At 52.5% G+C, this 57,671-nt stretch carries 54 protein-coding genes (1 of these 54 running past the window's edge); 18 read left to right on the top strand and 36 right to left on the bottom strand.

Translation table 11 applies throughout. The features are described from left to right. Nucleotides 1–5 precede the first annotated feature (5 nt). Genes rluE through purB form a run of 5 tightly spaced genes read left to right on the top strand, consistent with a single transcriptional unit; the run spans nt 6 to nt 4,314 of the window. Nucleotides 6–629, top strand: a complete 624-nt coding sequence (gene rluE, locus OGV75_RS18210) for a 23S rRNA pseudouridine(2457) synthase RluE (RefSeq protein WP_286480988.1) — start codon at nt 6–8, stop codon at nt 627–629. Between the two features lie 13 nt (nt 630–642). Then, nucleotides 643–1,104 (top strand): NUDIX hydrolase, encoded by a 462-nt coding sequence (locus OGV75_RS18215; RefSeq protein WP_080858816.1) that lies wholly within the window; start codon nt 643–645, stop codon nt 1,102–1,104. A 53-nt stretch (nt 1,105–1,157) separates the two neighbouring features. Next, nucleotides 1,158–2,264 carry a tRNA 2-thiouridine(34) synthase MnmA gene (gene mnmA, locus OGV75_RS18220; RefSeq protein WP_286480989.1) on the top strand — a complete coding sequence of 369 codons (1,107 nt, stop codon included), beginning with the start codon at nt 1,158–1,160 and terminating at the stop codon, nt 2,262–2,264. 34 nt (nt 2,265–2,298) lie between these two features. Beyond that, nucleotides 2,299–2,940, top strand: a complete 642-nt coding sequence (hflD, locus tag OGV75_RS18225; protein ID WP_016153409.1) for a high frequency lysogenization protein HflD — start codon at nt 2,299–2,301, stop codon at nt 2,938–2,940. A 3-nt stretch (nt 2,941–2,943) separates the two neighbouring features. Continuing rightward, nucleotides 2,944–4,314, top strand: coding sequence for an adenylosuccinate lyase (purB, locus tag OGV75_RS18230; RefSeq protein WP_016153410.1), 1,371 nt, complete (start codon nt 2,944–2,946; stop codon nt 4,312–4,314). A gap of 74 nt (nt 4,315–4,388) precedes the next feature. Here purB and ruvB read toward each other — a convergent pair whose 3' ends face one another. From ruvB to aspS, 6 genes are all read right to left on the bottom strand, one after another. Further along, nucleotides 4,389–5,399 (bottom strand): Holliday junction branch migration DNA helicase RuvB, encoded by a 1,011-nt coding sequence (gene ruvB, locus OGV75_RS18235; protein WP_016153411.1) that lies wholly within the window; start codon nt 5,397–5,399, stop codon nt 4,389–4,391. 8 nt (nt 5,400–5,407) lie between these two features. Then, on the bottom strand, nt 5,408–6,019 hold the full coding sequence (gene ruvA / locus OGV75_RS18240; protein ID WP_016153412.1) for a Holliday junction branch migration protein RuvA: 612 nt from the start codon (nt 6,017–6,019) through the stop codon (nt 5,408–5,410). An 80-nt stretch (nt 6,020–6,099) separates the two neighbouring features. After that, the gene (gene ruvC, locus OGV75_RS18245) at nt 6,100–6,621 is read right to left on the bottom strand and encodes a crossover junction endodeoxyribonuclease RuvC (RefSeq protein ID WP_003034867.1); all 522 of its coding nucleotides are present in this window, start codon (nt 6,619–6,621) and stop codon (nt 6,100–6,102) included. 34 nt (nt 6,622–6,655) lie between these two features. Further along, entirely contained in the window at nt 6,656–7,399 is a 744-nt protein-coding gene (locus OGV75_RS18250) for a YebC/PmpR family DNA-binding transcriptional regulator (RefSeq protein WP_016153413.1), read from the bottom strand. Between the two features lie 28 nt (nt 7,400–7,427). Continuing rightward, entirely contained in the window at nt 7,428–7,871 is a 444-nt protein-coding gene (gene nudB, locus OGV75_RS18255; RefSeq protein WP_016153414.1) for a dihydroneopterin triphosphate diphosphatase, read from the bottom strand. A 1-nt stretch (nt 7,872) separates the two neighbouring features. Further along, entirely contained in the window at nt 7,873–9,645 is a 1,773-nt protein-coding gene (gene aspS / locus OGV75_RS18260) for an aspartate--tRNA ligase (RefSeq protein WP_286480990.1), read from the bottom strand. Nucleotides 9,646–9,909: 264 nt separating this feature from the next. On the opposite strand from aspS, the gene OGV75_RS18265 reads away from it, so the two are divergent. Genes OGV75_RS18265 through cmoB form a run of 5 tightly spaced genes read left to right on the top strand, consistent with a single transcriptional unit; the run spans nt 9,910 to nt 13,488 of the window. Continuing rightward, nucleotides 9,910–10,476 carry a hydrolase gene (locus tag OGV75_RS18265; protein WP_016156803.1) on the top strand — a complete coding sequence of 189 codons (567 nt, stop codon included), beginning with the start codon at nt 9,910–9,912 and terminating at the stop codon, nt 10,474–10,476. Beyond that, on the top strand, nt 10,473–11,291 hold the full coding sequence (locus OGV75_RS18270) for a DUF72 domain-containing protein (RefSeq protein ID WP_094169286.1): 819 nt from the start codon (nt 10,473–10,475) through the stop codon (nt 11,289–11,291). The genes OGV75_RS18265 and OGV75_RS18270 overlap by 4 nt, the downstream gene beginning before the upstream one ends. A gap of 52 nt (nt 11,292–11,343) precedes the next feature. Then, nucleotides 11,344–11,739, top strand: coding sequence for an MAPEG family protein (locus OGV75_RS18275; protein WP_016153418.1), 396 nt, complete (start codon nt 11,344–11,346; stop codon nt 11,737–11,739). A 40-nt stretch (nt 11,740–11,779) separates the two neighbouring features. Then, nucleotides 11,780–12,523 carry a carboxy-S-adenosyl-L-methionine synthase CmoA gene (gene cmoA, locus OGV75_RS18280; RefSeq protein WP_016153419.1) on the top strand — a complete coding sequence of 248 codons (744 nt, stop codon included), beginning with the start codon at nt 11,780–11,782 and terminating at the stop codon, nt 12,521–12,523. Then, nucleotides 12,520–13,488 (top strand): tRNA 5-methoxyuridine(34)/uridine 5-oxyacetic acid(34) synthase CmoB, encoded by a 969-nt coding sequence (gene cmoB, locus OGV75_RS18285; RefSeq protein WP_016153420.1) that lies wholly within the window; start codon nt 12,520–12,522, stop codon nt 13,486–13,488. The genes cmoA and cmoB overlap by 4 nt, the downstream gene beginning before the upstream one ends. A gap of 167 nt (nt 13,489–13,655) precedes the next feature. Here cmoB and cutC read toward each other — a convergent pair whose 3' ends face one another. Both cutC and OGV75_RS18295 read right to left on the bottom strand, forming a co-directional pair. Then, complete coding sequence (cutC, locus tag OGV75_RS18290; protein ID WP_286480991.1) at nt 13,656–14,402, bottom strand: copper homeostasis protein CutC; 747 nt, start codon at nt 14,400–14,402, stop codon at nt 13,656–13,658. Between the two features lie 2 nt (nt 14,403–14,404). Continuing rightward, nucleotides 14,405–14,971 carry a VOC family protein gene (locus OGV75_RS18295; RefSeq protein ID WP_286480992.1) on the bottom strand — a complete coding sequence of 189 codons (567 nt, stop codon included), beginning with the start codon at nt 14,969–14,971 and terminating at the stop codon, nt 14,405–14,407. 238 nt (nt 14,972–15,209) lie between these two features. Here OGV75_RS18295 and argS point away from each other — a divergent pair, with 238 nt between their 5' ends. Together argS and mrdA2 are read left to right on the top strand one after the other, a co-directional pair. Then, a complete protein-coding gene (argS, locus tag OGV75_RS18300; RefSeq protein ID WP_016153423.1) occupies nt 15,210–16,943 on the top strand; it encodes an arginine--tRNA ligase in 1,734 nt (577 codons plus the stop codon). Nucleotides 16,944–17,126: 183 nt separating this feature from the next. After that, entirely contained in the window at nt 17,127–19,046 is a 1,920-nt protein-coding gene (mrdA2, locus tag OGV75_RS18305) for a peptidoglycan DD-transpeptidase MrdA2 (RefSeq protein WP_016156805.1), read from the top strand. Here mrdA2 and bglB read toward each other — a convergent pair. The 14 genes from bglB to tar form a co-directional block, all read right to left on the bottom strand. Next, the gene (gene bglB, locus OGV75_RS18310) at nt 19,018–20,157 is read right to left on the bottom strand and encodes a beta-galactosidase BglB (RefSeq protein ID WP_286480993.1); all 1,140 of its coding nucleotides are present in this window, start codon (nt 20,155–20,157) and stop codon (nt 19,018–19,020) included. The two genes, mrdA2 and bglB, sit on opposite strands and share 29 nt — an antisense overlap. After that, on the bottom strand, nt 20,158–21,744 hold the full coding sequence (locus OGV75_RS18315; protein ID WP_103283733.1) for an MFS transporter: 1,587 nt from the start codon (nt 21,742–21,744) through the stop codon (nt 20,158–20,160). Between the two features lie 262 nt (nt 21,745–22,006). Further along, nucleotides 22,007–22,399 carry a flagellar protein FlhE gene (flhE, locus tag OGV75_RS18320; protein WP_016153427.1) on the bottom strand — a complete coding sequence of 131 codons (393 nt, stop codon included), beginning with the start codon at nt 22,397–22,399 and terminating at the stop codon, nt 22,007–22,009. Beyond that, on the bottom strand, nt 22,399–24,477 hold the full coding sequence (gene flhA / locus OGV75_RS18325; protein ID WP_016153428.1) for a flagellar biosynthesis protein FlhA: 2,079 nt from the start codon (nt 24,475–24,477) through the stop codon (nt 22,399–22,401). The genes flhE and flhA overlap by 1 nt, the downstream gene beginning before the upstream one ends. Beyond that, complete coding sequence (gene flhB, locus OGV75_RS18330) at nt 24,470–25,621, bottom strand: flagellar biosynthesis protein FlhB (RefSeq protein ID WP_075848742.1); 1,152 nt, start codon at nt 25,619–25,621, stop codon at nt 24,470–24,472. Before flhB ends, flhA begins: the two co-directional genes overlap by 8 nt. Before the next feature lie 140 nt (nt 25,622–25,761). Further along, a complete protein-coding gene (locus OGV75_RS18335; RefSeq protein ID WP_286480994.1) occupies nt 25,762–28,428 on the bottom strand; it encodes a family 78 glycoside hydrolase catalytic domain in 2,667 nt (888 codons plus the stop codon). A 24-nt stretch (nt 28,429–28,452) separates the two neighbouring features. Next, a complete protein-coding gene (locus OGV75_RS18340) occupies nt 28,453–29,754 on the bottom strand; it encodes an MFS transporter (protein ID WP_094761091.1) in 1,302 nt (433 codons plus the stop codon). 106 nt (nt 29,755–29,860) lie between these two features. Next, the gene (locus tag OGV75_RS18345) at nt 29,861–30,712 is read right to left on the bottom strand and encodes a helix-turn-helix domain-containing protein (protein ID WP_016153432.1); all 852 of its coding nucleotides are present in this window, start codon (nt 30,710–30,712) and stop codon (nt 29,861–29,863) included. A gap of 487 nt (nt 30,713–31,199) precedes the next feature. After that, complete coding sequence (cheZ, locus tag OGV75_RS18350; protein ID WP_029139578.1) at nt 31,200–31,844, bottom strand: protein phosphatase CheZ; 645 nt, start codon at nt 31,842–31,844, stop codon at nt 31,200–31,202. A 13-nt stretch (nt 31,845–31,857) separates the two neighbouring features. Continuing rightward, a complete protein-coding gene (cheY, locus tag OGV75_RS18355) occupies nt 31,858–32,247 on the bottom strand; it encodes a chemotaxis response regulator CheY (RefSeq protein WP_016153434.1) in 390 nt (129 codons plus the stop codon). Between the two features lie 18 nt (nt 32,248–32,265). Beyond that, nucleotides 32,266–33,315, bottom strand: coding sequence for a protein-glutamate methylesterase/protein-glutamine glutaminase (locus tag OGV75_RS18360; RefSeq protein WP_016153435.1), 1,050 nt, complete (start codon nt 33,313–33,315; stop codon nt 32,266–32,268). Further along, complete coding sequence (cheR, locus tag OGV75_RS18365; protein WP_016153436.1) at nt 33,312–34,184, bottom strand: protein-glutamate O-methyltransferase CheR; 873 nt, start codon at nt 34,182–34,184, stop codon at nt 33,312–33,314. The genes OGV75_RS18360 and cheR overlap by 4 nt, the downstream gene beginning before the upstream one ends. 19 nt (nt 34,185–34,203) lie before the next feature. Beyond that, complete coding sequence (tap, locus tag OGV75_RS18370) at nt 34,204–35,805, bottom strand: methyl-accepting chemotaxis protein IV (RefSeq protein WP_046275661.1); 1,602 nt, start codon at nt 35,803–35,805, stop codon at nt 34,204–34,206. 43 nt (nt 35,806–35,848) lie between these two features. After that, nucleotides 35,849–37,504, bottom strand: coding sequence for a methyl-accepting chemotaxis protein II (gene tar, locus OGV75_RS18375; RefSeq protein ID WP_047358308.1), 1,656 nt, complete (start codon nt 37,502–37,504; stop codon nt 35,849–35,851). 406 nt (nt 37,505–37,910) lie between these two features. Here tar and OGV75_RS18380 point away from each other — a divergent pair, with 406 nt between their 5' ends. Continuing rightward, on the top strand, nt 37,911–39,170 hold the full coding sequence (locus OGV75_RS18380) for a dicarboxylate/amino acid:cation symporter (RefSeq protein WP_016153439.1): 1,260 nt from the start codon (nt 37,911–37,913) through the stop codon (nt 39,168–39,170). Between the two features lie 75 nt (nt 39,171–39,245). Here the strand turns inward: OGV75_RS18380 and cheW are convergent, their stop codons facing one another. The 6 genes from cheW to flhD all read right to left on the bottom strand — a co-directional run bounded on the left by cheW (nt 39,246) and on the right by flhD (nt 44,683). Then, on the bottom strand, nt 39,246–39,749 hold the full coding sequence (gene cheW / locus OGV75_RS18385; RefSeq protein WP_003034638.1) for a chemotaxis protein CheW: 504 nt from the start codon (nt 39,747–39,749) through the stop codon (nt 39,246–39,248). Between the two features lie 20 nt (nt 39,750–39,769). Continuing rightward, nucleotides 39,770–41,818, bottom strand: a complete 2,049-nt coding sequence (gene cheA / locus OGV75_RS18390; protein WP_200013618.1) for a chemotaxis protein CheA — start codon at nt 41,816–41,818, stop codon at nt 39,770–39,772. Between the two features lie 4 nt (nt 41,819–41,822). After that, the gene (gene motB / locus OGV75_RS18395) at nt 41,823–42,752 is read right to left on the bottom strand and encodes a flagellar motor protein MotB (protein WP_016153441.1); all 930 of its coding nucleotides are present in this window, start codon (nt 42,750–42,752) and stop codon (nt 41,823–41,825) included. Further along, on the bottom strand, nt 42,749–43,636 hold the full coding sequence (gene motA / locus OGV75_RS18400) for a flagellar motor stator protein MotA (protein WP_016153442.1): 888 nt from the start codon (nt 43,634–43,636) through the stop codon (nt 42,749–42,751). The genes motB and motA overlap by 4 nt, the downstream gene beginning before the upstream one ends. A 124-nt stretch (nt 43,637–43,760) precedes the next feature. Then, on the bottom strand, nt 43,761–44,345 hold the full coding sequence (flhC, locus tag OGV75_RS18405) for a flagellar transcriptional regulator FlhC (protein ID WP_085951062.1): 585 nt from the start codon (nt 44,343–44,345) through the stop codon (nt 43,761–43,763). Then, nucleotides 44,342–44,683: a flagellar transcriptional regulator FlhD gene (gene flhD, locus OGV75_RS18410; protein WP_016153444.1), complete on the bottom strand. Its 342-nt coding sequence runs from the start codon at nt 44,681–44,683 to the stop codon at nt 44,342–44,344. Before flhD ends, flhC begins: the two co-directional genes overlap by 4 nt. Nucleotides 44,684–45,475: 792 nt before the next feature. Here flhD and uspC point away from each other — a divergent pair. Continuing rightward, complete coding sequence (gene uspC / locus OGV75_RS18415; protein ID WP_016153445.1) at nt 45,476–45,904, top strand: universal stress protein UspC; 429 nt, start codon at nt 45,476–45,478, stop codon at nt 45,902–45,904. Between the two features lie 17 nt (nt 45,905–45,921). On the opposite strand, the gene otsA is transcribed toward uspC, so the two are convergent. The 6 genes from otsA to OGV75_RS18445 form a co-directional block, all read right to left on the bottom strand. After that, nucleotides 45,922–47,343: an alpha,alpha-trehalose-phosphate synthase gene (gene otsA / locus OGV75_RS18420; RefSeq protein ID WP_047416575.1), complete on the bottom strand. Its 1,422-nt coding sequence runs from the start codon at nt 47,341–47,343 to the stop codon at nt 45,922–45,924. Beyond that, the gene (gene otsB, locus OGV75_RS18425) at nt 47,318–48,121 is read right to left on the bottom strand and encodes a trehalose-phosphatase (RefSeq protein WP_286480995.1); all 804 of its coding nucleotides are present in this window, start codon (nt 48,119–48,121) and stop codon (nt 47,318–47,320) included. Before otsB ends, otsA begins: the two co-directional genes overlap by 26 nt. Before the next feature lie 175 nt (nt 48,122–48,296). Then, on the bottom strand, nt 48,297–49,283 hold the full coding sequence (gene araH, locus OGV75_RS18430; protein ID WP_016153448.1) for an L-arabinose ABC transporter permease AraH: 987 nt from the start codon (nt 49,281–49,283) through the stop codon (nt 48,297–48,299). 14 nt (nt 49,284–49,297) lie between these two features. Beyond that, nucleotides 49,298–50,812 (bottom strand): arabinose ABC transporter ATP-binding protein AraG, encoded by a 1,515-nt coding sequence (gene araG, locus OGV75_RS18435; protein ID WP_016156817.1) that lies wholly within the window; start codon nt 50,810–50,812, stop codon nt 49,298–49,300. A 115-nt stretch (nt 50,813–50,927) separates the two neighbouring features. Continuing rightward, the gene (locus OGV75_RS18440) at nt 50,928–51,917 is read right to left on the bottom strand and encodes an arabinose ABC transporter substrate-binding protein (protein ID WP_003034602.1); all 990 of its coding nucleotides are present in this window, start codon (nt 51,915–51,917) and stop codon (nt 50,928–50,930) included. A 315-nt stretch (nt 51,918–52,232) separates the two neighbouring features. Beyond that, complete coding sequence (locus OGV75_RS18445) at nt 52,233–52,790, bottom strand: DJ-1/PfpI family protein (RefSeq protein ID WP_019077051.1); 558 nt, start codon at nt 52,788–52,790, stop codon at nt 52,233–52,235. Nucleotides 52,791–53,343: 553 nt separating this feature from the next. Here OGV75_RS18445 and OGV75_RS18450 point away from each other — a divergent pair. Beyond that, on the top strand, nt 53,344–53,847 hold the full coding sequence (locus OGV75_RS18450) for a non-heme ferritin-like protein (RefSeq protein ID WP_016153451.1): 504 nt from the start codon (nt 53,344–53,346) through the stop codon (nt 53,845–53,847). Nucleotides 53,848–53,985: 138 nt separating this feature from the next. On the opposite strand, the gene OGV75_RS18455 is transcribed toward OGV75_RS18450, so the two are convergent. Then, nucleotides 53,986–54,237, bottom strand: coding sequence for a DUF2766 family protein (locus OGV75_RS18455; RefSeq protein WP_016153452.1), 252 nt, complete (start codon nt 54,235–54,237; stop codon nt 53,986–53,988). A gap of 128 nt (nt 54,238–54,365) precedes the next feature. On the opposite strand from OGV75_RS18455, the gene OGV75_RS18460 reads away from it, so the two are divergent. Next, nucleotides 54,366–55,787 carry an MFS transporter gene (locus tag OGV75_RS18460; protein WP_286480996.1) on the top strand — a complete coding sequence of 474 codons (1,422 nt, stop codon included), beginning with the start codon at nt 54,366–54,368 and terminating at the stop codon, nt 55,785–55,787. Nucleotides 55,788–55,820: 33 nt separating this feature from the next. Here OGV75_RS18460 and OGV75_RS18465 read toward each other — a convergent pair whose 3' ends face one another. Continuing rightward, nucleotides 55,821–56,459 carry an RpiB/LacA/LacB family sugar-phosphate isomerase gene (locus tag OGV75_RS18465; RefSeq protein WP_016153454.1) on the bottom strand — a complete coding sequence of 213 codons (639 nt, stop codon included), beginning with the start codon at nt 56,457–56,459 and terminating at the stop codon, nt 55,821–55,823. Nucleotides 56,460–56,727: 268 nt separating this feature from the next. Here OGV75_RS18465 and yecR point away from each other — a divergent pair, with 268 nt between their 5' ends. Together yecR and ftnA are read left to right on the top strand one after the other, a co-directional pair. Further along, on the top strand, nt 56,728–57,063 hold the full coding sequence (gene yecR / locus OGV75_RS18470) for a YecR family lipoprotein (RefSeq protein ID WP_016156822.1): 336 nt from the start codon (nt 56,728–56,730) through the stop codon (nt 57,061–57,063). Nucleotides 57,064–57,257: 194 nt separating this feature from the next. Next, a protein-coding gene (gene ftnA / locus OGV75_RS18475; RefSeq protein WP_016153456.1) for a non-heme ferritin crosses the window boundary here: on the top strand, nt 57,258–57,671 show its 5' portion. 84 nt of this gene lie beyond the right edge of the window; 414 of the gene's 498 nt are visible here — the first part of the coding sequence; the start codon lies at nt 57,258–57,260; its stop codon lies beyond the right edge, outside the window.

Below are 57,671 nucleotides of genomic sequence, written 5' to 3' on the forward strand. Positions count from 1 at the left end.
ATACCATGCAAAAAACTTCTTTTAGAAATCACCGGGTTGAGCGATTCAGCTCACGACAAGTCACCAGACAGCGTAAAGAAAACCAGCCAAAACGCGTGGTTTTGTTCAATAAACCCTACGATGTTTTGCCACAATTTACTGACGAGGCGGGCAGAAGCACGTTAAAAGATTTTATTCCCGTGCCGGGAATCTATGCTGCGGGCCGACTCGACCGGGACAGCGAAGGACTTTTGGTGCTGACCAATGACGGCGCGCTGCAGGCGCGGTTAACGCAACCCGGCAAGCGTACGGGGAAAATCTATTACGTCCAGGTCGAAGGCGAGCCGACAACAGAAGCGCTGGATGCGCTGCGTACCGGGGTGACGCTCAATGATGGTCCCACGCTGCCCGCAGGTATTGAAATAGTAGAGGAACCCACCTGGCTGTGGCCGAGAAACCCGCCTATTCGGGAACGGAAAAATATCCCCACCAGTTGGCTGAAAGTTACTTTATATGAAGGCCGTAACCGCCAGGTTCGTCGTATGACAGCGCATGTTGGCTTCCCGACGCTGCGCCTCATCCGCTATGCCATGGGAGATTACACGCTGGAAAATCTCGCCATCGGTCAATGGCGGGATGCAACTAACTGAATAAGGAACAGGTATGTTCAAACCGCACGTCACGGTCGCCTGCATTGTGCATGCAGAAGATAAGTTCTTAGTCGTTGAGGAAACAATCAATGGCAAAGCCCTGTGGAATCAACCTGCAGGACATCTGGAAGCGGATGAAACCCTGGTGCAAGCCGCCGCTCGCGAACTGTGGGAAGAGACGGGCATCAAAGCACAGCCGCAGCACTTCATCCGGATGCATCAATGGATTGCGCCGGACAAAACGCCCTTTTTACGTTTTCTGTTTTCTATCGAGCTTGCCAATATGTGCGCTACTGAACCTCATGACAGCGATATAGATTGCTGTCGCTGGGTCAGCGCAGAAGAGGTTCTCTCAGCGCCAAATCTGCGTTCACCGTTGGTTGCGGAGAGTATTCGTTGCTATCAGAGCGGACATCGCTACCCGCTGGCGATGATCGGCGAATTTAACTGGCCGTTTACAGAGGGTGTCAAGTAAGGGGCTGCGTGCTAGAATATGCCGCCTTGAAGTTCAATGTCGTGAGTATTCCTATGTCTGAAAGCCCAAAAAAAGTGATCGTCGGCATGTCCGGCGGTGTCGATTCCTCCGTTTCTGCCTGGCTGTTGCAACAACAGGGTTATCAGGTAGAAGGCCTGTTCATGAAGAACTGGGAAGAGGACGATGGCGAGGAATATTGCACAGCGGCCGCCGATCTTGCAGATGCGCAGGCTGTCTGTGACAAACTCGGCATTGAACTGCATACCGTCAACTTTGCTGCAGAATACTGGGACAACGTCTTTGAACTGTTCCTTGAAGAGTACAAAGCGGGCCGTACGCCAAACCCCGATATTCTGTGCAATAAAGAAATCAAGTTTAAAGCCTTCCTCGAGTTTGCCGCCGAAGATTTAGGTGCCGATTATATCGCCACCGGTCACTATGTGCGCCGCGCCGACGTCGACGGCAAAAGCCGCCTGCTGCGTGGACTTGATGGCAATAAAGACCAGAGCTATTTCCTCTACACGCTCGGTCATGAACAAATCGCGCAGAGCCTGTTCCCGGTAGGCGAACTGGAAAAACCGCAGGTGCGTAAAATTGCCGAAGATCTTGGTCTGATTACGGCCAAGAAAAAAGACTCAACCGGTATCTGCTTCATCGGCGAACGTAAGTTCCGCGAGTTTCTCGGTCGTTACCTGCCGGCTCAGCCTGGCAAAATCATCACCGTTGATGGCGAAGAGATTGGCCAGCATCAGGGGCTGATGTACCACACGCTGGGTCAGCGTAAAGGTCTGGGCATTGGCGGGACGAAAGAAGGCACGGAAGATCCGTGGTACGTGGTGGATAAAGATGTCGAGAACAACATTCTGGTTGTTGCTCAGGGTCATGAACACCCGCGTCTGATGTCCGTTGGCCTGGTGGCGCAACAGCTGCACTGGGTCGATCGCGAACCGTTCACCGGCACAATGCGCTGCACGGTGAAAACCCGCTATCGTCAGACCGACATTCCGTGCACCGTTAAGGCGCTGGATGCTGAACGTATTGAAGTCATTTTCGACGAGCCAATCGCGGCGGTAACGCCGGGTCAGTCGGCTGTCTTTTACAATGGCGAAGTGTGCCTCGGCGGCGGCATTATCGAACAACGATTGCCTCTGCCGGTATAATTACTTACACATCTAATACAAGGAAGCAGTGAACGTGGCAAAGAATTATTATGACATCACCCTCGCTCTGGCAGGCATTTGTCAGTCGGCACGCCTGGTGCAGGAACTGGCGCACCAGGGGCATTGTGATGCCGATGCATTACACGTTTCACTGAACAGTGTCATCGACATGAATCCCAGCTCTACGCTGGGCGTGTTTGGCGGCAGCGAGGCCAACCTGCGTTTAGGTCTGGAAACGATGCTCGGCGTGCTCAACGCCAGCAGTCGTCAGGGGCTGAACGCGGAACTCACCCGCTACACGTTAAGCCTGATGGTGCTGGAGCGTAAGCTGTCAGCCGCTAAAGGCGCTATGGACACGCTGGGAGACCGCATCAACGGCTTGCAGCGGCAACTGGACCATTTTGATTTGCAGTCAGAAACGTTGATGAGTGCGATGGCAGGCATTTATGTTGACGTCATCAGCCCACTCGGCCCACGTATTCAGGTTACGGGCTCCCCGGCCATCCTTCAGAGCCCACAGGTTCAGGCTAAAGTACGCGCTTCCCTGCTGGCTGGCATTCGCGCTGCCGTGCTCTGGCATCAGGTTGGTGGAGGCCGTCTGCAACTCATGTTTTCTCGTAATCGCCTGACGACTCAGGCTAAACAAATTCTTGCCCATTTAACCCCGGAGTTGTGATCTATGGAATTATCCTCACTGACCGCCGTTTCCCCTGTCGATGGACGCTACGGCGATAAAGTCAGCGCGCTGCGCGGGATTTTCAGCGAATACGGTTTGCTGAAATTCCGTGTACAAGTTGAAGTACGCTGGCTGCAAAAACTGGCCGCGCACGCAGCGATCAAGGAAGTTCCTGCTTTTGCTGCCGACGCAATCGGTTTCCTTGATGCGATTGTCGCTAACTTCAATGAAGAAGATGCTGCGCGTATCAAAACCATTGAGCGTACGACCAACCATGACGTGAAGGCAGTTGAGTATTTCCTGAAAGAGAAAGTGGCGGATATCCCGGAACTGCACGCTGTTTCCGAGTTCATCCACTTCGCGTGTACCTCAGAAGACATCAACAACCTGTCTCACGCGCTGATGCTGAAAACCGCCCGTGACGAAGTTGTTCTGCCGTACTGGCGCAAGCTTATCGACGCGGTGAAAGATTTGTCCGTACAGTATCGCGATATTCCTCTGCTCTCCCGTACCCACGGTCAGCCAGCCACCCCGTCTACGCTGGGCAAAGAAATGGCTAACGTGGCTTACCGTATGGAGCGTCAGTACCGCCAGCTCAATCAGGTCGAAATTCTCGGCAAAATCAACGGTGCAGTCGGTAACTATAACGCCCACATCGCCGCTTATCCGGAAGTGGACTGGCATCAGTTCAGCGAAGAATTTGTCACCTCGCTGGGCATCCAGTGGAATCCGTACACCACGCAGATTGAGCCGCACGACTACATTGCCGAGCTGTTTGATTGCATCGCCCGTTTCAACACTATCCTGATCGACTTCGACCGCGATGTCTGGGGTTACGTGGCGCTGAACCATTTCAAACAGAAAACCATCGCGGGTGAAATTGGCTCCTCCACCATGCCGCACAAGGTGAACCCAATCGATTTCGAAAACTCCGAGGGTAACCTGGGCCTGTCTAACGCGGTTCTGCAGCATCTGGCGAGCAAACTGCCGGTCTCCCGCTGGCAGCGCGATCTGACGGACTCTACCGTTCTGCGTAACCTGGGCGTGGGGATTGGCTATGCGCTGATCGCTTATCAGTCCACGCTGAAAGGTGTGAGCAAACTGGAAGTGAACCGCGATCATCTGCTGGATGAACTGGATCATAACTGGGAAGTGCTGGCAGAGCCGATCCAGACCGTGATGCGTCGCTATGGCATTGAAAAACCATACGAGAAGCTGAAGGAACTGACCCGCGGCAAACGCGTTGACGCCGAAGGTATGAAGCAGTTTATCGACGGTCTGGCGCTGCCTGAAGACGAGAAAACACGCCTGAAAGCAATGACGCCGGCCAATTACATTGGTCGCGCCGTCACCATGGTTGATGAACTGAAGTAATCTGTTTTACGCCTGTCAGGCCTGCATCATATCGTAGGCCTGCCAGGCGTAGCGCCATCAGGGATTATTGAGTCTTATGGCATTTCCGGCGGTGTAATGCCAAAGTGGTTCCACGCCCGCACCGTTGCCATACGTCCGCGCGGAGTTCGCTGCAGAAAACCTTGCTGAATCAGATACGGCTCCAGCACGTCCTCAATGGTTTCACGCTCTTCCCCAATCGCCGCCGCCAGGTTATCCAGTCCTACCGGTCCACCGAAGAACTTATCGATAACCGCCAGCAGCAGCTTACGGTCCATATAATCGAATCCTTCCGCATCCACATTGAGCATATCCAGTGCCTGAGCGGCAATATCTGCTGAAATTGTGCCGTCATGCTTCACTTCGGAGAAGTCACGTACCCGGCGTAATAAACGGTTGGCGATACGCGGCGTACCACGGGCGCGGCGTGCCACTTCCAATGCGCCTTCATCGCTCATTTCCAGTCCCATAAAGCGGGCGCTGCGTCCAACAATGTGCTGCAGGTCTGCCACCTGATAGAATTCCAGGCGCTGTACAATACCGAAGCGGTCACGCAGCGGAGACGTTAACGAACCGGCGCGCGTCGTCGCCCCGATCAGGGTAAACGGCGGCAGATCGATCTTAATCGAACGTGCGGCTGGTCCTTCGCCAATCATGATATCCAGCTGATAATCTTCCATCGCCGGATACAGCACCTCTTCCACCACCGGTGACAGGCGATGGATTTCATCGATAAACAGCACATCGTGCGGTTCAAGGTTGGTGAGCATTGCCGCCAGATCGCCCGCTTTTTCCAGTACCGGACCGGAAGTGGTGCGCAGATTAACGCCCATTTCATTGGCAACAATATTGGCAAGTGTGGTTTTACCGAGACCTGGAGGACCGAAAATCAGCAGGTGATCGAGGGCTTCACCGCGCAGCTTCGCCGCCTGGATAAAAATCTCCATTTGCGAACGCACCTGAGGCTGGCCAATATACTCTTCCAGCAATTTGGGGCGGATCGCGCGATCCACCAGATCTTCAGGGGTCGTGCTGACAGCCGAAATCAGGCGATCTGCTTCAATCATCCTTTACCTCACAATGCCGCGCGAAGCGCTTCACGAATCAGGGTTTCACTGCTGGCATCAGGGCGAGCAATTTTGCTCACCATGCGGCTGGCTTCCTGTGGTTTATAGCCTAACGCCACCAGCGCAGCAACCGCTTCCTGCTCGGCGTCATCCGTTGCAGGACTGGCCGGAGAGGTCAGGACCAGATCCGCCGCCGGCGTGAAGAGATCGCCATGCAGGCCTTTAAAGCGGTCTTTCATTTCCACAATCAAACGCTCTGCGGTTTTCTTACCTATGCCCGGTAATTTCACCAGCGCGCCAAGCTCTTCGCGCTCAACGGCATTAACGAACTGCTGTGCAGACATACCGGAGAGGATCGCCAGCGCCAGCTTCGGCCCCACGCCATTGGTTTTGATTAACTCTTTAAACAGCGTGCGTTCTTGTTTGTTGTTAAAACCATATAGCAGTTGAGCGTCTTCACGCACCACAAAATGGGTGAAGATAATCGCTTCCTGCCCGGCTTCCGGCAACTCGTAGAAACAGGTCATCGGCATATGGACTTCATAGCCTACTCCGCCGGTTTCCAGAAGGACCAGCGGGGGTTGTTTTTCAAGAATGATGCCTCTGAGTCTGCCTATCACGTGACGCTCCTGCGTTAAGGGCTAAAAGGTAATGCGCTATCATAAAAAAAGGCTGGATAGATATCCAGCCTCATTTGTCACTAACGTAACCGACCTCGCGCCAGATTCAGTCGCGACTCGCTCATTTGCATGGCGTTCTGGCTGACGTGGCAATGGGTAATAGCAATCGCCAGCGCATCCGCGGCATCCGCCTGCGGATTTGCCGGGAGTTTTAGCAGCGTGCGCACCATATGCTGAACCTGGCTTTTTTCCGCGCTGCCGATACCCACCACGGTCTGTTTTACCTGGCGGGCCGCGTATTCAAAGACCGGAAGATCCTGATTGGTAGCCGCAACGATCGCCACGCCGCGCGCCTGCCCCAGCTTTAGCGCCGAGTCGGCATTCTTCGCCATAAAGACCTGCTCAATGGCAAAATAGTCGGGCTGGAACTGGGTGATGATTTCCGTCACGCCTGCATAAATCAACTTCAGACGTGATGGAAGATCGTCGACTTTGGTGCGAATGCAGCCGCTACCGAGGTAGGTCAGCTGTCTGCCGACCTGACGAATTACGCCATAACCGGTGATGCGCGACCCCGGATCAATGCCGAGAATGATAGACATCACGCATCTCCTGTTAGTTTATGGCTTAACCACATCATTCGAGCGTTGCAGCAACCTCATCGGAGATTTCGCCGTTGTGGTAAACTTCCTGCACGTCGTCGCAGTCTTCCAGCATATCGATCAGACGCATCAGCTTCGGTGCCGTTTCTGCATCCATATCCGCTTTGGTGGAGGGGATCATAGACACTTCAGCCGCGTCCGCTTTCAGACCAGCCGCTTCCAGCGCATCACGCACTTTGCCCATCTCTTCCCACGCGGTGTAAACGTCAATCGCGCCGTCGTCGAAGGTCACAACGTCTTCAGCGCCCGCTTCCAGTGCCGCTTCCATAATGGCGTCTTCGTCGCCTTGTTCAAAAGAGATCACGCCTTTTTTGCTGAACAGGTAAGCTACGGAACCGTCGGTACCGAGGTTGCCGCCCGTTTTAGTGAATGCGTGACGCACTTCCGCAACGGTACGGTTACGGTTGTCAGACAGACACTCAATCATAACGGCTGTTCCGCCAGGACCGTAACCTTCATAGATGATGGTTTCCATGTTCGCATCATCGTCGCCACCAACACCACGCGCGATTGCACGGTTCAGGGTGTCACGGGTCATGTTATTTGCCAGCGCTTTATCAACCGCGGCGCGCAGACGTGGGTTAGCATCCGGATCGCCGCCGCCCAGTTTGGCTGCCGTCACCAGCTCACGAATGATTTTGGTGAAAATTTTACCGCGTTTAGCATCCTGCGCTGCTTTACGATGTCTGGTGTTGGCCCATTTACTATGACCTGCCATAAATAATCTCTCCAAAAAGCGCGCCTTTTCAGGCGACGTTAATTACAAACTCTTCAATCGCCTGCCGGTTACTCCACGACTTGGTTAACTGCGCGGCTTCGTGCGCATTAACCCAACGGTAGGTCAGATGTTCGGTGAACACGATCTCTCGTTCAGAGGGAAGTGCCAGGCAAAACCAGGATTCAGTATTACGCTCAATTCCCGGCGCATAGCGATGACGTAAATGGCTAAAAATCTCAAATTCCACCGTGCGCTGACAGTCAATTAAGGTCAGTTGCTCAGTCGCAACATCAATGGCGACCTCTTCCTTTACTTCGCGCATCGCGGCTTGCGACGCGGTTTCACCCTCTTCAAGGCTCCCGGTGACCGACTGCCAGAAATCAGGATCGTCGCGTCGCTGTAACATCAGCACTCTCCCGGTGTCCTTTGCATAAATCACGACTAACACCGAGACAGGCTGTTTGTATCTCATATCAGTTATTCTCGGCCTTCTTAACAACCTGAATGCTCAGTTCCGCCAGCGCGGCTTCATTGGCAAAGCTTGGTGCTTCAGTCATCAGACATGCTGCAGCCGTGGTTTTCGGGAAGGCAATAACGTCACGAATGTTGTCAGTACCGGTCAGCAGCATCGTCAGACGATCCAGACCAAACGCCAGGCCCGCATGCGGCGGTGTACCGTATTTTAGCGCATCCAGCAGGAAGCCGAACTTCTCGCGCTGTTCTTGCTCGTTAATGCCCAGAATGCCGAATACCGTCTGCTGCATATCACCGTTGTGAATACGCACGGAACCACCGCCCACTTCATAGCCGTTGATGACCATATCGTAAGCGTTGGCAACCGCGTCTTCCGGCGCAGCTTTCAGCTCAGCGGCAGTCATGTCTTTTGGCGCGGTGAACGGGTGGTGCATCGCGGTCAGACCGCCTTCACCATCGTCTTCAAACATCGGGAAGTCGATAACCCACAGCGGCGCCCATTTGGCTTCGTCGGTAATGTTCAGGTCTTTGCCCAGTTTCAGACGCAGCGCGCCCATCGCGTCGGCAACCACTTTCTTGTTGTCGGCACCGAAGAAAATCATGTCGCCGTCTTGCGCACCAGTACGCTCCAGAATCGCATCTACGATTTCTGCGTTCAGGAACTTAGCAACCGGGCTGGTGATGCCTTCCAGGCCTTTCGCACGCTCGGTGACTTTGATGTAAGCCAGACCTTTCGCGCCGTAAATCTTAATAAAGTTACCGTAATCGTCGATCTGCTTACGGCTTAAGCTCGCACCGCCCGGTACACGCAGGGCAGCCACGCGGCCTTTCGCATCGTTCGCCGGACCAGAGAACACGGCGAACTCAACGCCTTTCACCAGATCGGCAACGTCAACCAGTTCCATCGGGTTACGCAGGTCTGGTTTATCAGAACCGTAACGACGCTCGGCTTCGGCAAAGGTCATGTTCGGGAAATCGCCCAGATCCACACCTTTAACTTCCAGCCACAGGTTACGCACCAGCGCTTCCATCACTTCACGCACCTGCGGCGCGGTCATGAAGGAAGTCTCAACGTCGATCTGAGTAAATTCAGGCTGACGGTCAGCACGTAAGTCTTCATCACGGAAGCATTTTACGATCTGATAGTAGCGGTCAAAACCGGACATCATCAGCAGCTGTTTAAACAGCTGAGGAGACTGCGGCAGCGCGTAGAACTTACCTTTATGAACACGAGAAGGAACCAGGTAATCGCGCGCGCCTTCCGGCGTAGCTTTGGTCAGCATCGGAGTTTCGATGTCAAGGAAGCCGTGATCGTCCATAAAACGACGCACCAGGCTGGTAATTTTGGCACGCGTTTTCAGGCGCTGCGCCATTTCAGGGCGACGCAGATCCAGGTAGCGATACTTCAGTCGCGCTTCTTCGGTGTTTACATGGTTAGAGTCCAGCGGCAGCGAGTCTGAACGGTTGATGATGGTCAGATCGGAGGCCAGCACTTCAATTTCGCCAGTCGCCATATCGGCGTTGACGTTTTTCGCGTCACGCGCACGCACGGTGCCCGTAACCTGGATACAGAACTCATTACGCAGTTCGGAGGCCAGCTTTAACGCATCCGCACGGTCCGGATCGAAAAATACCTGCACGATACCTTCGCGGTCGCGCATATCGATAAAGATCAGGCTACCAAGATCACGACGACGGTTGACCCAACCACACAGAGTCACCTGCTGCCCCTCGTGGGACAGACGTAGCTGTCCGCAATATTCTGTACGCATGAGATATCCCTTAACTTTGCCGCAGGCGGATTGTCACCTGTCTCGCAGGTGACGAAGTCGCAGCTTTAGCTGAATGTCACAACTGAATGAAAAAAGGCGGCTATTATACTGGAAATTCTGCCGCACGATAAGTCCGGTACTGACTGTACGCCTGTTTCCTGGACGGGCATTGCGTAATCTCACAAAAAATAACAAAAATTGTCGTCCCTTTCACACTGATTCGCGATTAAGGTGTAACGGAATTCTTTTTTTACTGGAGTGATCATGCTGGAACTGAACGCAAAAACAACCGCTCTTGTTGTTATTGATCTACAGGAAGGTATCCTGCCTTTCGCTGGCGGCCCATACTCGGCAAACGACGTGGTTGCCCGCGCCGCGCAGTTGGCGGAAAAATTCCGTGCCCACGGTTCCCCGGTGGTAATGGTGCGCGTCGGCTGGTCTGACGATTATGCCGAAGCGCTGAAACAGCCAGTTGATGCTCACGCTCCGGCCAAAGCGTTACCCGAAAACTGGTGGAATTACCCGAGCGCTCTGGGTAAATGCGCCAGCGACCTCGAAGTGACCAAACGCCAGTGGGGAGCTTTCTACGGCACCGATCTGGAATTACAACTGCGTCGTCGGGGCATCGAGACCATCGTCCTGTGCGGCATCTCCACAAATATTGGCGTGGAGTCAACGGCGCGAAATGCGTGGGAGCTGGGTTTTAATCTGATCGTTGCAGAAAACGCCTGTAGTGCCGCCAGCGCTGAGCAACATCAGGGCAGCATGACGCATATTTTCCCGCGTATCGCACGCGTACGCAGCGTGGATGAGATCCTGCAAGCGCTATGATTTATATCGGTTTACCCCAGTGGGCGCATCCCAAATGGGTGCGTCTGGGGATCACCAGCCTTGAAGAGTATGCCCGCCACTTTAACTGTGTGGAGGGCAATACCACGCTGTACGCGCTGCCAAAAGCCGACATTGTGGCCCGCTGGCATGCGCAGACTACCGATGTGTTTCGATTTTGTTTTAAGTTTCCGGCCACCATTTCGCATCAGGCCGCGCTGCGTAATTGCGATGGCCAGGTACAAGAGTTTTTCACGCGCATGTCGCCACTTGAATCACGCATTGGGCAATACTGGCTGCAATTACCCGCAACTTTTGGCCCGCACGACCTGCCAGCCTTGTGGCAGTTTCTCGATGCGCTCCCCAAATCCTTTACCTACGGTGTGGAAGTTCGCCATCCGGACTTCTTTGCCAAAGGCGAAACAGAGCAACGATTCAATCGAGGCCTACATGAGCGCGGGGTAAATCGGGTGATTCTGGACAGTCGACCGGTACATGCCGCAATACCACATACTGAAGCGATACGTGACGCCCAGCGCAAGAAGCCAAAGGTTCCGGTGCATGCAGTGGTGACGGCAAACCATCCGATGGTACGCTTTATCGGCAGCGATAATATGGCACAAAACAGCGCGCTTTTTGCCGTCTGGCTGACCAAGCTGTCGCAATGGCAACAAACCACAACGCCGTATCTGTTTTTACATACCCCGGATATCGCGCAGGCCCCGGAGCTTGTCGATACGCTATGGGCAAATTTACGCAGCGCCCTGCCAGAGATCGGATCAGCTCCGTCTATTCCACAGCAATCTTCTCTTTTCTGAAAATGCCACCTATCATAGTCAATGCCATCAGCCATTTTAAAAGGGAGTTTGTATGGTAAGCGCGCTTTATGCCGTATTGGGTGCGTTATTGTTAATTAAGTTCTCCTTTGACGTCGTTCGCCTGCGCATGCAATACCGCGTTGCATATGGTGACGGAGGTTTTAGCGAACTACAAAGCGCTATCCGCATTCACGGTAATGCGGTGGAATATATTCCCGTCGCATTGGTGCTGCTGTTATTTATGGAAATGAACGGCGCAGAAACGTGGATGGTGCATATTTGCGGGCTGATTTTGATTGCCGGACGATTGATGCATTATTACGGATTCCATCACCGGCTTTTCCGCTGGCGCCGTTCAGGCATGAGCGCGACCTGGTGTTCGCTGTTGCTAATGGTGCTGGCGAATCTTTGGTATATGCCCTGGGAGTTGGTTTTCTCCCTGCATTAGCGCACAATACGCCACTTTATTTTTCCCGGATTTTTACGTTATGTCTCACCGCGACACGCTTTTTTCTGCGCCTATCGCCAGTCTGGGTGACTGGACCTTTGATGAACGGGTAGCTGAAGTCTTCCCGGATATGATCCAACGATCCGTTCCTGGCTATTCCAATATCATTTCTATGATTGGGATGTTGGCCGAACGTTTCGTACAGCCCAACACACAGGTCTACGATCTGGGCTGTTCTCTGGGCGCGGCGACGCTCTCGGTGCGTCGCAATATTCATCACGAGAATTGCAAAATTATTGCCGTTGATAACTCCCCGGCCATGGTTGAGCGCTGCCGCCGTCATATTGACGCCTATAAAGCGCCGACACCGGTTGACGTTGTCGAAGGCGATATTCGCAACATTACTATCGAAAACGCCTCGATGGTGGTGCTGAATTTTACCCTGCAATTCCTTGAGCCACCTGAGCGCCAGGCATTGTTGGATAAGATTTATCAGGGGCTGAACCCCGGCGGCGCGCTGGTACTGTCTGAAAAATTCAGTTTCGAAGACGCTAACGTTGGCGAACTGCTGTTCAACATGCACCACGATTTCAAACGGGCAAATGGCTATAGCGAGCTGGAAATCAGTCAAAAGCGCAGCATGCTGGAGAACGTGATGCTGACCGACTCGGTCGAAACGCACAAAGCGAGACTGCATCAGGCGGGCTTTGAACACAGCGAATTGTGGTTCCAGTGCTTTAACTTTGGTTCTCTGGTGGCACTGAAAGCTGAGGTTAGCGCATGATCGACTTTGGTAACTTTTATCAACTGATTGCCAAAAATCACCTTTCCCATTGGCTGGAAACGCTCCCGGCGCAAATCGCGACCTGGCAGCGCGATCAGCACGGCTTGTTTAAGCAGTGGTCAAATGCGGTCGAGTTTCTGCCCGAGCTGACGCCGCATCGCCTGGACTTACTGCATAGCGTTACCGCCGAAAGCGATGAGCCGCTCAGCGACGGTCAGCTCAAACGTATCGACACCCTGATGCGTAACCTGATGCCATGGCGTAAAGGGCCGTACTCGTTGTACGGCGTCAATATAGATACCGAGTGGCGCTCGGACTGGAAATGGGATCGCGTTCTGCCGCACTTGTCTGACCTCACCGGGCGCACCATTCTTGATGTCGGCTGCGGGAGTGGATATCACATGTGGCGCATGATTGGCGCGGGGGCGCATCTGGCGGTTGGCATCGATCCTACCCAGCTGTTTCTGTGCCAGTTCGAGGCAGTGCGTAAACTGCTGGGCAATGACCAACGCGCTCACCTGCTGCCGCTGGGTATTGAGCAGCTTCCGGCGCTCAACGCCTTTGATACCGTATTCTCCATGGGAGTGCTTTATCACCGCCGTTCACCGCTGGAACACCTGTGGCAGTTGAAGGATCAGTTGGTGAAAGATGGCGAACTGGTACTGGAAACGCTGGTCGTCGAAGGTGATGAAAATACCGTACTGGTGCCGGGCGATCGCTACGCGCAGATGCGTAACGTTTACTTTATTCCTTCTGCGCTGGCGTTAAAAAACTGGCTGGAAAAATGTGGGTTTGTTGATGTGCGCATTGCTGATGTCTGCGTCACCACCACCGAAGAGCAGCGCCGCACCGAGTGGATGATAACCGAATCACTGGCCGACTTCCTCGACCCGAACGATCACAGCAAAACGGTGGAAGGCTACCCGGCCCCATTACGCGCGGTATTGATTGCACGTAAGCCGTAATCATTTTTGCCTGATAGCACTCTTTCTGCAAAATAGTTCAACTTGCAGCAAGGCAGACAGCTCCGTTGCGGCTTGAAATATGCAGGATAAAAAAAGGCCCCTGTTGAAATTGCAGGGGCCTGGTACGAGCAAGCATCATATTGGGCGACATGATGCAACGGTAAAAATCAGCTGGCCTGGTGGTGTGCAATGATTGCTTTCATTTCCGCAACCGCCGCCCCGTCTACTGCATAGCGTGAATACTCATCCGCCTGTGCATCCGAAGACATCGACAACCCCGAATTGCGATAACGCATGGGGGAAGCCAGCCATACTCCGGCAGAACTGTGGACTTCCTGCACTCCAGCATCAAGGAACAGGGACAAATTCGAGGCGCGAACCCCCGCTCCGGCCATAATGATTGGAGCATCCCCCTGCGCAATAAGTTCCATAATTTTTGTTAAACCTTGCACCGCATCTGATTTTTGCCCGGAAGTCAGCACTCTGGCGACGCCCAAATCAGCTAATTTTTTTAGCGCATTGAGTGGGTTAGCGCACATGTCAAAGGCCCGATGAAAAGTGACGTGCAGCGTTCCCGCCGCAATCATTATTTTCTCCATGCGCGGCATATCGACATCACCCTCTGCATCTAAAATGCCGGTTACCAACCCTGAGAACCCCAGATCTCTTACCATCGCAATATCATCCAGCATTGCAGCGAATTCACCGTCGGTGTAACAAAAGTCGCCCCCGCGTGGGCGAATAATGGGATTGACCGGAATCGAGATATGCTGGCGAACCGAACGCAAGACGCCCAGGGACGGCGTTAAGCCCCCCTCTTTGGGCGCCGAGCAAAGCTCAATGCGATCCGCGCCGTTTTGCTGCGCCGTGCGCGCGCACTCCATGCTGTAACAGCAGATTTCCAGTAATGCCATACTCACTCCTGACGTTCGCTTGCCACAATGGCTTCAATCGACCACGGATGGAATTTTATCGTCACACTGCCATCGCTGACCGCCAGCGTTGGATTCGGTAAACGTTCGCGCTCGCCTTTTGGCGAACTGGTTTTTACAAATATGCCCGGCTGGCTCAGCCCGTGATCTGAAAGCAGCGCCAGCGCTCGTGCATTCAGCGTCTCCACCTCACCCGGCAGAACAATTTCAACATGCTCCCAACCTTCATGCGGATAACGCTTTTCGCCCGGCCACGGCAGTTCTACGATAGTAAATTGCCAGTGTTGCACACAAACTGGCTCATCGAGTTTGAACAAGCAAATCGGTCGGCCATTGATGATATTTTCTGACATCAATTCGCCGCACTGTTCAAACCCACGACGCCAGCGCTCTGCGGTGGTATTTTGATGACAACGCAGAGAAATGTGATCGGCTTCAAGCGATGAGATATCCAGCCCAAGGCGAGTGGAAAGATCCGTTAACGCCTGAATGAAATGCGGTAAATCTACGGAAATATCATGCAGTTCTGCAACTGTTTGCCAGTTCGCCATAATGAAAGCTCATATCCATATTCAAAGCCGCTAATTTACCCTGTTGCGCAGCCCCAACCAACTGCTGATTTTCTTAAGCGCAATATGAATAATTATACGTAATGACAATGTTTATATTTCAGGCTGCTGGCGATACTCGCAATGCTGACGGCAACGGGCATTTGCAGTATACTCCCGCCCTTAATTCTTAAACTGGTGCGGTGCATTTTAAGCCGCTTCATAAATGTAAGGTATTCCGGTGAATATTCAGGCTCTTCTCTCAGAAAAAGTCAGTCAGGCCATGATTGCTGCAGGCGCGCCTGCAGATTGCGAACCGCAGGTTCGTCAGTCAGCAAAAGTACAGTTCGGCGACTATCAGGCTAACGGTATGATGGCTGTCGCTAAAAAACTGGGTATGGCGCCGCGACAACTGGCTGAGCAGGTGCTGACTCATTTGGATCTCAACGGGATCGCCAGCAAAGTTGAAATTGCAGGCCCGGGCTTTATCAATATTTTTCTCGATCCGGCATTTCTGGCGCAGCACGTTCAGCAGGCGCTGGCTTCCGATCGTCTGGGCGTCACCCAACCGGCTAAACAAACCGTTGTGGTTGATTACTCCGCACCTAACGTAGCGAAAGAGATGCACGTTGGTCACCTGCGTTCCACCATCATCGGTGACGCTGCGGTGCGTACGCTGGAGTTCCTCGGTCACAATGTTATCCGCGCCAACCACGTCGGCGACTGGGGTACTCAGTTCGGTATGCTCATCGCATGGCTGGAAAAACAGCAGCAGGAAAATGCTGGCGAGATGGCGCTGGCTGACCTTGAAGGTTTCTACCGTGATGCGAAAAAACATTACGACGAAGATGAAGCCTTCGCGGAACGTGCCCGGAGTTATGTCGTGAAGCTGCAAGGCGGCGACGAGTACTTCCGTGAGATGTGGCGCAAACTGGTCGACATCACCATGTCGCAAAACCAGTTAACCTACGATCGCCTGAACGTCACCCTGACCCGTGACGACGTCATGGGTGAAAGCCTGTACAACCCGATGCTGCCTGGCATCGTGGCCGATCTCAAAGCTAAAGGCCTGGCTGTTGAAAGCGAAGGCGCTACCGTCGTATTCCTTGATGAGTATAAGAACAAGGAAGGTGAACCGATGGGCGTAATCATTCAGAAGAAAGATGGCGGCTATCTCTACACCACGACCGATATCGCCTGCGCCAAGTACCGTTATGAAACGCTGCATGCCGACCGCGTACTTTATTACATCGACTCCCGTCAGCATCAGCACTTAATGCAAGCCTGGACCATCGTGCGTAAAGCCGGTTATGTGCCGGATTCTGTGCCGCTGGAACACCACATGTTCGGTATGATGCTGGGTAAAGACGGCAAGCCGTTCAAAACCCGTGCGGGTGGCACGGTTAAACTGGCCGATCTGCTGGATGAAGCGCTGGAACGCGCACGCCGTCTGGTAGCGGAGAAGAACCCGGACATGCCTGCCGACGAGCTGGAAAAACTGGCGAATGCGGTCGGTATCGGCGCGGTGAAATATGCCGATCTGTCCAAAAACCGTACCACCGACTACATCTTCGACTGGGACAATATGCTGGCGTTCGAAGGGAACACTGCGCCGTATATGCAGTACGCCTACACCCGCGTACTGTCCGTGTTCCGTAAAGCCGATATCGACGAAAGCGCGCTGGCAAATGCGCAGGTGATTATCAGTGAAGATCGCGAGGCTCAGCTGGCTGCGCGTCTGCTGCAGTTTGAAGAAACGCTGACCGTTGTTGCACGTGAAGGTACGCCGCACGTGATGTGTGCTTACCTGTACGACGTTGCCGGTCTGTTCTCCGGCTTCTACGAGCACTGCCCAATCCTTAGCGCTGAAAACGAAGAGATTCGTAACAGCCGCCTGAAACTGGCACAGTTGACGGCGAAAACCCTGAAGCTGGGTCTGGATACGCTGGGTATCGAAACCGTAGAACGTATGTAAATCAGCTCACCTATCAGGCCTGACTCCGAAATTCGGACTCAGGCCTTTTTTATTTCTGTAACAGGCCATCTGTAACAACTCACAAGGAATGACACATTTCCGTAGAGATATGGAACATTTTTTGCCTGTCATCCCGTTTAAGCCTCCGTATCATGAGGCGGCGAATTAATCGGGTACGGGTCAATGACATTCAGAGATTTTGAGGCGGAGGAAAAACTCTTCCAGCGGCGTGTATTGGTGGCCTTTGGCCTGGTGGTCATCTGCTTTGGCATCCTGATTTACAATCTCTACAACTTACAAATCTGTCAGCACCAGTATTACACCACCCGCTCGAATGCAAACGACATCAAAATGCTGCCCGTGGCCCCGACGCGTGGCATGATTTACGATCGCAACGGCATCCCGCTGGTGCGCAACGTAACCTGGTACGACATTTCCGTTACGCCTTATAAAATCAGTGATATGAATGCCCTGATCAGGCAGCTCACGCCTATCATTGACCTCACTCCTGATGACATTGACCAGTTTCGCCATGCGCTGAAAGCCAGCAGCCGCTATCGCCCGGTCGTGCTAAAAAATGCGCTGACCGATGTGGAAATCGCCCGCTTCTCGGTTAACCAGTTTCATTTCAGCGGCGTCAATATCAATAGCTATGAAGACCGCCAGTACCCTTATGGCGCAGCGCTGGCGCATGTCCTTGGCTATGTGTCAAAAATCAATGACAACGACCTGAAAGCGCTGGATCAAAAAGGCCTGACAGAGAACTACGCCGCCGATCACAACATCGGTAAGCAGGGTATTGAGCACTACTATGAAAATGAACTGCATGGGAAAACCGGTTATCAGGAGGTCGAAGTTGATAACCACGGACGCATCGTACGCCTGATCAAAGATGTGCCGCCCGTTGCCGGAAAAGATATCCACCTGACGCTGGACCTCCATTTACAGCAATATATTGAGAGTCTGTTGGTGGGCCAGCGGGCCGCCGTTTTGGTTGAGGATCCGCATGACGGTTCCGTGCTGGCAATGGTTTCGAACCCCAGCTATGACCCCAATCCATTTGTTAAAGGTATCAGCTATCAGGACTATAACAAGCTGCTTCAGGATAAGGACCTGCCGTTAATCAACCGCGTCACGCAGGGGTTATATCCTCCCGCCTCCACGGTCAAACCGTATATGGCGATGTCAGCGTTACTGGACGGCGTGATCACGCCGCAGACCCGTTTCTTCGGCGCCCCCACCTGGACGCTCCCCGGCACGGAGCGACATTACCGTGACTGGAAAAAAACGGGCCACGGTATGCTGGATGTCACCAAAGCAATTGAAGAATCTGCCGACACATTCTTTTATCAGGTGGCATATATGATGGGGATTGACCGTATTAACAGCATGCTCAGCCAGTTTGGCTATGGCAAGCCGACCGGCATCGATCTTGGTGAGGAGTATAACGGCCTGCTCCCGAGCCGCGAATGGAAGCAGAAAGTGCATAAAAAAGCCTGGTATCAGGGAGATACCATTTCGGTTGGCATCGGTCAGGGATACTGGATTGCCACGCCGATCCAGATGGTTAAAGCCATGGTCGCGCTGATTAACAACGGCAAGGTTATCGCCCCTCACCTGCTACGTGATGAAGAGAGCGGAAAAGTCATCACGCCGTACCAGGCTCCCGAAGCACCGTCACAAATTGCCTCTGCTTCGTCCCCCTACTGGGGGCTGGTGCGTCAAGCGATGTTCGGCATGGCGAATGAGCCAAACGGTACCGGTTATAAGTTCTTTCACACCGCGCCTTACGGCATTGCAGCGAAAAGTGGCACATCACAGGTCTTTAGCCTGAAAGAAAATCAGACCTACGATGCGAAAATGATCCCCGTACGTCTTCGCGACCACGTGTTCTATACCGCATTTGCGCCATATAAGAACCCGAAAGTCGCCATAGCGTTAATTCTGGAAAACGGCGGCAGCGATGGCGTCACCGCCGCACCAGTCATGCGTCAAATCATGGATCATCTGTTTGCTGCGCAGGACGACGACGCACAAGCGGGTCCGATAGCCGCAACGCCATCGGACACCGATATCAAAAATACTTACGCAAGTATTCGGTAAGGCACAGCATCGCCATCGCCTGACCGTAAGGCATGGAGGTCCGGGGGATGTTGCGGTAGAAATCGAGATTGTGGCCCATCCCGGTACCAAACGAGGTATGCAGCAATTCACCTTCCGGCGATATATGTTGCACAATGCCTCTGATGGCTTTTTCGGCTACAGCCGCATAGTCTTGTCCGACATAGCGTTTACGTACCGCTTTGAGGATCCCATAGGCAAATCCGGCGGTTGCCGAGGCTTCCAGATACGACTGCGGGTCGTCCAGCAAGGTGTGCCACAGTCCGCTTTCATCCTGGCACTTCGCCAGCGCCGCGATTTGCGCGTTCAAAACCTGCACCAGATAGCGGTGCACTGCATTGTTTTCCGGCAAATCAAGTAATTCGAGGAAATCCGGGATGACTATAGTTAACCAGCTGTTGCCACGCGCCCAGCGAGCGTTGGCGAAGTTATGCTGTCCTTCATAGCTCCAGCCGTGGAACCACAGCCCCGTTTCTTTATCCATCAGGTTTTGCACGTGCAGCAGGAACTGATAGGTTGCCTCTTCAATATACTCGGGGCGGTTGAGCAACTTGCCAATCTTCGCCAGCGGTAAGACCGTCATCATCAACGTGTCATCCCACATCTGCTGGTGATTTTCTTCCGCCAGCGTAATGTGCTGCATACCGCCGAATTGGGTACGCGGCATATCATGCATTGCCCACTCAGCCCAGCTGTCGAGCCACGGCAGATACGCGGGATTACGCGTCTCTTCATAGCGATATGCCAGCGTTAAAAACGGCGCCATGGTGTTGACGTTTTTGGTCGTTGCACCTTCCGTAAAGCGATCGGCAAACCAGTTGTCGATAATATCGCGCATCGTGGCATCGCCGGTTTGCTGATAATACTGATACATCCCGTACAAGCCGATGCCGTGCGTCCACTCCCATCCCGCCCAGCCTTTGGTATCAATAACGCGTCCGTCATCCAGACGTAGCAAGAACTCGCCGGTCTCATCATGAATATTGACCAGGTTATACGTCACCTTTTTGATCAACGCTTTTAATTCATCCCTGGCAATAAAATGTTCTGGCTGGCGCAACAATGGACTGTGTTTAACCTGATAAACAATCATTTACTTAACCTCTGTCAATGTCGAATTCAATACAGCACCCTTTTCCAGTTTCGGTGCCGCTGGTTTATTACGATTCAGGTAACCAATATTGTTGTTACCCCAAAGTGATTCATAAGGCATGCCCGATAGCATCTCTACGGTCGCGCGTCCTTTAGCGGATAGTCCTTCCAACACGGGTTGCCCGGACTCACGCATTTTTGCTGTCTCTTCACGCAGGGTGCTGTGCGTTTGCAGGTTCAGTTTGAAGCGCAAGGAAACCAAGAAACCCAGCGCCAGAACAATCAGCGTTCCGCAGCTCAGAATTAACAGGATGGTATGGCTGACCGCCACGGGCTGTGCGCTCTGACCGGAGACAAAACCAGACAACTGCATCACAATCCCCACCAGCATCACCGCTCCCGCCTGCGACGCTTTACGCGTTAACGTCATAATGCCGGCGAAGATCCCTTCCCGACGCTGACCGGTGATCACTTCGTCAACGTCGGCAATATAGGTGTAGATATTCCAGGGAACGTAGTTGATACCACCGCGTCCCAAACCCGCAACGGCGGAAACCAATAGCAACAGAGAATAAACATCGCTTAATCCGGCGTAATACAGCCCCGCATAGGAGAGTGAACTGAGGCCAAACAGGACGACCACCATGCGATAAGACGGCGCAGGTCCGAAACGGATGCACAATGGGATCATGGCGATAACGGCAATAAACTGGAAGATAGCCATCGTACCCAGCAGGTTTGACGCCATCGATGCTTCCTGCATCAGCACAAACACCACATAGTAAGTAAAGACGGCGTTAAAGACGTCCTGGGCAATATAGCCGCCAAGATACATTCCTAAATGCTGGCGAAAGATACGGATGCGCAGTGTTGAACTCAGTTCCACAAATAAACGGTTCATACTCTGACTCAAGGTCAGGCTTTTCTTCTCTTCTTCGGCTCGCAGCGCCGCCTCAGTCCACTCTTCCCGTGGGCGTTCCCAGGTAAAGAACCAGACGAAGGTCAGCATCAGTGCACACAGCACGGAAAACACCAGGCTGGCGTAGAAAAAAGAGACGGGGTTGTCCTTGCCAAACAGCGTCAGCAGAACGCCAGGTAAGAATGAGGCCAGAATGGCAGACATTTGCGCCATCGAAATGCGCGCGCCGGAGAATTTAGTTTTCTGTTTAAAGTCATCGGTCATTTCGGGTACCAGCGTTTCGTATGGCACCAGAATCATGGTGTAGACCACGTCAAAAATCAGATAGGTGAGCAGGTAGTACCAGAACCCCATATCACCCACCCACATTAGTGAGTAGCTAAAGACACAGGGTATCCCCAACAGAATAAAAAACTTGCGTCGCCCAAAGCGTTTGCCGAGCCAGGTGGAGCCAAAGTTATCGGTTAAAAAACCCATTAATGGGCTAACAACAGCATCCAACACCCTGGCGGTAGCGAAGATAAAGGTTGCTTCGATTGGCGTCAGGCCACAGAACGTCGTGTAAAAATAGAGTAGCCAGGCCGCGGTTAACGCCGTGGTGCCTGCGCCTAAAAAATCCCCCGAACCGTAGGCAAAATAGTTAACCAACCCAATTTTACGTGTATTCATTGCCGTTACCCCTGCACATTATTGGGAGGCCCCGCAATCCTCGCTTTGACATTGGGCCTCCTTACAGGGCCACAGTAAAAGCTAACAGCAAGTGAAACCTTTCTATTTTTGCCAGGGGTATTCGTGAAATGGCAACAGCACAAAGAGTCCGGCAACGTATGTCACCTATTTTATAAAACAGTGTTTCTATTTAATCAAAGAGGCGGACTAGAATTGCGAAGCAGCCAGCAGTTTCTGCTGCTGGCCGGAATGAAGGGAGGCGTTAACGATAGTTCACAATCACCTGATTGCTCTGAACTTGCAAGGCGGGGATCAGGCGACCGCCACCGGGTACTTCCCAGACAAAATGCATCGGTTCGATGGCGGGAACATTATTGAATCCGTTGGTGGTCCCGCTTTGCCCGTCCAGCTCAACACAGCGGGACTGGGAACATAAACGTACCCGTAAACCCGCAGGCGTTGGGCCATTGAGCTCATAGCGCCAGGCCACCAGCGTCATCAACCCCGAGACCGGCTGGCTGGGCGTCAGAGGTGAAGACGAGGCTGACTGGCCGCGGTGATTTAAAGTAATCCCCATGCCGCTGGCCTGCCAGGCGCCTTCTCCGGCAGCCTGCGCTACCAGAGGGAAAAACAACAACCACAGTAATTTACGCATTACTTACCTCCAATAGTCGCCGTCATACGGATATGGCGGTTGTCAGACAGCTCCATGTTCGATAACACCACCAGTTGCGGAATGCTGCGACGTAAAAAGCGTGCCAGTAACGGACGCAACGCGTGGTTGACCAGCAAGACCGGCGGCGCACCCAACATTTCCTGACGAGACAGCGCTTCCTGAGTCTGGGCCAGCAGTCGGTCTGCAAGACCCGGCTCCAGACCGCCGCCGCCCTGCAGCGCCTGCAGAAGCAAACGTTCGAGCGGAGTATCAAGGCCGATAACCTGAACCTCTTCATTACCCGGGAACCACTGCTGAGTGATGGCGCGTCCCAACGCAACACGTACCACCGCGGTAAGCTCATGCGGATCGTTTTGCAGCGGTGCATGTTCAGCCAGCGTTTCGAGAATGGTGCGCATATCGCGAATCGGTACTTTCTCATCCAGTAAGTTCTGCAGCACTTTATGCAGCGTAGTGAGCGTCACGACGCCCGGGACCAGGTCTTCCGTCAGTTTTGGCATCTCCTGCGAGACGCGATCCAGTAGCTGTTGCGCCTCCTGACGGCCAAACAGCTCAGCAGCGAACTGCCCAATCAGGTGATTAAGGTGCGTGGCGACAACGGTACTGGCTTCAACAACCGTAAAGCCCTGAATCTGCGCCTGTTCCTTCAATGCGCTTTCAATCCAGATAGCGTCCAGACCGAAAGCCGGATCGACCGTTTTCTCGCCCGGCAGTGACCCGGCGGCAGTACCAGGGTTAATGGCCAGCCAGCGTCCCGGATAGGCGTCACCGCTGCCAATTTCCACCCCTTTCATCAAAATACGATAGCGGGCCGGCTGCAGATCCATATTGTCGCGGATATGTACCACCGGCGGCAGAAAGCCCATATCCTGGGCAAATTTCTTACGAATACTGCGAATTCGCCCCAGCAACTCTCCATCTTGCTGAAAGTCCACCATTGGGATCAGGCGGTAGCCTACCTCCATACCCAGGGAATCCTCCAGCTGTACGTCATTCCATGTTGCTTCCACCACGGAGTTGTTTTCCGGCATTTTCACCGGCTGCGGCTCATCCGGGGCTTTTTGCTCACGACCACGCATCCACCAGGCCAGACCCAGTAACGCGGCGGTAAACATCAAAAACACCAGGTTCGGCATCCCCGGAACCAGACCCAAAAGACCAAGCACCGCCGCACTAAGCAGCATGACACTAGGATTACTGAACAGTTGGGTCACCATCTGTTCGCCTACATCCTGGTCGGTACTCACGCGGGTCACGATAACCCCCGCCGCGGTGGAGATTACCAGCGCAGGAATTTGCGCCACCAGCCCGTCACCGATGGTCAGCAGGGTATAACTTTCCGCTGCGCTACCCATGCTCATACCATGCTGCAACACCCCGACTAACAGACCGCCGACCACGTTGATCACCATGATCAAAATACCGGCGATGGCATCTCCACGTACGAATTTACTCGCACCGTCCATAGAGCCGTAGAAATCCGCTTCCTGCGTCACCTCCGAGCGTCGTTTTTTGGCTTCATCTTCGCCAATCAGACCCGCATTCAAATCCGCATCAATCGCCATCTGCTTGCCGGGCATACCATCCAGCACGAAGCGCGCGCCAACCTCGGCGATACGCCCGGCACCTTTGGTGATAACCATAAAGTTGATAATGACGAGAATAACGAAGACCACGATACCGATCGCAAAGTTACCGCCCACCAGGAAGTGACCAAAAGCTTCAACCACCTTTCCCGCCGCCGCCGCGCCGGTATGCCCTTCCATTAAAATGATACGCGTCGACGCAACGTTCAGGGCGAGGCGTAATAATGTGGTAAACAGCAAAATCGTCGGGAATGCGGCAAACTCCAGCGTACGCTGGGTGAACATCGCCACCAGCAGCACCATGATCGACAGCGCAATGTTAAACGTGAACAGCAAATCGAGGACGAAAGCCGGCAACGGCAACACCATCATCGACAGGATCAGCAGGATAAGGATCGGTCCGGCAAGGATTTGCAGTTGCGTGGATTTCAGGTTGCTGGGCAAACGCAACATCGCGACCAGATTAGCCATCAGTATTCTTCTCGTTCATGAAATCCAGTGCTTCAGGCACCGGAAGGTTTTCAGGTTGTGGTGGACGCTTGCCGCCGGCGAGACGCCAGCGTTTTAGCTGCCATACCCATGCCAGCACTTCGGCAACGGCGGCATATAATTGACCCGGTATTTGTTGCCCAATATCAGCATGACGGTATAGCGCACGCGCCAGCGGCGGCGCTTCTAACGTAGGGACTCGATGTTCAGCGCCAATCTCACGAATGCGCAACGCCACCAGCCCCGCGCCTTTGGCAACAACTTTCGGCGCGCTCATTTTGTTCTCGTCATACTTCAACGCCACCGAATAGTGCGTGGGGTTGGTAACAATCACGTCTGCTTTCGGCACATCCGCCATCATGCGACGCTGCGCGGCCGCGCGCTGCATTTGGCGTATTTTGCCCTTAACGTGCGGGTCGCCTTCGCTTTGCTTAAATTCGTCACGAATATCCTGACGCGACATGCGCAGCTTTTTCAGATGGCTGTAAATCTGGAAAAAAACGTCGAACCCCACCATTGGAATAACGCCAAGCACCACCAACAGCGCGCACATACCAACTAAATCCAGGGCGTTGCCCATCGCCGTAATCGGCGACTCCGCCATCAAACGCATCATCGCCGGCCAGTTATGCCAGAGATAAAATCCGGCCACGCTCCCCACCAGCGTGGATTTCAGTATCGCTTTGAGCAGTTCCGCTCCGGTTTGCGCTGAAAACATGCGTTTAATGCCCGGCAACGGATTCAGCTTAGAAAACTTGGGCTGCAGAGATTTACCGCTGAAAATCAAGCCGCCAAGCATCACCGGGGAGATTAATGCCACCAGAACGACGCCGGTAATCAACGGTAACAGCGCAATCATCGCGTCTTTAATCAGCAGGATGATTTGGCTGAGGATCAGGTTAGGGTCATTGACCATACTGTGGTCAAAACGTAATCCGGCCGACAGCATACCGGCCAGTCTGCGGGCAAGCGACTCCCCGCCAATCCAGATAATGCACACGCCCACCAGCAAAATAAGCAGTGAGGTCAGCTCTTTGGATCGGGGGACTTGCCCTTCTTCCCGTGCTTTTTCAAGTCGGTGGGGTGTGGGGGCTTCTGTTTTGTCGTCGTCGCTTTCTTCTGCCACGGCATTACTCTCGTCGTCACGGTCACGAGTATTATCGCGACCGCAACCATTGCCAATGCGTCGAATAGCGAAACGAAAACAGAGGAATTCGAGCGTTCGTTTGCCACGACAGCGCGAACGCTGCCGTGACAACCACGCGGTTAGCGCTGCCAGATAACGCGATAATGGCCCGATCCCACCTGCGCGCTATAGCCGCCGTCTACTGGCGCGAAGTCGAGGCCATCGGTATCGAGCAGCGTTTGTGCGCCATCAAGGATCACCATTGAGTGAGTATTCGGCGGAATATCTACCTCAAGGATGATGGACTGTAAGCCATCGCGCGCCGGTTCCTGCGTCCAGTGGACGGCAATATCACCATATACCGAGCCGTATCGCGCTTTCAGCCATGTCAGGCCACCGCCCGGAATAGGCCGCAGTACCGAAGATTTAAAGCCCGGCGCGTGTTCTTCGGTATTTATTCCCGCCGCCACGCGATACAGCCATTCACCGATCGCCCCGTAGGCATAATGGTTGAAGGAGTTCATGTCCGGGCTCCACATTGTGCCATCCGGTTTCACGCCATCCCAGTGTTCCCAAATCGTCGTCGCCCCGGCCTTTACCTGATACAACCAGCTTGGGAAGTCCTCTTTCATCAGTAATTGCCACGCCGCGTCGGCCTGCCCGTTTTCGCTCAATGCGTGACAGAAATAGGGGGTGCCGACAAACCCCGTCACCAGATGACCGTCATTTTCCGCCAGCAGTTCCAGCAGCGTTTGCACGGTGCGCTCGCGGTGCGCGTCCGGCACTAACTGGAAGTAAAGCGCCAGAATATGCGCCGTTTGCGTGCGCGCCGCCAGCCGCCCGGTGGCGGTAAAAAACTCATTGCGGAAGCTTTCGACAATCGCGGTATGCAGCGCCTGATAATGAGTGTGGTCAACGTCATTTCCCAGTGCTTTGGCTGATTTCGCCAGCAACAGCGTGGACAACGCATAGTAGGCCATGCAGGTCAGTTCATTCGGCGTTGCGCCAAAATAGCTGCCCTCTTTGGCATCCAGCGCAACCCAATCGCCAAACTGCAGTTTCCACGACCACTGGTTCTCAACAGCGTTGTCATGCATAAACTCCACCCAGGCTTTCATGCTGTCGTACTGGCGGGCCAGCGTCTGTTTATCGCCGTACATCAGGTACAGCGTCCATGGGTTAATCACCGCCGCATCGGCCCAGGCGGCGGCGGAATGGGTGCGCCCGTGGGATAAAAAGCGGTCGTTGTCGCATTTGCCGGTGAGGATATCGGGGATGACGTGCGGCACACCGCCCTCCGGCGTTTGGTCGTGCTGAAGATCGGTCAGCCATTTGGCAAAAAAAGTGCGCGTCTGCATCAGATAACTGGCGGTGCGGCAGAAAATTTGCGCATCGCCCGTCCATCCCAGACGTTCATCGCGCTGCGGGCAGTCGGTTGGGATATCGACGAAATTTCCCTTAAGCCCCCACATGATGTTGTGATGCAGTTGGTTGAGATCCGCGTTTGAGGTTTCAATGTGACCCGTCGGCGTCATCGCGGAATGCAGCACGACCGCGACAAAATCATCCCGCGTCGGCGTGCCAGGCCAACGTTCAATCAGCACATAACGGAAACCCTGAAAGGTAAAATGCGGGTGATAACATTCTTCACCCTCGCCGCGTAAGGTGTAATCAATGCACTGTTTGGCGGTGCGCAGGTTCGCCAGATAAACATTGCCTTCGGCATCCAGCACTTCAAAATGGCGCAGCACCACGCGCTCACCTGTCGCACCGCGCACCCGAAACTCCACCCAGCCGCTGAGGTTCTGGCCAAAATCAAGCACCGTCTCGCCTTTTGGCGTCGTGATGATTGAGCACGGCGCAAGCCGTTCTATTTCTTGTACCGGGCAGGCCGTTTGCGGTTGCAGCACCGACGTCTCTGCCGCAAGCGTCGTCACCGCACGCCAATGCCCGGCGCTAAACGCAGGCTCGCTCCAGCCGCGCTGATCCCGACGTGCGTCATACACTTCGCCATCATAAATTTCAGCAAACAAAATCGCGTCATCGCAGCCCTGCCAGTGTGCATCCGTGGCGATTATCCGCTGGCTACCATCGCGGAGCGTCACCACCATATGGCAAATAAACCCCGTCTGCTGGCCGTAATAGTTGCGATAGCGGTTGAAGCTCATATCCCCTTTATACCAACCCGCCCCCACCATCGCGCCAATCACGTTTTCGCCTTCTCGCAGGTGCTCGGTCACATCCCAGGTTTGATACAACAGATGGTGGTGGTAGCTCGTCCAGCCGGGCGATAACTCATCACGCCCGACTTTTTCGCCGTTGATCCACAGTTGATACAGCCCCAGCGCGCTGGCATGTACCACCGCCGAAACAATGTCATCACCGTCGGGCAAACTGAACGCATGGCGCAACAACGTGCCTTTTGAGTTGTCTTTATCCTGCGGCGTTTCAGCCGAGATAAACACCCCTTGCCACGCTTGCGCTGGCAGGCCGGTAATAAACGTTGCCGCCGGGCTCCAGCCGCTCTCTTCACCGTGGTTGTCGGTAATATGCACCCGCACAAAATAGCGCGTCGAGTGCTGGCAGGCGACGTCGGGCAATTCGATATTACTGGAGCGGTCATCGTGCATTTCGCCGCTGTCAAACAGGCATTGGGCAAAATCTTCTTGCGCCGACAGCTGCAAACGCCAGCTACGCTGCTGTACATCGCGCAAGGTGCTGGTGATTATCCAGCCGAAAACCGGCAACGTTTCGCAGCCCGTCAGCGTGGTTTCATAGTTGAGCGTAATCTTTTCTACTGCCAACATAATTTTTCCCTCAGTGGCTCATATTCAGGCTTTGGCCCGCAAAGTATCGTGCGACGCCTGTCCGTTATCAGACGTCGCCACCATTTCTGTTTCTGCATTAAATTCATTACGTTGCTTGCCGTGGAAGCACAACCAGCCGATAACCATGCCTATCGCCACAATCGCCGTCAGCAGGCAATAAAGAACCACCGGCCCCGCGCTCAACAGCACAGGAGTGACGAACGCCAACAAGCCGCAGGTCAGACGGGCGACACCGACAATCACCCCTTGTGCGGTGGCGCGTAGCATGGTGGGGAATGACTCTTGCGCCCACACTTTCATGATGCCTTCGAAGGCAAATCCTGTGCCGATATTGGTAAACAGCAGGCAGCAGAACCAGGAGAGTGGCGAGAAATTAAACAGCACCGGCACGAAATAACCACCGGACATCATCACCGCGCCAAAAATAAAGAATGGAACCCGTTTTGAGGTATCAACGACGCGCATAAACATCAACCCAGACGCCACGCTCACTGGCAGAATCAACAGCCCCCACAGCGAGTGCGTGCTGACGGAAATGCCCACCACATTTACCGCTACATAAGCCCCAAACTGCCCGCCGGTATTGGCCGCCAGATTGGTGAAGGTATAAAAGATACACAGCGAGATAAACGGCCACAGGTATTTGCCTTCGAGCAGATCGCGCCAGCCGGTTTTCTGCGCCCGCACGGTGGCGATGCCACGACGCAGTTCATCCTTTGCCGCCAACCACAGCGGCGACTCAGGGATAGACCAACGCAGGATCATCAGCACAACCGCCACCAGCCCAACGTGCATATACATGATTTGCGCGCCAATCAGCCCCCAGTCGCCGACGATAGCGGAGATCCCCATCGTGGCGCCAATTCCCACCAGCCAGAGTAAATTGGACAAGCCGATAATCTTGCCGCGGTTTTCATCGTTCGCCGCTTCGGAGATTGTCGCCAGAGAGACGGGTAAATCAGCCCCTGTCGCCAGCCCCACCAAGAGTGTGCCCAGCACCAGGAACGGGAAGTTCAAACCAAAGGCCAGCGCCAGCGTGCCGATAAAAATCATCGCCATCGTAATAATAAAAACATTACGACGACCAATACGGTCTCCAAGACGACCGCCACCAAAAGCCCCAGCGGCAATACTCAGCGTTAATAATCCAGATAAAATGCCAATTTGTAGTGCAGTAATACCCATTGTTTTTTGATAAATGACTAAGGCTGTACCACTGGAAACAATAGCCGCCGAATCAATATATGATGCCATTCCAGACACCACCCCAATATACCAAGGGTTAGGTGTTTTATTTTTTGACATAACGATTCCCTTAAATTTACAGATAGTAAGGCGAGAAATAAGCGTATGGCCTACCCCCGTCACGATAGATGGTAGTAATAATTTTTTATTGTTATTAACCTAACAATTAAATCGCTATTAAAACTCGTGAATGAAGTTCACGTTCATGGCTTGGAGGATAATGGAAATACCGTCGGTACGATTCAGTCAACCTGATCGCATTCATAAAACCACAACGTGCCGCAATTTCACTGATGGTTTTATCCGTAGTGCGCAGTAATTCTTGAGCTTTTAATACACGATACAACATCTGGAATTTAACCGGAGTATAACCAGTCACTCGCTTAATTAAGCGATACATCGTGCGCCTGGCGACTCCGTTATCATCACTCAACACATTCCAGTCTAAATGACGCAAGCTACTGGTCTTGAGCATACGGATCAGGTTGGCTCGCCCTCGCTCATCAGGGCTAAGCGCCTCAGTTTGGCGGTCGCACTGGCAAAGCGTGTTGATGATGTTCAGCAAAGCGACTTCACACAATGAAAAATAGAGCACGTCATAGTTACTCTCGTTACGTGAGATTATCTCCTGGCTCAATACCTCAATACGCGCCAGCGCTCCCTGAGTTAACGCCAGCGCGGTAGGCTGTAGAAGTTTTTCTTTTATACAATCGAGCAAATTATCAATGTGCTGTAAAAAATGAAAACTGCGCGGGCGACGAATCAATATATTAATAACCGACAGATTATTAGTTGAAACATAACTATGGGTATCGTTAGCGGTCACTAAAAAAAAGTCACCCTGGCAGATAAAACGAACCAAGTCATTAATAATATGAAACCCGCTACCGCTACGGACAATCACCAGTTCATCAAAATCATGCCCGTGCACACCTTCCATTAATTGGTTATTCATCGAAAAAAGACAAAACGCATGTTGCTCTGAATGAAAAAAATCATTCTCACGTAAAATTCGCATATCTCCCCCGCCGCTATTCGAGTAAAAACACTCGGGATATCGATAAATAACCTACTGACATAATATATTGCCTTGCACCGATAACCATTTAACTGCAATTATTATGACAAGTCTATATATCGCACTGTCACTCAGGCGTAACCTGCTGTGACCTCAGCATCATTTCGGCAAATAACCGCCAAGTTATGGCATAAAAAAGAGGATATACGCCGTGCAGATGAACCCACGTCATCCAGGCATTCAACCGGGTACGAATTATAGTGCAGGGCACATTGTCCCGACTGGCGGCCCAATAACCCTGCGGGATCCAGAGAAGCGCAGCGCTTGGTATGCAGCGAGCGAACCCGTTCTGGCAACGTCACCGTAAAAATGGATAGTAAGTAAAGAGAACGATAGGTATCTGTAGGCCGGATAACGCGCAAGCCGTTATCGGTTAGAATGCCCGGCGGCGAGCGCCTGCCGGGCCAGCAAATAAAAACGCTACGGATCAGAACCCGAGGCTATCCAGCAGGTCGTCAACCTGATCCTGACTTGCCACCACGCCGGCTTTTGAGGTGTCAACCTGCGGGCCGTTAAGCAAGCTTTCGTTTTCACGTTTTGGACGAGCGCCCTGCTCTGGAATGTTTTCCAGCAGAACCATCAGCAACTGACGTTCAATCTCCTGGATAACATCCATCATGCGCTTGATGACCTGACCGGTGAGGTCCTGGAAATCCTGCGCCATCATGATGTCCAGCAGTTGAGCGTTAGTAAAGCTGGTATGCCCTGGCACATCACCCAGGAACTGGCGGGTATCGGTGACCAGTTCACGGGCGTCAGACAGCTCGATCGGATTTTCGAACCATTCATCCCAGCGTTTGGTCAGGTCTTTGGCCCCTTTTTCCATCGCGTCCTGGTGCGGCTGCGAAGCTTCCACACTGTTCAGCGCGCGCTCTGCCGCCTGTGCGGTCATCTGCACAACGTAATCGAGACGATCGCGGGCATCGGGAATCGCTTCTGCCGCTTCGGCAATAGCCTGATCCAGCCCCAGTTCACGCAGGCTGTCGCGCAGCATTCGGGTCAAACTGCCGATGCGCGCGATGATGTCCCCGGCTGAATGTTCGTCAGCAGGTTTAATTTGTGGTTGCATCATCATTATCACACCCTCACATGCCCAGTTTCTCAAAGATTTTATTGAGTTTCTCTTCTAGCGTCGCCGCCGTGAACGGTTTCACGACATAACCACTGGCGCCAGCCTGTGCCGCCGCAATGATATTCTCTTTCTTCGCTTCCGCCGTAACCATCAGCACCGGCAGGGCGGACATTCCGCCATCAGCGCGAATGGTTTTCAGCAGTTCCAGGCCATCCATGTTCGGCATATTCCAGTCGGAAATGACAAAACCAAATCCCCCAGCCTGCAGCTTATTCAGCGCGTCCACGCCGTCTTCGGCCTCTTCAACATTGTTGAAACCCAGTTCTTTGAGCAGGTTACGCACGATGCGACGCATGGTGGAAAAGTCATCCACAACCAAAAACTTAAGCTCTTTATCCGCCATAAAAAATAAACTCCTGATTCAAATACGTATTGCCTGTCCGGCACTGATTTTCGCCAGCATTTGCTGGCTTACCTGGCTAAGATCGACCACTTCGCTTACGCCACCCATATTGATGGCCTCGCGCGGCATGCCGAACACCACACAACTTGCTTCGTTTTGCGCAATGGTCCAGGCACCCGCCTGGTTCATCGCTAACATTCCGGCGGCGCCATCGTTGCCCATACCCGTCAGGATCACTCCCACAGCATTACGCCCCGCATGTTTTGCCACCGAATGGAACAGCACATCCACTGAAGGTCGATGCCGGTTAACCGGTGGACCATCATGAATTTTGATCTGGTAGTTCGCCCCGCTGCGCGCCAGTTCCATATGCTTGTCACCAGGGGCGATATACGCATGCCCTGGAAGCACGCGCTCCCCGTCCTCAGCCTCTTTCACGGTGATCTGACACAGTTTGTTCAGACGCTCGGCGAATGAGCGGGTAAATCCTGGCGGCATATGCTGGGTAATAAGAATACCGGGACTTGAAAGCGGCAATGGCTGGAGTACATGGCGAATTGCCTCTGTTCCTCCGGTTGAGGCGCCAATCGCCAGCAGTTTTTCAGAACTGAGTAACGGCCCCGCTTTCAAGGTCACCTGTGCCGTCATGGGTTTGTGGGCCGCCAGTTTTGCCCGCGACGCGGTGCGGATCTTCTCAGCGATCATTTCGCTGTAGGCCAACATCCCTTCACGGATCCCCAACTGTGGTTTGGTGACAAAATCAATCGCCCCCAACTCCAGCGCCCGCAGCGTGACCTCAGAACCTTTACCGGTCAGCGAAGAGACCATAACCACTGGCATCGGACGCAGACGCATCAGCTTCTCAAGAAAGTCGAGGCCGTCCATGCGCGGCATTTCCACATCCAGCGTCAGGACGTCGGGATTGAATTTTTTGATTAAATCCCGGGCAACCAACGGATCCGGCGCCGTCGCCACCATTTCCATATCACTGTGGCTGTTAATAATTTCGGTCATGATTTGACGCATCAGTGCAGAATCATCAACCGATAAGACCCTGATTTTACTCATGCTTTATCCTTACCTGGCGCATGCGCATACACCGTCTGTCCACGCAAGCTAAACTCGCGCACGAGGTTGCTAAAGTTTTCTGAATGACCTGCAAACAGCAGCCCATCTGGTTTAAGAAGTGGAACAAAACGGTGCAAAATGTCCTGCTGCGTCGTTTTATCAAAATAGATCATCACGTTACGGCAAAATATGGCATCGAAGGGGCCTGGCACGTTGTACTGCTTATCCAGTAAATTCACGCTGGAAAATTCAACATGCCCCGCCAGTTCCTGCCGAACGCGTACCAGTCCTTCATGCGGTCCGGTGCCACGCATGAAATAACGCTGTAGCTGCTGCGGTGACAGCGTCTTTAGCTCATCAAGGCGGTAGATGCCGCTTCTGGCTTTTTCCAGCACTTCGGTATCAATGTCGCTGGCAAAAACACGCCAGCGGCCCGGAGCCATACCTAAGGTATCGGCGAGCGTAATCGCAATGCTGTACGGCTCTTCTCCGGTTGACGCCGCCGCGCTCCAGACACGGTATTCACCGCTGCGCCGACGAGCATGATCTGACAGCACTGGAAAATGATGCCCTTCGCGAAAAAACGCGGTCAGATTGGTAGTCAGGGAGTTAATAAAAGCCTGCCACTCAGCACTGTTCTGGTTAGCTTCCAGCATGCTGAGATAGCGACCAAAGTCATCCAGTCCCAGGGTTCGCAGACGGCGGACCAGGCGGTTATAAACCATGTCCCGCTTATGGTCGGCCAGTACGATCCCCGCACGCTGGTAGATTAATTGACATATCCGACGAAAATGCGCGTCAGACAGCGCGAGGCGCTGTGTCATCTGTAACAATAATGACGTTTGCCCAGGGGGCAGAGATGATGTCATAGCGCCTTCTCAATCACATTCAGGATACAACGGGCACAACCTGCGGCTGCGCCAATTCTTGTTTTGCTACGGTTTGCTCTTCAAGCTTAAAAAATGCGACACAGGCAGAAAGATTATCGGCCTGCATGGCAAGTTGTCCGGTGGCGGATGCGGCTTCTTCCACCAGCCCGGCGTTTTGCTGCGTCACAGAGTCCATCTGGCTGACGGCCTGCGCCACCTGCTCGATGCCTCTGCGCTGTTCATCAGAAGCAGAAGCAATCTCGCCCATGATGTCGTTAACCCGGGTAACCGAGCTGACAATTTCCGTCATGGTACGCGCTGCCATATCAACCAACTGCGAGCCCTGATGCACTCGGGTGACAGACTCCTCAATGAGCCCCTTAATTTCTTTCGCCGCCTGTGCGCTACGGCTTGCCAGATTGCGCACTTCGCCCGCAACCACGGCAAAACCACGCCCCTGCTCACCCGCGCGAGCGGCCTCAACCGCAGCATTCAGCGCGAGGATATTGGTCTGAAAGGCAATGCTGTCAATCACACCGATGATGTCGCCAATTTTCTGCGAGCTCGCGGAAATCTCATGCATGGTGCTGGCGACCCGGGACGTCTGTTCGCCGCCTTTATGTGCTGTATCTGCCGCACTTTTGGCAATTCCTGACGCCTGGCGCGCGTTATCCGCATTCTGTCCTACGGTGGCGGTCAGTTGTTCCATGCTGGCTGCCGTTTGCGCCAGCGCGGCCGCCTGCTGTTCAGTGCGCGAAGACAAATCGTTATTGCCCATCGCGATTTCTGAAATACCGCTATGCATGGCTGAGCTGCCCTGGCGTACTTCGCTTACCGTTTCACGCAGTGCCTGCTGCATCTTCTTCAGACTGGCAAAAATGGCTGAGATCTCATTGCGCCCATAAACCGCTACCGGCCGGGCCAGATTACCCGCGGCAATGCTGTCGAAATGACTGCCCACGATAGCCAGCGGCTGGACAATCATCTTGCGCGACCAGTACAGCGCACCGCTGGTGAGCAGTGCCGCCAGTACCACCATGGTGGCGAAAATCACCCCCGACATATGGTAATTTCGCTGGCTCTGCTCTCCTGCCGTTTGCAACACGCGATCGATGTTGCTCTGCCACGCATTCACATTTGCATCAAAAGCATCCTGAGCGGCCTGCACCGGCGCGGTCAGAAAATCTGACAACTGATTGTTTTCAAGCCAGGTGGCCTGATGCGCGAGAGCGCTGTGCCACTGGCTGAAACTTTTCTCCGTTGCGCCAAACAGCGCCTTCCCTTGTGCCGTCGTATCCGATGTCGCCATAAAGCGTTTAAACATCAATTCAGACTGCGCCAGGCTATCACGTGCGAGGGTCATCAGCGTGTTGATATCCTCTGGCGGATAGCTCAGGGCGGTCAGCGTCCCTGCCTTATTAAGGGCCGTACTGGCCTGTAATAACACAGCGCGGGTTTGGGCCAGCGCAGCGCGTTGCTGATTACTTCGTTCGACCTGATTCAGGTTCTGAAAACCGTCCCGAAATGCCCAGAAGGACAAGCCATTACTGCCAATCTGCAAAACACCGCAGAGGATTAAAATCAAAAACAGCGTGGTCGAAATTCGAATACGATTAAACATCAACGCTCCCATTGGGCGGCACTGGCCGCGGTTTAACTATCAGTCAAAATGTTTCCCAATTCGTATCTTGTTCATTGTTCTGGCGCGGATAGGATGCGGCCGCCGTTGCAGGTAATCGTGTATCGCGCGGCTTAGCCGACGCCGGACGTGACGCAAGGCGGAAAGTCGACACCGACTGCGTCAGGCGGCTGGCCTGTTCTTCAAGAGCAGCGGCAGCGGCAGCCGATTCCTGTACCAACGAGGCGTTCTGCTGCGTAACGCGATCCATCTCGGATACCGCGAGCGCCACCTGATCAATCCCCCGGCTTTGCTCGTCGGAGGCCGAGGCAATCTCGCCCATAATGTCGGTCACCCGCGTTACGGCATTTACGATGTCGTTCATCGTTTCGCCTGCGCTTTCTACCAATACGGACCCGGTATCCACTCGGGAAACCGAATCCTCAATCAACGCTTTGATCTCTTTCGCTGCCTGCGCACTGCGACTTGCCAGATTACGCACTTCGCCCGCAACCACAGCAAAGCCACGGCCTTGTTCACCGGCACGCGCCGCTTCAACCGCCGCGTTCAGTGCGAGAATGTTGGTCTGGAAAGCAATACCATCAATAACGCTGATGATGTCGGCGATTTTCTTCGAGCTATCGGCGATTTCGTGCATGGTGTTCACCACGCTATCAACCACTTTGCCGCCATGCTGTGCGGTATCGGAGGCGCTTTTCGCCAGTTGCGAGGCCTGACGCGCGTTGTCCGCATTTTGCTTCACGGTTGCGGTCAACTGTTCCATGCTGGCTGCGGTCTCTTCCAGCGCAGAGGCCTGCTGTTCAGTACGAGATGAAAGGTCGGTGTTCCCGCTGGCAATTTCGCTGGTCCCGGAATAAATCGCATCAGAACCTTCACGCACCAGGGTGACGGTTTCCGTCAGCGAGCGCTGCATATGATCAACCGTACTGGCCAGCTCGCCGATTTCATTACGACCGCTGACGGCCAGGGTCGCGGTCAGGTTACCGCTGGCGATTTCCCGAATATGGGCAATGACGCGAGACAGAGGATTAAGCAGGGTATGGCGGATGCCGTACCACACCACCACCAGAATCAGCACCAGCACTACGGCCAGCACGCCAAGCTGCCATTGGGCGAAGTGGTAATCCCGCGCACTTTGATCGAATGCCTGAGCGTAAAGCTTTTCGCTAACGCTGGCGTACTTGCCCAGCGCCTCACCGAGCGCGTTTTGCATACCCTGAGTCGGTTGCGCGAAATAGGCATCCATATTGCCGTTCTCCAGAAACTGAACCAGTTCTGTTAAGGCCGCATGGTACTGCTGATATTTCTCCTCAACGTTGCCGCTGGCTTCTGCCATCTCGGGTAACGGTGTGATGTTTTTAAATTTTGCGTAATGTGTTTCGGCCTGCGCCAACGATGCTTTCGCATTCTTCAGCAGATCGTTTTTCGCGCTGCTTTGCTGGTTGGACGCGTCCATCATCATGCGAGCAGAAGAACGGCTTAAATTGATACGTGTTTGCAGCATCAGATCCCATGTTGAGGTGAGTTCACTTTGCTGCTGTCGAAGATCGTTAGAAATAACAAAACTTTGCTGATTCTGCTGCAATGAAGAAAACAACAGACCACCGGAAACAAGCTGTAGCAGTGCGAAAACCCCCAGCACCATCATCAGCATTGTGACAACGCGGATACGGTTAAACATAAGGCACCTTCCTGAAAACGAGTTATCAACGTTATCGGCAGTCGCTGAGATAACTTTACGTTTGCGAAAAGGAAATCCTGAAGGGACGTGAAGCCTCGCGGAAGGAAGGTAAGACGGGTGTACGGCAACCACAAATCATTCACATAAAAACGTCACAATTATCATGTGAATAACATTCAAATTTATCTGTGGGCGCGGTCATATTGGATGAAATAGTCATTATTTCGTGACCAGGATCACAAATACATATCCTCTGAACCACAACAAAATGGATAAAAAATTAAAAAAAGTTGTATCAGTTGGCGCTTTAATTCAATTTATATGATGAATACTTAGTTACCAATTAATAAATATAAAAAATGAGTAACCGAACAATAAATGTTAAATCCTTACTGAGGGCTTTTTAGTGGCAAATGCAAACAAACTCACGTTGTTTATCGTGATCTTCATGTTGGCGGGGATCCTGTCAGGGGCGGTGATCCACTCTTATGCCGCCCCCGGCGTAGTGACCGCCTGGGCCGATAATATTACGCTTCTCACCGACATCTTTTTGCGCCTGATTAAAATGGTGATCGCACCTTTAGTATTCAGCACCCTGACCGTCGGTATTATGCGCCTGGGGGAAACGTCCACCATCGGGCGCGTAGGCGGCAAAGCGATGATCTGGTTTATCAGCTCTTCCATACTGTCTATTCTGGTCGGTCTGTTTGTGGTTTCTCTTGAACAACCCGGAAGCGGCCTGAACCTGGCGATCCCGCTGGAAGCCACTGATACCGGCCTGGCCGTGAGCGGCATGAGCCTGAAAGGTTTCCTGACTCACACCATCCCAACCAGCATAGCCGAGGCGATGGCCAACAATGAGATCCTGCAAATTGTGGTGTTCTCGATGTTCTTCGGTATTGGTGGCGCATCCCTTGGTGAGAAGTTCAATGCCCCGCTGGTTGCCGCGCTGGATGTGGTCTCCCACATTATGCTTAAGGTGACTGGCTACGTGATGTACGTTGCGCCGCTGGCCATTTTCGCCGCCATTTCCTCCGTTATCTCCACCCAGGGTCTGGGGATCCTGCTTAACTATGCGTCGTTCATCGGCGGCTACTATGTGGCTATTTTGCTGACCTGTCTGGTTCTGCTGGCGGTCGGTTATGTCATGCTGAAAAAAGAGGTTTTTCGTCTGGTAAGCATGCTGAAAGATCCGGTTCTGGTCGCATTTACTACCAGCAGCTCGGAAGCCGCCTATCCAAAAACGCTGGAGCAATTAACCAAATTTGGTTGCTCGCCTAACATCGTGTCATTTGTATTGCCTATCGGTTATTCATTTAACCTGGTCGGCTCGATGGTTTACTGTTCATTTGCCTCGATGTTTATCGCGCAGGCCTATAACATTCACCTCTCCTTTGCAGAAATCACCGTCCTGATGCTGACGCTGATGCTGGCGTCAAAAGGGATTGCCGGCGTGCCGCGTTCTGCGCTGGTGGTGCTGGCAGCAACCATTCCGAGCTTTAATATTCCGGTTGCCGGGATTCTGTTACTGATGGGTATTGACCACTTCCTGGATATGGGACGTTCAGCAATCAACGTATTAGGTAACGGGATTGCAACGGCGATGCTGGCACAAGATGAAGGTTTACTGGAAGAAGAACCGGAGCTGGTTGAGCGGGAAGCGTAAGGGGAAATCTGCCGGATGTGCTACGCGTATCCGGCCTACAACCGCAATCATTGTAGGCCGGATACGGTATAGCGGTTACGCGACGTGACTGGCGGCAATATCCAGCAGCGCCATTTCTTCGCTATTGAGCAGCTTCTCAATGTTAACCAGGATCAGCATCCGGTCACCCAGAGCCCCCAGTCCCGTCAAGTATTCCGTCGACAGCGTTACGGCAAATTCCGGTGCCGGACGGATTTGATCCGTTGTCAGCGACAGCACATCCGAGACGCCATCGACCACAATCCCGACCACCCGCTGGCCCAGATTCAGCACAATCACCACGGTGTTTTCGTTGTAATCCACATCGCTCTGGCTAAACTTCACGCGCAGGTCAACAATCGGCACAATCACACCACGCAGATTGGTGACACCTTTGATAAACGCAGGCGTGTTAGCAATACGCGTCACCTGATCGTACCCTCGGATTTCCTGCACTTTCAGGATATCGATACCGTACTCTTCATCCCCCAGCGTAAACACGAGGAATTCCTGACCTGACGGTTCGCCGGCCAGTTTAGTTACATTACTCATACCGGTCATATTATTCCCTTCTCACTCAATCAGGCGGCTGTGATCGCCACACGTTGTTCGCGGTTTAATCCCTGCAATGCAGAGACATCGACAATCAGCGCGACGCTGCCGTCGCCGAGGATCGTTGCTGCAGAAATACCTGGCACTTTGCGGTAGTTGCTTTCCAGGTTTTTGACGACCACCTGGTGTTGACCAATTAACTGATCGACCAGCAGCGCGTAACGACGCCCTGCACTTTGCAAAATCACCACAATACCTTGAGTCGCTTCGGTTTTTGCGCCTTCAACTTCAAAGACTTTCCACAGCTCAACCAGCGGTAAATATTCGCCACGCACTTCCAGCACGCGCTCTCCTCCGGCCAGCGGATGGAGATCTTCTTCGCGCGGTTGCAGTGATTCCATAACGGCATTCAGCGGCAGAATAAAGACTTCGTCGGCCACGCGCACGGACATGCCGTCGAGGATCGCCAGCGTCAGCGGCAGCAGAATTCGGATAGTCGTCCCCTGTCCCTGTTTGGACTGGATCTCAACATGGCCCCCCATCTCCTGGATATTTCGCTTCACCACATCCATACCCACGCCGCGGCCAGAGACATCCGTCACCTGTTCAGCGGTCGAGAAGCCCGGGGCGAAGATCAGCATACCGACTTCGTCATCGCTCATGTTTTCGTGGATCGGCATCCCCTGGGAGATAGCTTTGGCGAGGATTCGTTCACGGTTCAGACCGGCGCCATCATCGGTGACTTCAATACAGATATTCCCGCCCTGGTGCTCCGCGGAAAGCGTCAGATTACCGATTGGGCTTTTCCCGGCTTCAAGGCGTTTTTCCGGCAGTTCAATACCGTGATCGAGGCTGTTACGCACCAGGTGCGTCAACGGATCGATGATGCGTTCAATCAGGCTCTTGTCGAGTTCGGTTGAGCTTCCCACCTGTGTCAGTTCGACCTGTTTACCCAGCTTACCGGCCAGGTCACGCACCAGACGCGGAAAACGGCTGAACACATACTCCATGGGCATCATACGAATCGACATCACCGACTCTTGCAAGTCGCGGGCGTTACGTTGTAACTGACCCATACTGGTGATGAGATCGCCATGGTTGACGGGATCCAGTTCGTTAGAACGTTGTGCCAACATAGACTGGGTGATGACCAACTCACCGACCAGGTTAATGAGCTGATCGACCTTCTCAACCGCTACGCGGATGCTGGTCGACTCGCTGGCGCGGGCGGGTTTGTCGCGTTCCGCGCGTCCGTTTGGCGCTTCACTGGCGGCGGCTTTTGCCGCTGGCGCAACGGCAACCGGCTGCGGCTTCGCGACAACGGCTACCGTTTCTGCTTCAGCTTCAGTTTCAACGGCTGCGGGCGCTGCGCTGACGGTTTCGAATTCAATCTGATCAGCTTCAATCACAAAGCACAGCACCGCGATGATGTCATCTTCCGCGAGGTTGCCATCAAGCGTTGCTGACAACGTGTCGCTCCCTTTCACCACATCGGTTAAGGTCGCCAGGTTCCCCAGCTCCTCTTCCAGTAAATCCACTTCATTGGCTTTCAGGCGCGTGAGAATAATGCGTTTCTTGCTCTCTTCACTTGCAGACTCAGGCTGTGCAACCGCCTCTTCCTGCATTGCAGCGCTGTCAACAACGCTCAGTTTTGCGGTGTTGACGACTGCCGGTGCGGTTTCACCTTTCGCTTCGAGCGCTAACTGTCGTAACGCATTACAAATGTACTCAAAGCTGGCGGCATCCGGCTCCTCTGAGTTTTTATAGGCGTCGAGCTGTTCCTGCATAATATCTTTCGTTTCCAAAAACAGGTTGATAATGTCGGCATTGAGCTGCATCTCGCCACGCCGCGCTTCATCCAGCAGGTTTTCCATCAGATGGGTCGTTTCCTGCAAAATGGTAAAGCCGAAGGTGCCCGCCCCGCCTTTTATCGAGTGCGCAGCACGAAAAATTGCATTCAGCTGTTCGGAATCCGGGGCTTCAGGAACCAAATCAAGCAGGTGTTGCTCCATGTCAGCCAACAGTTCGTCAGCTTCATCAAAAAATGTTTGATAAAAATCGCTTATATCCATGCTCACGCTATCACCTCGGATTGGCTGGTGGCGATGTGGGAACGCTTGCCGGCGGGAGTTCCGCTGGCTGTTGTAAGACACTTACCGGCTCATTCTGGCTTTCAGCGTTTTCATGCAAAATGGCCTCTTCCGCCTGCTTATTGAGAACCAGCAGGCTAATACGGCGGTTGATAGCGTCTTCAGGACCGCGATCGCTCAGACGCATCGTGGCGGCCATACCTACCACACGTAATACTTTTCCATCATCCAGACCGCCGCTAACCAGTTCGCGACGCGACGCGTTAGCGCGATCGGCGGACAACTCCCAGTTGCTATACCCTTTTTCACCATTGGCGTAAGGGTAATCATCCGTATGGCCGGAAAGGCTGATTCGATTAGGAATGCCGTTAAGCACTGGCGCTATGGCTCGCAGGATATCGCGCATATACGGTTCCACCTCAGCGCTACCGGTTTTAAACATCGGGCGATTCTGACTGTCGATAATCTGTATCCGCAGCCCTTCCTGAACTAAATCAATTTTCAAATGCGGGCGCAGCGCACGCAGTTTGGGGTCAGATTCAATCAACTGATCGAGATCGCCGCGAAGTTTGCTCAAGCGGCTTTGTTCCATGCGTTTTCTCAGATCATCGATATTCGGCTGCTTGTTCACCTCTCCCTGCTGCTGGGTGTAATCATCCCCGCCGCCTGGAATTGGACTTTGGCTATTCGAAATACGATTTCCCCCGGTTACCGCAGTAGCCAGCGGCGTACGGAAATATTCGGCAATCTGGATCAATTCTTTAGGGCTAGAGATGGAAATGAGCCACATCACCAGAAAGAAGGCCATCATCGCGGTCATAAAATCGGCGTAGGCGATTTTCCACGAACCATGCGCCCCACCACCGTGACCTTTATGCTTGCGCCGCTTTACAACGATAATGGGATGGGCCTGATTTTTCATGCGTCCTCGGTCGTCTGCTGCGCAGTTGGATTTCTCACCGCACGAACATGCTCTTCCAGTTCGATAAACGATGGACGTTCGCTGGAATACAGAGTCTTACGACCAAATTCGACGGCAATTGGCGGCGCGTAACCATTCAGATTGGAGAGCAGAGTTATCTTCACACACTGCATCATTTTGGTGGTTTCAGCGCTTTTCTGGCGCAGAACGCTGGCAAGCGGAGAAATAAATCCATAGGCCAGTAAAATACCGAGGAATGTCCCTACCATGGCATGTGCAATCAGCGAACCCAGTTCAGCCGCCGGACGATCGGCAGAAGCCAGCGCATGGACAACCCCCATGACCGCCGCCACGATCCCGAACGCCGGTAATGAATCCCCCACCATCGCCAGACTGTTGGCCGGGACTTCGGCCTCACTTTCGTGAGTCTCAATCTCTTCATCCATCAGCGCTTCAATTTCAAACGTGTTCATGTTGCCGCTGATGATCAGACGCAGATAATCGACAATGAAATCAAGCATCACGGCATCAGCAAGAATGCGCGGATAGCTGGCGAAAATTTCACTCTCTTTGGGGTTTTCGATATCGCGTTCAAGCGAGAACATGCCCTGCTGACGTGACTTGGCCATCAGGCGATACAACAGCGCCAGCAGATCCATATACATCGCTTTGGTGTATTTTGAACGACGAAAAAGCATCGGGATGGCTTTCATCGTCCCCTTAATGGCTTTCCCGTTATTGCCGACGATGAATGCCCCAATACCCGCGCCACCGATAATCACCAGCTCAGCCGGTTGATAGAGTGCCCCAAGGTGTCCGCCGGTCATCATGTAACCGCCGAAAACTGTACCAATAACAACCAGGTAACCTAATAAGATAAGCACGACATCATCCTTTCGCAATTGACTATGACAGGATGCGCAGTCGGGCAGTTAACTCGAGGTCAGGACAAAAAAAAGCAGCGGTAATCGCTTACCGCTGCTGGAGTGTTTGTCCACACCGTATCAGTTAAACAGCCTGTTCGATCTGTTCATCCAGCAGTTGTGGAATAATATCGGCAGCATTCTGGGAAAGTTTACGTCTTTTTACGGCGCGTGATGGCGGTTGGCATAAACTGCAGGCAAAGCTGCCTGCGGGTTGGTGAGCGTGGGTAATAAAATTCCCACCGCAGCAATTGCATCGGGACAACTCCAGCAATCCGCTGTCGACAAAACGCACCAACGTCCATGCGCGAGTTAACGCCAGCAGTGGCCCTTCTTCTGGCTGCGGGCACTGCTCAAGATATAAACGATACGCTTTGATCACGGCATCCACGCCGCTGCACAAACCAGTTTTGAGCAGGAATTGCCATGCGTTGCAAAACATCGAAGCATGAATGTTTTGTTCCCACGTCATAAACCAGTCGGTGGAGAAAGGCAGCATCCCTTTTGGCGGAGGGCTGCCGCGTAATTCTTTATACAGCTTGATAAGTCGGCCACGGCTTAATTGCGTTTCGCTTTCCAGCATTTGCAAACGGGCGCCCAATGTGATTAATTCCATCGCTAGCTGGATATCACGCGCTTCCTGAACAATGCTTTTTTCGCTCATCATCAAGCCCTTTTCTTGCGCGCTGCTTCATCGATGTCACTTAACAGTCGCGTTGAAAGCATGATACCGGTATGAATTTGCTGAAGATCGTCAACGCGGGAGTCTTGCGTCAGGCGAGTAACGGTCTGGTGATCGTCGAAACGGAAATGACAGACCAGTTGGTTTGTTTCAGCCAGTTTGACCATTTGTGGAAGTGTTAATGTTGCCAACGTGTCCGCCATTTCTTCGCTGATACCAAGGCGAAACATCGCAGATGCTTTGTCCTGAACGATCAAACGCTGTGCAAGCAATAAATATGACAAATTGATGTCATAGATGTGTTTCAGCAACTCGGATGTATGCATTATTTGCATCCATAATAACCAACATTGTTTTCATGCGGTGAAACCGCACCCCGTGATGTCGCCGGGAAGGCCCGGTAAAAAAAAGCAAAAGGTCAAATACATAGCAGCGTGACGGCACTTACGCGTTGTCTAAACATTCCCTTTTCAGAAAGCCGCGCCCCTTACAAGCTCACATCAATTCTTACAAATGTCTAAGATTTTTCCTAATTCGACGCAACTCTACCCGCCGCCCGTTACACATACAACGTAGGTATGCTGCGAATTTGAAGAATATGTGACATAGATCACATAAACCAGCTAAACACTTAACATAAATCCATCAGCACAGCTTTTACTTTGCTTATTTTTTAATCTCAAGTTCGCCATTTCAATTCCTGACATACGAATATTCTTGCAATAAAAGCGAATAGTATTTTGTTCACAAACGTTAATATCACCTTGTGAAATAGCGAGCTTGATCACATATTTAATGTAAAACACTATTTTAATTAAATCCTTTATAAACAATGACTTAAATATTAAGGGTGATTAATTAATACCGGGTAGTGATAACCCGTTAAATGTTAACTTATGTTAATTTTTAATTAACACATTGTTTTCATTAGCGGTGAGTTTTACTTAAGTAAGCTGAACGTATTTACAAGTTATATGACGCAATTATTCTATTTATAAGAATAATTAATGAATAACCATGATGACATTCACACTATCCAGGAAGGAAACGTTGCAGTATGGAGTAAGCTGAGCAATGCTGAGAAACCCTCTCATAATTCTTGAAAAAAGGAGCGAGTTATGAGCTATACACACATTCTTGTGGCCGTTGCCGCCACCCCTGAAAGCCAGCAGTTGTTAGCCAAGGCGGTTTCAATCGCTCGCCCTGTCAACGCTCGTATTAGCCTGATAACTCTGGTCTCAGACCCTGAACTGTATAATCAGTTTGCAGCACCTATGCTGGAGGACCTGCGTGAAGTGATGCAAGAGGAGACTCAGGATTTTATCGACAAGCTCAGCAAAGAAGCACAGTACCCCATTGAGCATACCTTTATTACCTATGGGGCACTGAATGAACATATTCTGGATGTATGCCGTAAACACGCGGTCGATCTGGTCATTTATGGCAACCATAACCACAGCTTCTTTTCGCGCGCATCCTGCTCAGCAAAAAGCGTGATCGGTGCCAGCCACGTGGATGTTCTGCTGGTTCCACTGGCTGGAGATTGACCTGCGTTTTCTGAGCGTTACGCCAGTTTAGTGCAGGGAGAAACGTTGTCTGGCAATGGCTGTTTACTCTGACGTGGGATGACTTTTTCCAGATCGCAAATGAACCTCGCCTGCCAGTTATCGATATCGTTTTTAATGATAGTTTCGAGCATCTCAGCGTGGCGGGAGATACGCTCAGAAAGCGGCATCGTCAGAGCCTGGTTTAATGCGCCAGCCACTTCGTCGCGGTCATAAGGATTAACAATAAGCGCGGCAGTTAGCTCATTCGCGGCCCCGGCAAATTGCGATAACACCAGCACGCCGGGGTTGGCAGGATCCTGCGCGGCCACGAATTCTTTCGCAACCAGGTTCATACCATCTCGCAGCGGCGTCACCAGCCCTACATCAGAGTAGCGGAAGATTTTCATCAGCAATTTACGATCAAAGTACTGATTCAGATAATAGAGCGGCGTCCAGCCCAACTGCCCATATTTACCGTTAATCCTCCCCGCTTCAGTCTCCAGTTGGTGCCGAATATCCTGGTAGGCCTGCACCTCTTCACGCGAAGTTGGCGCTATCTGGGTGTAGCGAATTTTACCATGGTGCTGCGGATAGTGTTCCAGCAGAGCCTCATAGGCCTGAAAGCGCTCCGGCAAACCCTTAGAATAATCCAGACGCTCAACGGAGAAGATATTCTGCACATTTTTGAGTTCTGCTTTCAGTTGCGCCAGCTTCGGCGGCAAAGGTCCGGAAGCCTGACGGGCGATCTCATCCGGCTCAATACCGATGGGATAGACCTGGGTACGAAACGCTTTTCCCCATGCGCGGTGGTGCTGCTCGCTCTGAGTGGTTACCTGAGTCTGGGCTGCCAGACAATCCAGAAAAGCCTGACGATCGTTTTCGGTCTGGAAACCGAGTAAATCAAAGTCACACATCTGCTCAAGTAGCGTCTGATGTGGGGGTAAGGCATTAAAGATTTCCGGCGTCGGAAAAGGGATATGCAGGAAAAAACCGATACGGTTATTCACGCCGCGTTTACGCAGCTCGCTGGCAAACGGCAACAGATGGTAATCATGAACCCAGATTATGTCGTCATCGCTGAGCAGCGGCAGCAGTTTATCTACCAGCAAGGCATTCACCCGCTGATAGCCCTCCCATGCAGGACGCTGAAACTGTACCAAATCGAGGCGATAGTGAAATGCAGGCCATAAAACCGCATTGGAAAACTGGCAGTAATACTCTTCGTAATCCTGTTCACTCAAATTAAACGAAGCCCAGGTAATGTTGCCACGCGTGACTTTTTTTAGTGGTTTGTCCTCATTACCCGTGTCGCCACTCCAGCCAAACCACAGGCCACCAGCAGCCTTCAACGCGCCCAGCACACCGACGGCAAGCCCACCTGCGCTCCCTTTGTCATCGGGTGAGGCGATACGATTAGATACTACGACTAAACGACTCATAGCCACCTCTTCTGTTATTCGTTGCTTTCGATTCTTTCTGCGAAGAGTTAATTTGTTCCAGCCAGTGCCAGACATCACTCACGCCATCCAGACGCCATGTCGCCTGCGTCGCTCCATTCCCCACCTTCACGGAAATGCCCCCAGCGCGATTAACCACGCCAAATCCTGTTTCGTCCGTCAGATCGTCACCAAAAAAAACGGGGACCCGTCCGGCAAAAGGTGCTTCCTGCATAAATGCGGCAATTGCGTCGCCTTTGTTCGTACCCTTTGGTTTTATCTCCACAACGCATTTTCCGTGCTGTAAAGCCAACTGCGGCCATCTGTGCGTGATGCGCTCAGCCAGATTAATTAGCGCCGCTTCATGTTCCGGGGCCTGGCGATAGTGCAGTGCGAACGCCATCCCTTTTGCTTCAAGCGTTGTACCCGGCATCGTCGCCAAGGCGGTACTTAATAGCTCTCCTGCTTCGCGCTCTATTGCCGCAGCCAGGCGCACTATATGAGTTTGACCATTGATGTCACGGCGCTCTGCCCCATGCACTCCGGCGAGCGGAAAACGAAAGGGAGTGGTAAGCGCGTCAAGCTCAGCCATCGAGCGCCCTGAAATCAATGCCAGCGCACCCGCATTATGCGTCGCCAACTGATGTAATAACTGCAGGATTGTCTGAGGGACAACGACCTGGTCTGGATAAGGTTTGATCTCAGCCAGTGTCCCATCGAGATCAAAAAAATAAGCACAGCTTGCAGATTGTTCAGGGGGTAAGATCAGTGATGCTGTCACCCGGTTATCCTCCTCATCATGGTCTGTACGCCGCGCGGATCGCGCCGTATATATGATGTATGACGGATATAAGTATAGACAGTGTGACCATGCTCGCCATTTGGAAAAACAATCGCCAGCCGGGTAGCGGCTGGCGATGAGCTAAAGCTAGACTAAAAAGTTGGGGTTAAAATCATCAAACAGTACGCTTCGCTTTTTGCTTGTAACGGTCGAAGATCACCGCCGCCAGCAGGATCAGACCACGTACGACATACTGTGCGAACGGAGAGATGTTCAGCAGGTTCATTGCATTCTCAACCGTTCCCAGAATCAACACCCCGGCTACCACATATGAGATTTTTCCGATGCCGCCTTTAAGCGAAACGCCCCCTAACACGCACGCGGAAATCACGATCAGCTCATAGCCGATTGAGGTCATTGGCTGGCCGCTGGTCATACGTGATGCGAGGATAATCCCGGCGATGGCGGATACCAGCCCGGACAGAATAAAGATAATAATTTTGGTACGAACGACCGGAACCCCAGCCAGACGTGCCGCCTCTTCATTCCCCCCAATGGCCAGCGTGTTACGACCAAACGTGGTTTTATTGAGCAGTAAGCCAAAAACGATGAAACAGACGACCGTGATCCAGATAGGTGCCGGCAGACCAAACCAGTTGGCGTAGCCGAGAGTGAAGAAGCGCTCGTCTTCAATCCCTACCGCCTTACCGTCGGAAATAATGTAGGCCAGACCACGCACAATCTGCATCGTCGCAAGGGTCGTGATCAGGGCGTTAATTTTCAGCCGCGCAATCACGAACCCATTCACCAGACCACATAGAATACCGAGCAGTAGCCCGGCAGCCACGCCAATCCACAGGCTTTCGGTCATATTAATGACCACGGCTGTAGTGACCCCGGCGCAGGCAATCACGGAGGCAACGGACAGGTCAAAGTCACCGGATGCCAGGCAAAACAGCATCCCGCACGCGACCATACCCGACATCGATACCGCCAGCCCCAGCCCCTTCATGTTGATGAAAGTGGCAAAGTTAGGCACAAAGAGGGAACAAACCAGGAACAGCGCGGCGAACACGACCAGCATCCCGTATTGATCCCAAATGCGACCAAGATTTAGCGCCGACTTTGCAGCACCTGAACCCGATGTTGAAACGGAAGACATCATTCTCTCCTTATTCAGGCTACAGCCTGGCTAACTTTTGGCATAGCAAGGCTTAACGCCTGGCGCTCATCCGCCTGTTCATGAAGTAACTCACCGGCAATTTCGCCTTCTCTCATCACCACGATACGGTCGGCGACACCGAGCACTTCAGGCAGATCGCTGGAAGCAAACAGCACGGCCACGCCGCGCGCCGCGAGGGCATAAATCACGTTATAAATTTCATGCTTGGCACCCACATCAATACCGCGTGTAGGTTCGTCCAGCAAAATCACTTTCATCTCTTCCGATAACCAACGGCCGAGAATAGCCTTCTGTTGATTACCGCCGGAGAGGTTCATAATCAGTTGCTCCGCGCCCGGCGTTTTAATATTGAGTGAGCGAATATGGTGATCAGCATTGGTCTCTTCCCAGCCGTTGTTGATCACGCATCCGCCCAGAACATGTTTACGACGGGCACTGATGTTGATGTTGTTACGCACCGAATGGACCGGAATGATCCCTTCAGCCTTGCGATCTTCCGGGCACAGCATCATCCCCGCTTCAATGGCGTGGCTCGGTTTACGGATATCAATAGGCTGTTCATCAATAAACACCTGGCCTGCCGTGATACGCGTGCCGCCAAACAGACCTTTCATTAATTCGCTACGTCCGGCGCCCACCAGTCCAAACAATCCGACAATTTCACCACTGCGCACCGATAAACTGATCGGGGTACGCACGCCTGGGGCTTTGACGTCATGCAAACGCAGGCGCTCTGCACCATAAGGTCTGGATTTCCAGCCATAAATATCACCGAGGTCGCGCCCGACCATCGCCTGTACCAGCGCGTCGTGATCGACCTGCTGCATATCCGTGAACGTTTTGACGTAATGACCATCTTTAAACACGGTGATGGCATCGCTAAGGGCAAAGATCTCCTCCATACGGTGCGAAACGTACAGGATGATGCGCCCTTCGTTGCGTAGCTCACGGATGACGCGAAACAGATTCTCAATCTCGCGCGCTGAAAGGGAGCTGGTCGGTTCATCAAACGCGATAATTTTGGCGTTGCGCGCCAGCGCTTTCGCAATCTCCACCATCTGCCATTGACCAATGGAGAGGTATTTCAACGGCGTATCGGGATCGATATCCATGCCCAGATGCTTGAGCTGAAGCCCCGCTTCATAGTTCAGCAGCGAGCGGTTCACAATTCCGCCTTTGTGCGGCATCTGCCCTAAATAAATATTCTCGGCAACGGTCATTTCCGGGACGAGATGCAGCTCCTGGTAAATAATGGCAACACCGGCGTTCAGCGCGGCATTGGTGTCCGCAAACGAAACCTCTTGTCCACGGATCGCCAAAGATCCCGTCGTTGGCGCATAGTTGCCGCTGAGAATTTTTAATAATGTTGATTTCCCGGCGCCATTTTCGCCCATCAGCGCATGCACCTGACCGGCATAGCAGTCGAAACTGATATCCGTGAGCGCTTTAACGCCGGGGAACGTTTTGCCAATGCCGCGAAATGAGAGATACGGGGTAGACTGTTGCATAACGTCTCCGTGAGTCAGATCTTTATGCCGGATAGCGGCTTTGCCTTATCCGGCCTACTGAGTACGCAATTCGTAGGCCGGATAAGACGCGTTGGCGTCGCATCCGGCATTTGTGTTATTTACCGCCTAAGCCTTTCTTCGCCAGTTCTTCTTTAAAGTTATCGCGGGTAATCAGCACCACATCCGTCACTTCAGTAAACGCCGGTGGCTCTGCCCCTTTCGTTACCCAGTTGTAGAGCATCTCACTTGATTTGTAGCCGTGAACGTCCGGGCTTGGCAGGAGTGAACCGTAGAACCCGGTCGCTTCGCCTTTGGAGAGTTCGCTCACGGCATCAACGCCGTTGATGCCGATACCAATCACATTCGGCGCTTTGAAGCCCTGCCCTTCGGTCGCACGTACGCCGCCCAGCACGGTGTTGTCGTTCATGCCGACAATCAGCCAGTGTTTGACTTCAGGGTGCTGAACCAGCATGGAGTTAGCGGCATCGAATGCCCCGGGGATATCATTCGATTTAGTGGGGACCTGGTAGATCTGTTTTTCCGGGAAGCCAGCGGCTTTAAGTGCTTCCATTGAACCCGATGTACGGCGACGCGCGGTATCGAGTTCATTCGCGGTAATGGCCATTACGGCTGTGGATTTCACATCCCAACCGCGCTTTTGCATCTCCTTATACAGCTCCTGGCCCTGGCGCTCACCAATTTTGGTTGCAGCCATCATCACCAGCGGCACGGTATCCATCGGCTTACCTTTGGCGTTAGCAAACTGGTCATCGACGGCAATGACTTTCATATCGTAGCCACGCGCCTTGGCCATAATGGCAGGCCCGAGTTTGGGGTCCGGCGTACAAATCACAAACCCTTTTGCGCCACTTGCAGCCAGGCTGTCGATGGCGTTAAGGGTCTTCTCACCATCCGGGACGGCAATTTTAATCACCTCAAAGCCAAGGTCTTTACCGGCTTTATCGGCAAATTTCCATTCAGTCTGGAACCACGGTTCTTCCGGTTGTTTGACCAGGAAACCGAGCTTCATGGATTCAGCGATAGCGGATTGTGACATAATGGCAGCCAGACCGATGGCAGCCAGCGCTTTAGTGAATTTGTGCATGGTTAACTCCAGCTTTAACGTTCTTTTATGTAGGGTAAAATCAGACGATTTTTTGTAATTCGGACGTAAAACAAGGCATTACCTTTTAGTGATAAGATCAATGCCAGTGCTGAGAGTAGTTTTAGCGGGAAATTGATTCTCCATAAGAGAGCGGCATCACACCACAGAATTACAGTAATTGCGTACATAAATTCAGCGGGAAATGACATAAAAAAACGCGGTTTTGTCGACGGGAAAAAAGAGGGATAGCAGATTAATCCATAACATCAGCTAACGAATCCTTGTTCCCGAATACCGAAGCATTCGGGAACATGATTACCATCGGTAATAAATGTGGTCAGCGTGATCGCGAACCGGAATGTCATCTCCCAGCAGGCGCGCCGCAAGCGTCAACGCAAAATCGAAAATATGCCCTAACCCTTTGCCGCTAATCAGATTGCCATCTTCAACAACCGGCGCATCGATATATTCCCCATCCGTGACGTTTTGCCACAGATCTCCTGAGCAAACATAGCGACGCCCCTTCAGCAGACCGTTGCCGCCCAACACGCGCGCGGCCGCAGAACATACAGGGCAAATGAGCTTTCCTGCCTGATCATGACGAGATACAAACTGGATGACCGCCTCACTGGCGGCAAGATTAACGCTGCCCTGCGGCCCGCCTGGCAATACGACGGCATCGTAGAGATACGTCTGGCGCGCGGCCAACGTGCTATCCATCACCATCGGTACGTCATGATAACTCACCACCGCACGTGACTCTGCGCAGGCCAGGGTTTCGACTTCGATATTCAGGCGACGCAGAATATCCAGGGTAACAATCGCCTCCGCCTCTTCAAAACCGGGTGCCAGCAGCACCGCAACCTTCTTCATATGTAACTCCTTGCTTAATCCACATAAACGAAAAAATTAATGACGACCAGTGCAGACTGTTAAATTTCTCAATTTGATTAAAACTGATCTGGCGCAAAAAATTAGCCATCAGATAATTTGTACTAATCCATCCCGATCGTGAAATTGCCTTTCAACTTGGGCAGATAATCATCAGATGCCAGACAATACCTTATTGTGGAATTTAATTTTGTGATATGAAACACCATTTCATTATCATGAAAATCATTTAATGACATAAATTTCAACCCCTTACATTCATGTCATCTATATGCCAAAACAGCAGAAGCATGAATACTGTTATGACAATATGTAAAAAAACATAAATACGCAGATTTGAGGATTTTCTTATACCAGGGCAAGCGTTATGCTGAATCTCGATCGGAGTGAATATAATTCGTGATCACTAAAGGACCGGCGGAACGGATTTATTCTGCTAACAGTTTTAATTGTACGTAGAGGAGAAGTGCAGCGGCAGCCCGCTGTACTGGCGTGAGTAACGTACATCCCCCTTTCTGGAAATAAGGATATTGATATGGCTGCAGTTGGAATTGTTCATAAACTCAATACACAAATGAATCTCGAGTTCTACGCCTCGAATCTTTACCTGCATCTCAGCGAATGGTGCTACGAGCATAGCCTGACAGGTACAGCCACGTTTCTACGCACGCAGGCGCAAGGTAACGTGACTCAAATGATGCGTATGTTCAATTTTATGAAAAGTGCTGGGGCTAATCCCATCGTCAAGGCCATGGATGTGCCGGGTGATGAACTGAGTTCCCTTGAAGAATTGTTTCAGAAAACGTTGGATGAATATCAACAGCGCTCGAGTAAGCTCTCGCGTTTAACCAATGAAGCTGAAGCATTAAACGATGCGCCAACCATTGATTTTCTTCACGATCTGGAAAAAGAGCAGCAGCAGGATGGCGTGCTGTTACAGACGATTCTTGATGAAGTCCGCAGCGCCAAACGCGCGGGGTTGTGCATGGCGCAAACCGATAAGCACTTGCTCAACGTCGTTAACTACCAGCATCACTAATCTTCAGTTTTCATCGCGTTAATGCCGGATAACGATGCTGCGCACCTTATCCGGTCAACCTCTGATTTTCCCTGGCACGCGCCTCCCATTCTGCGAGGCGCAAAAAAACCTTTCTAAAACCTGAAACAACGGTTTATTTTAGTGGGATTCATTCTGCGGCGTGAATTTCAACTCGATCAAGGCAACCGCTTTTTGTATTGCGCGCATAGTGACCGGATCGGCCCCTGCAGGATGGCTGGAAAAATCGATGTTTTTCAGTTGGCTGGACATTTTTTCCCGAACCTCTACCGGGGCAATAACATCAAGAACATCCAGAATTTGCTTGATAACCAGCTGACAGGCAACAACGTCCGAGAGCAGTTCCTGATCGGCATTCAATGTTTGGGACATAGTGAGCTCCTTATAAAAAGGTCGTCATAGTACCTATTCAGCGATCGAAACGATAGCCGCGCACACATTACAAATGCGCTGAAAATAAAAAAGATCCAGTCAGTTTCTTTTGAGATGGCAAGCACAACATGAGTGAACAGTTAGCGGTTGAGAACCAACGCGGTCTTTCCCCGGCAGCATTACTTGTTGCCGGGGCTTTCTTTATGGAATTTATTGACGGCACGGTGATTGCCACAGCCCTACCCGACATGGCCAAAAGCTTTGGCGTACAGGCGGTAGACCTGAACATTGGTATCAGCGCCTACTTGATTACCCTCGCGGTGCTTATCCCCGCCAGCAGCTGGATTGCGGATCGCTTCGGTGCCCGAAAAGTGTTTACCCTGGCGCTGGCGATTTTTACTCTCGCTTCGGTTTTATGCGGTTTGTCCGAAAGCCTTGAGAGCTTTGTAGCAATGCGAATTTTACAGGGTGTGGGTGGCGCGCTAATGGTTCCTGTTGGCCGTCTCGCGGTACTGCGCACCACGCCTAAACATCAGTTGATCACCGCCATTGCGACCCTGACCTGGCCCGCGTTAGTCGCGCCTATCATCGGGCCACCGCTTGGAGGATTCATTACCAGCTATGCTAACTGGCGTTGGATCTTCTTTATTAACGTACCGCTGGGAGTTTTGGCGATCGTGCTGGCGCTACGTTTTATCCCGGATATTCATGACGACGAGCGCCGTCCATTTGATATAGCGGGTTTTATCGCGACCTCTGTTGCGATGGTTAGCCTGGTGTATGCCATGGAGTTACTGGGAACCCAGCAGCCGCAGGGCTGGCTAACCGCCGGGCTGCTGGCGCTAGGAACCGTGACCTTTCTGTTTGCCCTGCATCATTTTCGTCGCACTACCTGGCCGATGATTCGTCTTGATGCCATGAGCGTCCCTACTTTTCGCGTCACCCTGTACGGCGGATCACTATTTCGTGCATCTATTAGCGCTGTACCATTTCTGCTGCCGTTAATGTTCCAGGTCGGTTTTGGCATGAACGCTTTTCACGCGGGTTCGCTGGTTCTGGCGGTGTTTGTGGGCAATCTGACGATAAAACCTGCCACCACGCCGTTGATACGCTGGCTGGGCTTTAAGAAACTGCTGTTAATCAACGGTGCGCTAAACGTCCTGGCGCTGTTGGCTTGTGCATTAATTACGCCGCAGACCCCGGTGTGGGTTATTTTGTTGGTGTTGTATCTGGGCGGCGTGTTCCGCTCAATTCAGTTTACCGGCATCAGCACGCTTGCCTTTGCGGACGTCCCCGGACCACAAATGAGCTACGCCAATACGCTGTTCAGTACGGCAACACAATTAGCGGTAGGCTTGGGCATTTCGTTGGCCGCTATCGGGATCCGTATCGGTGATGAGGTGAGTGAATGGCTGGCGTTAAGCAATATTCCGGGGATCAGTTTCCGGCTGGCCTTTGTCGCTATTGCGATTATTTGTCTGGTAGGTATGGTTGATACGCTGCGGCTTGCCCATGATGCTGGAAGCGCGGTTTCTAACAAGAGCAAATAGCCCGGCAGGAGAACACCGCCGGGCCAACAGGATTTAGCCAACTATCTCGCGTACAAACGCTTCGATCGCTTTGTCCTGGCAGTTTTCAAAGAAGCACTGCTGGAAGCGCGGACCAGATACGGCGGTTTTTACCAGTTCAGGATCGATAGCGCGCAGAGTGTCCAGATAGTTTTCTTTTACCACCGCCGCTTTCACCTGGTTCAGAATACCCGCGTTACGCACCTGCGGCTCTTTACGCTCTGGTGGATACCCTTCGCCGTTACGACCAGTGAATGCTTTTTCAAACATATAGCGCACATTCAGCTCAGCACCCCAGCCAAAACCTTTGGCGAATGCCAGAGAAAGCGCATTCCCGTTGTTGATCTGAGAGAACAAGAATGCGTCTGCCGGATCGAGACAGTAACCGCACACCACGCCCGGATGTATATTCAGTGACATCATTGCCCCCTGGCCCGTACCGCACCCCGTGACCACAAAATCCACGGCTTTGGAATTGAGCAGGATGCTGGCCATAATCCCTAAATGGATGTAGGTCAAATGATGGTCATTTTCGTCGCTCATCCCGACGTTATACACTGGAAAACCTTTCTCATCCGCAACGGCTTTAAGCTCGTTATGAATGATGGCATTTTTGCTTGCCTGGCTGTTTTCCATCATCAATGCAATTTTCATTCTGTAATCTCCTGAATGCGCTGCGGAGGCCCGCTGAAAGTCATAACATTCAGGCCACATTACTATTTTGCAAACTCACTTTCAAATTTAATGAAATTTTGTTTTATAAAATAATGAGGTGCTCACATTTTTTCTGAGACAGCTCAGAATAGCCTCAATAAAATGACGTCGTTGCGATTAATCGCAGGTGATCTTCGGGCTATTCAAGCCATTGATGCGCCACCACATATGCCATGATAGCCTATCTCCGAACTTTCAGAGCGATCACATGAAGACCTTTATCCTTGCCCTTTTGCCGCTCGTGCTGACAGGATGCACTATTACTAAACAGGCGCAGGTCAGCGAAGCCAGTGCCATCACCGGCGTCGTTCGCCTGACCTACAACCAGGCCATGCTACAAACGGCGCGTACCGATAACTACGTGACCCAAGGCACAGCCACCAAAGAGTGTCAGCGCCTGGGTTATGCCAACGCCATGGCGTTTGGTCAGCCGGTATCAACCTGTAGCGTATATGCCGGTTCTCTGTGCTTAAATACCAAAATCACGCTCGCCTGGCAGTGTCACGGCGTTGCGGTATCCCAGTCGCCTGCCTTCAATTATTAATATTTTCGACCAGCACATTATTGCTGGTCTTCTGCCTTTTCATTATTTATATTCTCCGCTTAATAGCGTTAATGCGTTTTATTCCCATTCGCATTTTTAATAAATAAATTTATTATTTTACCTTTTGCAAATAATTAAATAACAAATTATAGTGACGCCACGCTAATATATAATAACGTTTGTGGAGCACAACCATGCTGAAAACAGAAATGATCGACCAACTGAATGAGCAAATGAACCTTGAATTATATTCATCTCTGCTCTACCAACAGATGAGCGCGTGGTGCAGCTATCACAGCTTTGAAGGTGCCGCCGCGTTCCTGCGCCGTCACGCCCAGGAAGAGATGACGCATATGCAGCGTCTGTTTGACTACCTGACCGATACCGGCAGCTTGCCGTGTATTAACACCGTCCCTTCCCCCTTTGCTGAATATGCGTCTCTGGACGAACTGTTCCGTGTTACTTACGAACACGAGCAGTTGATCACCCAGAAAATTAATGAGCTGGCACACGCGGCAATGACCCACCAGGATTATCCGACGTTTAATTTCCTGCAATGGTATGTTGCCGAGCAGCATGAAGAAGAGAAATTATTTAAATCTGTCATT

The organism is Citrobacter sp. Cb028, from assembly GCF_030336705.1.
In the GTDB taxonomy this organism is placed as follows: domain Bacteria; phylum Pseudomonadota; class Gammaproteobacteria; order Enterobacterales; family Enterobacteriaceae; genus Citrobacter; species Citrobacter braakii.

Coding starts and splice junctions, on each gene's coding strand:
- purB (WP_016153410.1), top strand. CDS start 2,944: ATGGAATTATCCTCACTGACCGCCGTTTCCCCTGTCGATGGACGCTAC.
- bglB (WP_286480993.1), bottom strand. CDS start 20,157: ATGATTGTTTATCAGGTTAAACACAGTCCATTGTTGCGCCAGCCAGAA.
- rluE (WP_286480988.1), top strand. CDS start 6: ATGCAAAAAACTTCTTTTAGAAATCACCGGGTTGAGCGATTCAGCTCA.
- araH (WP_016153448.1), bottom strand. CDS start 49,283: ATGTCTTCCGTTTCAACATCGGGTTCAGGTGCTGCAAAGTCGGCGCTA.
- cmoB (WP_016153420.1), top strand. CDS start 12,520: ATGATCGACTTTGGTAACTTTTATCAACTGATTGCCAAAAATCACCTT.
- tap (WP_046275661.1), bottom strand. CDS start 35,805: ATGTTTAATCGTATTCGAATTTCGACCACGCTGTTTTTGATTTTAATC.
- OGV75_RS18450 (WP_016153451.1), top strand. CDS start 53,344: ATGGCTGCAGTTGGAATTGTTCATAAACTCAATACACAAATGAATCTC.
- cmoA (WP_016153419.1), top strand. CDS start 11,780: ATGTCTCACCGCGACACGCTTTTTTCTGCGCCTATCGCCAGTCTGGGT.
- araG (WP_016156817.1), bottom strand. CDS start 50,812: ATGCAACAGTCTACCCCGTATCTCTCATTTCGCGGCATTGGCAAAACG.
- OGV75_RS18250 (WP_016153413.1), bottom strand. CDS start 7,399: ATGGCAGGTCATAGTAAATGGGCCAACACCAGACATCGTAAAGCAGCG.
- OGV75_RS18265 (WP_016156803.1), top strand. CDS start 9,910: ATGCTGGAACTGAACGCAAAAACAACCGCTCTTGTTGTTATTGATCTA.
- OGV75_RS18335 (WP_286480994.1), bottom strand. CDS start 28,428: ATGTTGGCAGTAGAAAAGATTACGCTCAACTATGAAACCACGCTGACG.
- flhD (WP_016153444.1), bottom strand. CDS start 44,683: ATGCATACATCCGAGTTGCTGAAACACATCTATGACATCAATTTGTCA.
- nudB (WP_016153414.1), bottom strand. CDS start 7,871: ATGAGATACAAACAGCCTGTCTCGGTGTTAGTCGTGATTTATGCAAAG.
- OGV75_RS18360 (WP_016153435.1), bottom strand. CDS start 33,315: ATGAGTAAAATCAGGGTCTTATCGGTTGATGATTCTGCACTGATGCGT.
- flhE (WP_016153427.1), bottom strand. CDS start 22,399: ATGCGTAAATTACTGTGGTTGTTGTTTTTCCCTCTGGTAGCGCAGGCT.
- OGV75_RS18340 (WP_094761091.1), bottom strand. CDS start 29,754: ATGTCAAAAAATAAAACACCTAACCCTTGGTATATTGGGGTGGTGTCT.
- OGV75_RS18215 (WP_080858816.1), top strand. CDS start 643: ATGTTCAAACCGCACGTCACGGTCGCCTGCATTGTGCATGCAGAAGAT.
- motB (WP_016153441.1), bottom strand. CDS start 42,752: ATGAAAAATCAGGCCCATCCCATTATCGTTGTAAAGCGGCGCAAGCAT.
- OGV75_RS18345 (WP_016153432.1), bottom strand. CDS start 30,712: ATGCGAATTTTACGTGAGAATGATTTTTTTCATTCAGAGCAACATGCG.
- cheY (WP_016153434.1), bottom strand. CDS start 32,247: ATGGCGGATAAAGAGCTTAAGTTTTTGGTTGTGGATGACTTTTCCACC.
- aspS (WP_286480990.1), bottom strand. CDS start 9,645: ATGCGTACAGAATATTGCGGACAGCTACGTCTGTCCCACGAGGGGCAG.
- OGV75_RS18315 (WP_103283733.1), bottom strand. CDS start 21,744: ATGAATACACGTAAAATTGGGTTGGTTAACTATTTTGCCTACGGTTCG.
- OGV75_RS18270 (WP_094169286.1), top strand. CDS start 10,473: ATGATTTATATCGGTTTACCCCAGTGGGCGCATCCCAAATGGGTGCGT.
- OGV75_RS18440 (WP_003034602.1), bottom strand. CDS start 51,917: ATGCACAAATTCACTAAAGCGCTGGCTGCCATCGGTCTGGCTGCCATT.
- ruvC (WP_003034867.1), bottom strand. CDS start 6,621: ATGTCTATCATTCTCGGCATTGATCCGGGGTCGCGCATCACCGGTTAT.
- OGV75_RS18295 (WP_286480992.1), bottom strand. CDS start 14,971: ATGGCGAACTGGCAAACAGTTGCAGAACTGCATGATATTTCCGTAGAT.
- OGV75_RS18455 (WP_016153452.1), bottom strand. CDS start 54,237: ATGTCCCAAACATTGAATGCCGATCAGGAACTGCTCTCGGACGTTGTT.
- mrdA2 (WP_016156805.1), top strand. CDS start 17,127: ATGACATTCAGAGATTTTGAGGCGGAGGAAAAACTCTTCCAGCGGCGT.
- cheZ (WP_029139578.1), bottom strand. CDS start 31,844: ATGATGCAACCACAAATTAAACCTGCTGACGAACATTCAGCCGGGGAC.
- otsA (WP_047416575.1), bottom strand. CDS start 47,343: ATGAGTCGTTTAGTCGTAGTATCTAATCGTATCGCCTCACCCGATGAC.
- OGV75_RS18460 (WP_286480996.1), top strand. CDS start 54,366: ATGAGTGAACAGTTAGCGGTTGAGAACCAACGCGGTCTTTCCCCGGCA.
- cheW (WP_003034638.1), bottom strand. CDS start 39,749: ATGACCGGTATGAGTAATGTAACTAAACTGGCCGGCGAACCGTCAGGT.
- OGV75_RS18465 (WP_016153454.1), bottom strand. CDS start 56,459: ATGAAAATTGCATTGATGATGGAAAACAGCCAGGCAAGCAAAAATGCC.
- cutC (WP_286480991.1), bottom strand. CDS start 14,402: ATGGCATTACTGGAAATCTGCTGTTACAGCATGGAGTGCGCGCGCACG.
- flhA (WP_016153428.1), bottom strand. CDS start 24,477: ATGGCTAATCTGGTCGCGATGTTGCGTTTGCCCAGCAACCTGAAATCC.
- cheR (WP_016153436.1), bottom strand. CDS start 34,184: ATGACATCATCTCTGCCCCCTGGGCAAACGTCATTATTGTTACAGATG.
- OGV75_RS18275 (WP_016153418.1), top strand. CDS start 11,344: ATGGTAAGCGCGCTTTATGCCGTATTGGGTGCGTTATTGTTAATTAAG.
- uspC (WP_016153445.1), top strand. CDS start 45,476: ATGAGCTATACACACATTCTTGTGGCCGTTGCCGCCACCCCTGAAAGC.
- mnmA (WP_286480989.1), top strand. CDS start 1,158: ATGTCTGAAAGCCCAAAAAAAGTGATCGTCGGCATGTCCGGCGGTGTC.
- yecR (WP_016156822.1), top strand. CDS start 56,728: ATGAAGACCTTTATCCTTGCCCTTTTGCCGCTCGTGCTGACAGGATGC.
- ruvB (WP_016153411.1), bottom strand. CDS start 5,399: ATGATTGAAGCAGATCGCCTGATTTCGGCTGTCAGCACGACCCCTGAA.
- OGV75_RS18445 (WP_019077051.1), bottom strand. CDS start 52,790: ATGAAGAAGGTTGCGGTGCTGCTGGCACCCGGTTTTGAAGAGGCGGAG.
- tar (WP_047358308.1), bottom strand. CDS start 37,504: ATGTTTAACCGTATCCGCGTTGTCACAATGCTGATGATGGTGCTGGGG.